Raw genomic sequence first — 57,671 nt, forward strand, 5'->3', positions numbered from 1 at the left:
TGTGGTGGCGACCATTATCAATTTGGCACAAAATGCGGCGACCGATTACACCCAAGGGACGGTCATCGGCTCTCAAATCGCCTTATTCTTTTTGTGGGCCTTAGTCTTACTGACTTTCCTATTAACGATCAACTACTTCCGCAAAAGCACCGACAAAAAAGCCGTCAGCTAACTGCGGCTTTACCCATTGAAAACCAAGAAAAAAGCCGCTCTCCCTTGAGGGCGGCCATAAAAAAATCCGCTTCCGATCCCCCTTCTTAGTCAAAGGGCGCTCTCGGAAACGGATTATTTTTTTAGTTTAATTCAGCGGAACCAACCGCTGTTTTGGCTGTCACTGTGCCTGTAGTCGTCAATGAAAGCTGACGCACTTTTTCGGCATTCGTGATGACTGTTAAAACATCTGTCTGTTTGCCAGCTGCGGTCACTGCATCTAGATCCATCACTGCAATCTTCGTTTCTGGTGTGACCGTGTCACCTTCAGAAACAAGGACCTCAAATGGCGCACCTTTTAATTCCACAGTATCTAAGCCCATATGAACAAGAACTTCCGCGCCACCAGGCGTTAAAATCCCAATTGCATGCTTTGTTTCAAAAATGCTAGAGATCGTACCTGCAACAGGAGCATAAATCGTTCCATTCGTTGGCTGAACAGCAAAGCCGTCACCCATCATTTTTTGAGAAAAGACAGGATCAGAAACTTCAGTGATGGCAACTACTTTCCCATCAGCTGGAGCATAAAGGGTTTCCTCTGAAACTTGTGCTGCTTCTGGGGCTGCAGTTGTCGGTGCAGCCGTCGTTGGTGCAACAGCCGCTGCTGCAGCTGTATCAGCAGCCAATTGCGGTTCTAATTTATTTAAGAAGGTAACTTTTCTAAAGATGATGGTGCAAACAAACGTGATCGCAATCGTCACCGCCATTGAGATGAAGACCATTGGATAGTTTTCAATTTTAAATGATAAGAAGCCAGGCAGTCCCCCTACACCAATACCTAGTGCACGGGTATTCGTTGCAGTGATCAGCATTCCACCAAAGGCAGAACCTACCATTGCTGCGACAAATGGGTAAACATATTTCAAATTGATCCCGAACATCGCTGGTTCAGTAACCCCCATGTAAGCAGAAATCGTTGCTGGAACAGAGACTTGTTCTTCTTTTTTATTGCCACGGTGAAGGAACCAAATCGCCAATACTGCCGTACCTTGCGCAATATTTGACAGCATGATCATTGGCCAAAGGTTGGTTGTCCCAAAATCCGCTACTAATTGAGAGTCGATCGCTAGCGTTGTATGATGCAATCCGGTAATAACCAAAGGCGCATACAAGCCACCGAAAATGAAACCAAATAACCAGTTTAATGGTGAGGTCAAGCCAGCATTTACGACCCAAGAAATGCCTGATCCGATTTGCCAACCGATTGGACCTAACACCATGTGGGCTGCTAAAATAGTTGGCAGCAATGAGAACAATGGAACGAAGATCATTGAAACCGCTTCTGGAATCCATTTCCGGAAGAATCTTTCAAGATAAACCAATAAGAAACCTGCCAGCATTGCTGGGATCACTTGTGCTTGATACCCAATTTTATCAATAGTGAAGAACCCGAAGTCCCACGTATAATTTTGAGCAATTTCTGCAGCAGAAGTTGAACTTACTGAATAAGCATTTAATAATTGCGGTGAAACCAATGTAATCCCTAAAACAATCCCTAATATTTGCGTGGTTCCCATCTTACGTGTAATACTCCAAGTAATCCCTACTGGTAGAAAGTGAAAGATGGCTTCACAGGGCAGCCATAAAAAGCCGTTGACACCGTTCCAAAAAGTAGAAGCTTGTGTAATGGTTTGTCCACCTAGAGCTTCTAGCGGTACACCTTCTAAGAAATTTCTCAGCCCTAGCATCAAACCACCGACAATAATCGCTGGTAATAACGGGGTAAAGATCTCAGCTAACGTAGCGATCGCTCGTTGCACGATATTTTGATTGTTTTTTGCAATCGCTTTACTTTGTTCTTTAGAAACACCTTCTATTCCTGATACATCGGTAAAATCATTGTAAAACGTTGAGACATCATTGCCGATAATGACTTGGAATTGTCCCGCATTGGTAAACATTCCTTTGACACTTGGAATTTCTTCAATTGCCTTTTCGTTTGCTTTTGACTGATCGTTCAAAACAAAACGCATCCGTGTCGCGCAATGTGTTACTGCGGCGATATTTTCTTTGCCGCCAACATATTCCAGCAGCTTCTCAGCATCATCACGATACTTTCCCATAATTAATAAACCCCTTTCATCTACACTTGTATATATATGTTTTGATTACGCACTAATCATAACTTGATAATTTTGATATTGCAAGCGTTTCAAACCAATTTTTTTTACTTTTTCTATAAACAATACAAGCAAATAGCAAAGGTACCATATAAAAACCTTGATAAATAAACGTTTTTTAAAATGTTTCATTAATATAAAATAATATTGCCAACAACTTTATTTACTGTTTATTTGACAAAAAAGAATAAAAAAACAGGCTAGATAAATTGAAATAGCTTACAATTTACGTTATAATCATTTTGCATGTATAGACAAGTTTAAAGGAGGACAACTACTGTGAATACGATTATATTATCTAAGGAACAATGGCTGTTAACGGATCAAACTGGTACGACCTATCCGTTTTCTGGGACTGACAGTGAACGCGTTGCCGCACTGACCGCGCAGCTGCAGCAAATGGAAGGTGGCGGGATCGTCTCTGAATCGCTGGTGTTTACGAATGAAGAAGGGACTTTTTCACTGGACCAATGGTTGACAGAAAAATTAAATCGTCCCTTTGTTTGCACTACGAAAGAACAGTATGAAGAACAAAGTACTGAAATTCCTTGGCGCCTCGAATACTATGGCTACACCCCTGGTAAAGATGAATACTCGGTGGAGTCACTTTTAACCGTCGGTAACGGCTATTTAGGGCTGCGAGGCACAACGCCTGAGATGACCATTTGTGAAGCGAACTATCCAGGACTGTATTTAGCAAGTCTTTACAATACGGTGGAATCGGATGTTTCTGGTCATACCATCAGCAATGAAGACTTCGTCAATGCACCGAATCTGCAAAAAATGTACGTAAAGATCGATGATGAAGTGATCGATATCGCCAACAATCAGCTCCTTTCCTTTAAACGGACATTGGATTTGAAGACCGGCTTGTTCCAATCAGTGGCAGAAATTGAAACCAAAAAACAAAAGCGTCTGCGAATCGAAACGAAGAAGATCGCCAATATGCAAGATGTTCACCAATACAGTTTGGTCTATCAGTTTACCCCGCTGAACTTTTCTGGCGCCCTTACCTTCGTCAGTGAAGCCGACGGATCGGTCTATAACTATAACGTCGCTCGTTACCGTAGTTTAACTAACCAGCATTTGACCGTGAAAGAGGCAGCAGCTGAACAAAACAAAGCGCATTTAGTGGTCACCACTAACCAATCACAGATTACCGTTGTCCAATCCTCTGAACTGTTTTCACAGGACCTGCCATTGGCTGAGCTGCAAGCTGAAACAAACGACCAGCTCGTCCGTCAGCAAGTAAACCTTGAGGTGACGGAAGGACAAACTTATCGGGTCGAAAAATCAGTTACTGTTGCCGCTTATCGCCAAGAAGAGCCGCAACCGGCATTTACGTTTTCTTCCTTAGCATTACCTGATTTTGCGACGATGTATACCGCCTCAAAACAAGCCTGGGCTGAATTATGGGCAAAAGCGGCCATCGAAATCACTGGTGACTTGATGTCGCAAAAAATGCTGAATCTGCATACGTATCATCTGCTGGTCTCCGCGGCACCGAATGCTTATCAGGAGTCCTTAGATGCCAGTATCACTGCCCGTGGCCTACATGGGGAAGCCTATCGCGGTCATATTTTCTGGGATGAACTGTTTATCTTACCGTTTTACATTCTACATTTTCCTGACACCGCCAAAGAAATTCTGCTGTATCGCTACCGCCGCTTAGCTGCTGCCAAAAAAGATGCCCAAAAAGCTGGCTACCAAGGCGCCATGTTCCCATGGCAATCAGGATTGGATGGCAGTGAGCAATCCCAAGAACTGCATTTGAACCCTATCAGCGGCGAATGGAAAGAAGATCACAGTCGCTTGCAACGCCATGTCTCCTTAGCGATCGCTTATAACATTTGGCAATACTGGCACAACACGCAAGATCGAGTCTTCATGGAACAATATGGGTTAGAATTGATGTTAGAAGTCGCTCATTTCTGGCAAAGTGCTGCCACCTGGGATGATGCTGCTCAACGTTACTTTATCGATAAAGTCATGGGACCAGATGAATTTCATGAAAGCTACCCAAATAGTGAACAAGGCGGCTTGAAAAACAACGCCTATACCAATATGATGGTAGTATGGTTGTTTGAAGAGATCGAGAACCTTCAACAACAACTTTCAGCAGAGAGCTTCCAAGCGGTATTAGAGAAAACGGCTTTAACCCCTGCAGATATTGCTGCTATGGCAGATATTCGTACCAAGCTGGGCTTAGAGATCGATCCAGAAGGCATCATTGCACAATTTGAAGGGTACTTCAAGCTGGAAGATCTGGATTGGGCTCACTACAAAGAGAAATATGGCAACATCTATCGGATGGACCGCATCTTGAACGCTGAAGGCAAGAGTGCTGACAGCTACAAAGTCGCGAAACAAGCGGATAGTTTGATGATTTTCTACAATTTCTCAAAAGAGCAAGTCAATCAGATTTTGGCAGATCTTTCTTACCAGCTGCCAACAGACTATATTGAAAAAAATCTCCATTATTACTTGGCTCGTACCTCCCACGGCTCGACGTTGTCACGCATCGTTCATGCCCAGTTGGCGGCAATGGTAGATGATCAGGAGTTGGCTTGGTCATTATACCAAGAAGCCCTCTCTTCTGATTACCGTGATATCCAAGGCGGGACTACAGCAGAAGGCATTCACGCCGGTGTCATGGCTGCTACGTTGTTTATTCCATTAACCACTTTTGCTGGGATCGATATTCGAGAAGAGCAGCTGCAGATCACGCCAAACTTGCCGAAAGCTTGGGACAGCTTAGCCTTTCAGCTAGAAGTTCGCGGCACCCGCTTTGCAATGAATGTTACACATGAAACATTGACGATTACCGCTGATCAGCCAGTCACGATCTTAGTGAATGGGCAACAAGTTTCTCTAGAAGCAAAGAAAGAAGCAACGATTACTTACTAAAAGGAGTGTTACACATGAAAAAAGGATTTGTTTTTGATTTAGACGGCGTTATCACGGATACGGCCAAATACCACTACATTGCATGGAAAGAATTAGCTGCGGAGATCGGGATCGAGATCGATTTGAAGTTCAACGAGCAGTTAAAAGGCATCAGCCGCATGGACTCTTTAGAGCGAATCTTAACCCTAGGCAACAAAAATGATGCCTACACAGAAGTCGAAAAAGAAGCGTTAGCGACGAAGAAAAATACCCACTATGTACAATTATTACAAAGCTTGACTCCTGATGATCTATTGCCAGGGGTAAAGACATTCCTTGATGAAGCCAAAGCAAAAAACATTCCTTGTGCGATCGCTTCGGCATCCAAAAATGCACCGTTTATTTTGGACAAACTTGGGGTCATGCAAGACTTTGATACGATCGTTGACCCAGCAACCTTGAAAAAAGGCAAACCAGATCCAGAAATCTTTATCCAAGCAGCGCTGGCACTAGGCATTGAACCGGCAGAAGCAGTTGGCTTTGAAGATGCTCAAGCAGGGATCGACGGTATCAAAGCTGCTGGTATGTATGCGGTAGGCGTTTATTCAGGAGAAGAATTACACGGTGCAGATGTGATCGTTGAAAAATTAACGGACCTAAACATTGACGAACTTTTGGCGAAATAGTCGATTGCATTTCCAAATTGGCCTCGCTATAATAGCCAAAGAGGGGGCAATCCGATGAACAAGTTCAAAGAAATATTTTTAGATTTAGAACAAAAAATTCTAGCAAACGAATACCCTCCGCATTCTTTGCTGCCTAGCGAAAACCAATTGATCAAAACTTATGGTGTCTCCCGCGAGACTGTCCGTAAGGCATTGAATTTATTGCGGGATGCTGGTTATATCCAAAAGAAACAAGGGAAAGGTTCAATCGTTTTAGACTTGAATCGCTTTGATTTCCCAATTTCTGGCTTGACGAGTTTTCGAGAGCTGCAAGATACCCAACGCATTCCTAGTGAAACAAAGGTTGTCGAGATCCGTAAGATCGCCGTCTCGCCAAAGCTGCACGAGACTACTGGTTGGCCTGTCGCCTCTGAGGCATGGAAACTGATCCGTCAGCGGAGAATCGATGGAGAAGTGGTGATTTTGGATAAAGATTACCTTGATGCTTCTATCATCGAAGAGTTGCCAGAAAACCGAGCGAAAGTATCGATTTTTGATTACTTTGAAAATGACCTTGGCCTTGAGATCGCTTATGCACAAAAAGAAATCACTGTTGACCCCGTCAACAAAGAATTGCGGGATCTAATGGATCTGCGTCCTGAAGATCAGCATGTCGTTACGGTTCGCAGCCTCGTGTATCTAGAAGACACGCGCTGTTTTGAATACACCGAATCGATCCACCGACTGGATAAATTCCGCTTTGTGGACTTTGCCCGCCGACGCAAGATTTGATGGACGTATAGACGTGAAACACATGAAACAGACCTGGACTTCCCCGAGAAGTCTGGGTCTGTTTTGTTTTTCAATAGCCTCCCACTCGATAATACTGGATCGATCCTCCCATTTTTCGCCTCTGTCGCTATCGAGCCATCCTTTTGCTTGCTCGTTGTTCTATTGCCGGCGAATAAAAAAGGCACGATCATTTATGGGACTGATGAAATAGAGTTGATTTTGCAAAACTCAGCCGTTCTTATTAACAATCAGCTACACAAAAAAGCAGTACCCTCTGAGAGGATACTGCTTTTGCTTGCTATTTGGCGTAATCCGTTGCGCGAGTCTCGCGAATAACGGTTACCTTGATATGACCTGGGTAATCCAAATCGTCTTCGATCTTCTTGCGGATGTCGCGAACCAATCGTACAGCATCCAAATCAGAAATCTCTTCTGGTTTGACCATTACACGGACTTCACGTCCGGCTTGGACTGCAAAACTGGAATCGACCCCTTTGAAGCCGTTGGCGATATTTTCTAGATTTTGCAAGCGGCGAATATAATTTTCCAATGATTCGCTGCGGGCACCTGGACGGGCTGCTGACAAGGCATCTGCGGCTGCAACTAAAACAGAGATAACCGATGTTGCTTCAACATCTCCATGGTGAGAAGCGATCGCATTGATCACCACACCATTTTCTTTGTATTTGGCAGCTAACTCAGCCCCGATCTCAACGTGAGAGCCTTCGATTTCATGGTCAAGGGCTTTCCCGATATCATGCAAGAGTCCAGCACGTTTGGCTAACTGGATATCTTCGCCTAATTCTGCGGCAAGAACACCGGTTAGTTTTGCGACTTCGATCGAGTGGTTCAAGACGTTTTGTCCGTAGCTGGTACGGAAACGCAAACGACCTAAAATCTTGATCAAGTCTGGATGAAGGGTGTGGGCGCCGACTTCAAAGGCTGCTTGTTCCCCATATTCACGAATATGCTCATCCATTTCTTTCCTAGATTTTTCGACCATTTCTTCAATTCGGGCTGGATGGATCCGGCCGTCTTGAATCAGTTTTTCAAGGGTCATACGAGCAATTTCACGGCGAATCGGATCAAATCCTGATAAGACGACTGCTTCTGGCGTGTCATCGATGATCAAATCGATCCCTGTCAAGGTTTCAAGGGTGCGAATGTTCCGACCTTCTCTTCCGATGATTCGACCTTTCATCTCATCGTTTGGTAATGATACGACCGATACCGTGGTTTCAGACACTTGGTCTGCGGCACAACGTTGGATTGCTAAGGACAAGAGATTTTTTGCTTTTCGATCTGCTTCTTCCTTCGCACGCTGTTCAGATTCTTTGACCATGATCGTTAATTCATGGTTCAATTCCTCTTCCGTTGATTTCATGATCAACTCTTTTGCTTCATCTCTGGACAGCGCAGCGATGCGCTCTAATTCTTTCTGTTGTCCATCGATTAAGTTTTCTACTTCTTTTTCTCGCTCGTCAATTAATTGTTGTTTCTCACTAAGTCTGCCTTCTTTATCTTCAAGTGAGCGTTCTCGTTTTTCCAAAGAATCGTCCTTACGATCAAGTACTTGTTCTCTTTGGAGTAAACGATTTTCTTGTGATTTTAAATCAAGTTTGCTTTCTTTCAACTCACTTTCAATCTCTGACCGATACTTCTGATTTTCTTCCTTAGCTTCTAACAATGCTTCTTTTTTAAGAGTTTCTGCTTCTTTCTTAGCGCTTTCGATAATTCCAGCTGCAGAATTTTGGGCGCCGTTGATTTCTTTCTCATGACGAGATTTCGTCACATAAACTCCTAATCCAAGACCGACAATTAAACCGATGATAGCGAGGAGAATGTAAAGTAGTTCCAATGAATCCACCTCCATACTATCTTTTTAAATATTTTGTAATTTTGATTAACAAAGGATAACAAAATTATCAATTCGCTACTTCTTATGTGGAAATCCACATACGTTTATTCTAATGTTTGAACCCAAGAGTGTCAACTTTAAATAATAAAGTAAACTTTCGCAACCCTTCCTTTTTACGGATGTTTTTTCAACAATGGACGAATCTGGTAAAAACCACAAAAAAGCCAAACAACGAGGTTGTTTGGCTTTTTCAAGACTTAGTCGTCTAATGGTAATTCTTCTTGCGCTTCCTCAAGGGTTACGGTCTCTCCTGTTCCAATCCCGTAAGCATCGCGGACGCGAGCAGAAACTTCTAGCATCATTTCTTCGTGTTCACGCATGTAGTTTTTGGCGTTTTCACGACCTTGACCGATACGATCCCCTTTATAGGCATACCACGCACCGCTTTTATCGACGATGTCTTGTTCCACGGCCATATCCAGCAATTCGCCTTCTTGGGAAATCCCTTGACCATACATCATGTCGACTTCTGCTACTTTAAATGGTGGCGCTACTTTGTTTTTGACTACTTTGATCTTCGTGCGGTTCCCGATGATATCTGTACCGGATTTCAATTGCTCAGCACGACGTACTTCCAAACGGATGGTTGAATAGAATTTCAACGCACGACCACCAGGCGTCGTTTCTGGATTCCCGAACATGATCCCAACTTTTTCCCGAATTTGGTTGATAAAGATCGCGATCGTTTTCGTTTTGTTGATGGAACCAGAAAGTTTCCGTAATGCTTGTGACATCAAACGAGCTTGCAAACCAACGTGGGTATCACCCATTTCACCGTCGATCTCCGCCCGTGGGACTAAAGCTGCTACCGAGTCAATGACCACGATATCAACCGCACCACTTGAAACTAAGGCGTCAGCGATCTCTAATCCTTGTTCTCCTGTATCTGGTTGTGATAACAAAAGATCATCGATATTTACGCCTAATTTTTGCGCATATTGAGGATCTAACGCATGTTCGGCATCGATAAATGCTGCTGTTCCGCCATTTTTTTGGACTTCCGCAATGGCATGTAAAGCAACTGTCGTTTTACCAGAACTTTCTGGGCCGTAAACTTCTACGATCCGTCCTCGTGGGTAACCACCTACACCTAATGCAACATCCAAGGCCAATGAACCACTTGGGATCGTTGAAATTTGTTGATCAACTTTTTCGCCAAGCTTCATGATGGCACCTTTACCATAGTTCTTTTCAATCTTCTTTAGTGCAGCATCTAAGGCTGCTTTACGATCATCTGCCAAACGGATAATCCTCCTTATATTCATCACTTTCGTGTGTCGTTCATAAGATAATAATAGTCCTTCTGACGGGAAATTGCAAGAAAAAACGAACAAACATTCGCATTAATTTAATAATTCCTTACGTATTTGATTTAAGCCCGCCATGACAGCACTATGCCGAATATAGGCGCGGTCGCGGTTGAAGTGATATAGCTGGCTCGAGACGCCTTTGTCAGAAGCTAAGGCGATCCAAACGGTGCCTTTAGGCTGACCTTCTAACTCGTCTGGACCAGCAACACCCGTAAACGCCACCGCATAATCGGTCTCGGCTTGTTTGCGGGCATAGACGGCCATTGCTTCCGCACACTCCTGACTAACAGTCCCATAGCTTTCCAAAAGCCCTGGATCGATGCCTAAGAGCTTGCTTTTTGTTGCAGCAGAATATGTCACGAACCCACCGGGAAACACCTCAGAGACGCCAGGAATCCCTCCTAGGGTCGCTTGGAACAAACCAGCGGTCAAACTTTCCGCTGCGGTGACGGTTTTCTTTTTCTCGATCAGTCGCTCGACGACTGTTTCTGCCAGCGAATTTTGTTCCCCATACCCATAGAAATACGCACCGACCCGTGCTTGGACGGTTTCTTCTAACGCATCCAATTGTTTGATCCCTTGCGCCTCGTTTGCAGTTTTGACCGTCAGACGCAGCGTGACCTCATTGGGTTTGGCATAAGGAGCGATGGTGGGATTGACTTGATTCTCGATCAAATCGGCCAATTCTGTGACCAATGCCGATTCCCCGATCCCGTAATAGCGCAAAACGCGAGACAGCAAGACCTCTTCTTGGGGAAACTGCTCTAACAGAAGTGGTTTTGCGTGGGTAAGAAACATCGCCTGTAGTTCACTTGGTGGTCCTGGCAGCAGCAAATAACTGGTAGCGGCTGTCTGATAAAAGATCCCGATCGCTAGTCCATTGGGATTTGGCAAAGACACACTGTCTTTAAAAACGAGGGTCTGCCGCAAATTGTTTTCCGTCATCCTCCGTTGACTGTTTTCGAAGAAGGCTTTCAATTGGTGATACCCTGGTTCATCTCTGACTAACTCTTGTCCCACATGACGGGCAGTGACTTGTTTCGTCAAGTCATCGTCGGTGGGCCCTAAGCCGCCGCACAATACGATCAAGTCGCTGCGTTTGTCGGCGATCGTCAGCAATTCTTCTAAGCGATTGGGGTTGTCCCCGACAACACTATGATAAAAAACATCGATCCCAAGACTTGCCAGTTCTTCTGACAAGAAGGTCGCGTTCGTATTCACCACCTGTCCTAAAAGTAATTCGGTCCCGACTGCAATAATTTCTGCTTTCATTCGTTTACTCCTTCATTTATCAGATACGTAAAAGTCTTTCATATTGACAAAAAAAGTCCAGAAAACTTCTGAACTTTCGTGACTTGTATCCTTGTTTTTATCGCTTCTTTATCTAGATCTAGAAATTTTACATAGAATCTTTAAAAACATTCGTATTTTTTATGAAATAATCGACCCCGGAATAGATCGTGAAGATCAAACATAGATACAACATGATTTGATCGATAGGCAAACCGATCATTGAAAAGGGAATGTTGTTCAAGAACAAGAAAATGATCGCAACCATTTGTGTCGCGGTTTTGATTTTCCCTGGCCACGCAGCAGCCATGACTTCCCCGCTTTGTTCCACTAACAACAAGCGTAACCCTGTCACTGCCAACTCGCGGCAAACGATGATCGAAACTACCCAGCCTGGGGCTTTGTCTAATTCAACCAGCATGATAAAAGCCGTCATGACGAGCATTTTATCTGCTAACGGGTCAGCAAACTTCCCGAAGTTGGTAACAAGGCCTCTGGAACGAGCGATCTTGCCATCTAGCCAGTCTGTAATACTGGCTGCCGCAAAAAGGATCGCTGCAATAAGGTGCGTGTTTTCTAATTGTGTCGTACCAACGGTCAGCGTGCCAAGATCGATTGGCAAAACCAAGACCAAAATAAAGATGGGGATCATAATGATCCGTAATACAGTTAATTGATTGGGTAAATTCACGAAATAGACTCCTCTCTGCCGACTATTGTACGAAATAACGGCAAATCATGCCACTACTTCTGCTTTTCAATGGTCGGATGCAACAGATAACTTTTTAGCTAATGATACCTCAATAAGGCGCATTTGTCAGATTTATGCCGCATCGTCTTGGTATTCAATCACGAGGCGGACTGTCTTTTGTAACAATTCAAATTGCGGGTCAGAAAAGTCCACTTCCTGACCATTGGCAGTGATGGAGATATTTTGACTTGCGCCCAGGGTCAAGGTCGCATTCGTGGCGCCTTCTGGCAGCGTCATCGATTGCGTTTCCCCCGCTTGAACAGTGTATTGGTACACATAAGCGTTGTCGACTTGTACACCGACCCAACAAGAAGCATCTAGCCCAGTAAATGCTAATTCAATAGGATTTTCTGCATCTTTCATCGTGATCGTGATCGACGATTGCGTCGAATCACTGGCAGTCATCGTCATTTTCGCTTCGCTGGATTCCGTCGTACTTGACGACTCCGTCGCTTCACTCGAAGTACTGGTTTCTTCCGTACTTGACGTGGTGGAAGCGGTAGACGCTGAATTTTCTACCACAAGAGAAGAGCTTCCTTGGATCATCGGCGTTGTATTCCGGTCTTGCCAAGCCATGTAGCCCACGATACTCACGATCGTAATGGCCACCAGGCCTAATAGAATCATCGGCAAATAGCGGACGACAAATGAGCCGCTTTTTTCTTCTACGTGCTGTGCTTTTCGTGAGCCGCTGACGGTTTCAGGCTGCGGTCTTTTTGGTAAGGGGGCGTCTAACGTATCTTTGCCATCAAAAACGGCTACCAATTTGTCGCCGTCTTCTCCAACCGCTGCTGCATATTGGCGAATAAACGCACGGACATAAAAAGTGCCTGGCAATTGATCAAAACGCTCTGCTTCAATTGCTTCTAAATAGCGTTTTTGGATCTTTGTCATTTGTTGTAATTCAATCAATGAAATGTTTTTATCTAAACGGGCTTGCCGTAATTTTGCTCCAATCGTTGTTTCGTTGGCCACTCGATCATCTACTCCAGTCTTTTATTCATCTTTAAAAAAAGCCCTAAAATCGCTTCGCTGCTTGTCGTAAGGTCAGCAAAGCTGCTCTATCATTTTAAAACAGGGGTTCCCTGTATACGTCAATAAAAAAAACTCCGTCACGCCGATTGCCATCTGGGCGCGCCGTCTACTAAATATAACATTTTTTCCGTGAATTTTTGTAAAAAAACAAAAAAAGATTTTGCTTCAATAATTAAAGAATACCATAAAAGAAAAAGTCTGAGGATAGCCTAACCACAACTCGCAAACAAATTTTAATACTTTTCGCCAAATTGGCATCAAATTGCAAGAAAAAACCACCCTTTGACGCAAAAAGAAAACACTGAATGACTCAGGAGTTGGCCAGCCCTTGTTCTGTTAGGCGTTCCTCCTTGAATCATTCAGTGTCGCTTAGATGACAGCTGTTTGACAAAACCAGCCTTCGCTTAGGCTTTTTCCGTTGGATACATGTAAAAACGACTAAACGCTTTGGGATCGATAAAGGAACGAGCCGCTTGCTGGACATCTTCCAAAGTGATCGATTGGATCACCTCTGGCAGATCAAAGAGCGTCGTTTCACCGAATAAACTTTGGGTAAACTGGTTTGCGATAAACTCCAGTGAGTTCAGTGATTGGAAATATTTCCCTAGCATTTTCTTCTTCAATAACGTCAAGTTTTCTTCATTGATCTCTGGATCTTGCTGGAAATTCATTACGATCGCTTCGATCTCTGCCAACATTTTTTCTGGCTCTTCAGAATCCCCCGAGAAGTCGGCAAAGTAAAAGCCGCGATCCAAGTTCACTTCAAACCCAAAAGTGTCGTCGATGATGCCTTGATCATACAAACGCAAATAATTGGCGGAAGTATTGCCTAACACCAATTGGCAGAAAAGATTCAACGCATTTTTGAAGCGCAAGAGCTCTCTTCCTGATTTCGGCAGTTTGTTCAAGTCTCCTTTGATCCCTAATACGCCTTTGGCACGTGTTACTGGCATGGTAAGACTTGATTCTGCTTGAATATCGACAAAGGTTTCTTCAGGAAACTGGCGAATGATCGCCTGCGTTTCTGGAAAGGTCTTGGCCGCTTGATTGGTCCGAATCCACGCCATCGTTTCTTCAGGATCGATATTGCCTACCACAAAAAGCGTCATATTGCTTGGGTGATAGAAGGTATTGTAGCAAAGATACAAGTCTTCTGCGGTGATCTGCGCAATGCTTTCCACCGTACCAGCGATATCGATATGCAAGGGGTGCTTCGGATACAGATTTTTGATGATGCCGAAAAACTGCTGCCAGTTTGGATCGTCATCATACATTTGGATTTCTTGACCAATGATCCCTTTTTCTTTTTCGACGGTTTCTTCTGTGAAATACGGGGCTTGAACGAAATCGATCAACGTTTCAAGGTTCAACTTGATTTGATCGGTTGCCGAAAAAAGGTAGCTGGTTTTCGTGAAACTGGTAAAGGCATTGGCAGAAGCCCCCTGCTGACCAAAGGTTTGAAAGACATCGCCGTCTTCTTTTTCAAACAGTTTGTGCTCTAGAAAATGGGCAATGCCATCAGGGACTTGATGCAATGCTTCGGGTGAAAACCCGAAATGATTGTCGACAGAGCCATAGTTCGTACTGAAAAGTCCGTAAGTTTTATGGAAATCGGCTTTTGGCAGCAAATAAACTTTCAAGCCGTTTGGCAATACTTCTTCATAAAGGGTCTCATTGATTTGCTGATAGACTTTTTTATTCATGGGTCGTCTCCTTATCCAGGAAGAATACAGCTTGCAAGGACACGTTTTGAGCCAATGCTTGGACATCAGCCACGGTCACTTGTGCCAATTTCTGCATAAATTCATCTTCCGTCATTTTCGTATTCGGTACCCACTGATTCAGATAGGCTGTTTCGATCAGTGCTTGTGGGTTATCCAATGAAAGCAAGTACTGGTTTTTCAACATCGCTTTTGTTTGTGCCAGTTCTTCCGCGGTGACTTCGCCACGCTGCAAGCTTTGCAGCTGCTGTTCGATCAATTTGAAGACCTTGTCGCGGTTTTTGCCATCGATCCCTGTTTGGACCGACAAATACCCACGAAACGTATCGATACTACTGGAAGCATAATACGCCAAACTTTCTTTCTCTCGGACATTCATAAACAGTTTGGAATGAGGGAATCCGCCAAACAACCCGTTGAAGACCATAAAGGCGATCCGCTCGGCTTGGTCATAATACACGCCAGTATGATAGCCTAAGTTCAATTTGGCTTGGATGATTGGTTCCCGCAAGATTTTCTCGCGAATGATATTTTCCGCCGCTTGCTGATAAAAGACCGGCATTGCTTGGTCTGGCCGATCGGTAAAGGCCATGTTTTGGAAGAGCGCCGCAACTTCTGCTTCAACCACATCGCCGATCACGAAAAGATCGATTTGATCATTGTCCATCATTGAGCGATAGGTTTGGTAAAGCTCTTTTGCGGTCACAGCTTCTAAGTCTTGGGGACGTCCAAAGCTCGGATACTTCTGATTCTGATCGTTTTCGAAATACAACTCTTGCAGCCCTAAAGAAGCCAATGCTTGCTTATCTTCTGCCACGCTGTTCATATAGGCGATCAAGTTGTGCTTTTCGATGGTGAAGTTCTTTTCTTCAAACTGTTCCTCGTGGGCATTCGGATGGAACAAAACTTCTGCTAAAAAAGCGGCTGCTTGCGGCAATACTGCTTCATCTGACACGTACTTCCCGTTGACAAAGGACATCGCTGCATTGATTTGATGCAGATTGCCCCGTTTGTTAACATTCATACCAAAGCTGGCACCGTAAAGCTCTGCCAGCTGACTGCTAAATGCGGTCTGTGTCGGATAAGCCAAACTAGTCGTTTCTAATAAACTGGTCAATAAGGTCCGTTTGGCGGTCATTTCAGCCTGCAATGGTGCAGTAAACCGAACGAAAAAACGGATCGTTTTATACTTTTTGGTCGGTAGCACCGTTAACCGAACACCTTTTTTTAATTCAATAGACATGTGACACCCCTTCTAGAAGCAAAATTATCTCTTCAATTATAGCATAGCTGACAAACTTTCTCCTCGGCTCGCTGATCAAACCTGCTGTAGCGAGCGTTTTTTTTTATAAATCCCGCGTTTTTAGCTATACTGTCAGTAAGATTTAGAAGGGAGGATACAGGATGATTAAAGAATTTAAAGAATTTATTTTACGGGGAAACGTCATTGACTTGGCGATCGGGGTCGTGATCGGGAGTGCCTTCACCGCAATCGTCACTAGTTTAGTTGAAGGATTGCTGACACCATTGGTTTCATGGATCTTATCACTCTTTGGTAACGCCGATGCCTTTTCTGGCTTGGTCTTTGAACCAGCCAAAAATGTGGTCTTTGATTTCGGCCGCGTAATTACTGCCATTATTACGTTCTTGATTACCGCATTTGTCTTGTTCTTGATTGTCAAAGCAGTCAACAAACTACGCAATCTGAAACAACAACCTGAGGAAGAAGAAGTACCAGAAGTCACTGCAGAGGATTATTTAGAAGAGATACGTGACCTTCTAAAAGCGCAAACGCCTCCTGCCAACACTGTTGATCCACGTCCAACATCATTGGATGATACGATCCGATAAAAAAACGGCTCTTAGTCAATAAGGTCGAAAGAAGCGATTCGGATTCATCCGATCCATCAATCATAGCGCTAAAAGAAGCAAGCACGCGAACCTCGCTAGAGAGTCGCTGTGCTTGCTTCTTTTTTCATCCCGACATGCAGGATCCCGTCTTCATAAAAAGGCGGTGTAATGGTTTTAAAGCCATACTGGCCGTAGAATTTTTCTAAGTGGGCTTGTGCTTCGATCTCAATAGGCAAAGCTGGATAACACTGCTCAATGCGATGCAAAACTTCTTTGATCAGACGATGGCCTTCTTTTTGCCCCCGGTATGCTGGTGCCACAATGACCCGACCAAAATGCACCGTTTGTTCCTGCTGGAAAATACGGGCGTAGGAAACGATCTGCCCTTCCTCATCAAGGGCCCATAAATGTTTTGCTTGTGCATCGATCGCATCGATCTCTTGATACGCACACGCTTGTTCCACCACAAAAACCGCTGTACGCAAACGGGCAAGCTGATAAAACTCCACCCCAGTCATTTCCCCTAACTCTTTTAGAAAAAACGCCATCCCATCACTCCTTATCTTATTGAACCAAAAAAGAGTCAACAAAGTGTCAACTCTTCTTGTTTCAAACAGCTTCTGATAAAAATTCAATCTCAACAGTTCTGGTTAAAATATCTGAATAACTATAAGAAACCCGCTCGAATGAATTCTCATTTGGATCCAAATCTACAACAAAAACTGAAGGATAAGTTTCTGTCAAAACGCCGCGACGTTCAGTTTGACGCTTACGTCCAGTCTGAGCAACTAGCATAATCTCACTACCGATACGGCCTTCTAAATCTTTCTTGATCGTAGCTAAAGTTGTTGGCATCGCATTCACCTCGAGCATCATCATACCACGAAAAGCAGAAAATTTCAAGTTTACCATAAAATAATTCTACTTTCAATAAGATTTTTGTTAAACACCCTTGATAAGCGCTATCAACTTTGTCCGACCGCGACTGAAAGCGCTTTTTATTTTTTCATAAGGCAGCTTTTCTTGAGCGGCAATCTGATCAAGTTCTAATCCTTTTAAATAATTCATTATAACCATTCGTTCTAAAGACGATAAACTTTTCGGATACTCTGCCAACGATTCATTAACGAACAAGTAGGTCTCTGCAGTTTCCGCACAGCGATTATGATCGGTCAAAAACCGATTGCCTTCTTGTAAAAGCTTTTCTTCCAGCGAGCAGGCATCGACTTGGGCTTTGCGTTTTTGGGCATGCTGCGCCCGCAACAGGCTGCAGATACGGTTCTCAAAGGAACGCTTAAACAAGATACCGATGGTCGTTCCTTTGTCCTTATCGTAAGTCTTTAGACACTTATTAAAAACGATCCTGCCTTCTTGCAGCCAATCGTCTAAGTCATAATCCCGCAGATAATATTTTTTATGCAAAATCTCAACGATCGGTCGATATTTTCTGAACAACTCTTCAAATCTATCTGAACGGTGCGATACTTGTCTTTCCTTTGTGCGCATCGAGATCACTCCTTTTGTTTTTGCTTCATTTGCTACAAAAGGAGCGTATCATAAATGGCTGGGACATCTTCTAATTTACCAGACCAACTTTGTCCCTAACTAAGGTCTTGCAATTTCTTTTCAAGTTCGGCTAATTGTTCAGGTGACCAAGGGGAATTGCGTCGGAAATTTTCAAATCGCAAGTCGGTTTGATGCTCGTGGATGTCTTTTTCCGTTTTTTCCACGCTTTTGTACAATTCCCGTGCCGAAGTTCGCAAAGCACCTTGAGAGAAGATCACCCACTGTTCGGCTAAATCGCTGGTAGCGACGGTGACTTGCGTCAATCGATTGTTTAATTCACCAGCGATTCGTTCGATGTAGCTGTCGGCGGTCTCTCCTTCTTCGGTAAAAATAACTTCCAGCTGATATTTGGTGTAACTTTGGGTCACACCAGGCACCAGTTGGGCATCAAAAACAACGATGATTTTCAACCCTTCATATTTTGCATAATTCGACAGCCGATTCAGTAAGGCTTCTCGGGCATCTTCTAAACGGTCCTGATTTTTCAAAAGAACCAGCTCCGGCCAAGCGCCAATCATATTGTAGCCATCCACGATCAGCAAAGGGGTTTTCATTGGGACGCCCCATTTCGGCTAGTAAAGGCCTGATACATCAACAAGCCTGCCGCCACACTGGCATTTAAGCTCTGCACGTGCCCAGTCATTGGGATCGTCAGCATTTGATCCACTTCTTTTTTCAAACCTTCCCCCATGCCGCGACCTTCGTTGCCGATGATCAAACCGACCGCCCCTTGGGCATTCCATGTGCGGTAATCACTGCCACTCATATCAGTACCGAAGATCCAAAAACCAGCTTTTTTCAGCTGCTGGACTGCTTGGGTCAAGTTGGTCACACGGGCCACAGGGATATGTTCCACTGCGCCGGTCGACGTTTTCACCACGATCGGCGTGATCCCCACCGCACGGTGTTTTGGAATGATGATCCCGTCTACGCCGCTGGCATCAGCGGTTCGCATGATGGATCCGAAATTATGGGGATCTTCTAGATTATCTAAAATCAGATACAGCGGCTGTTCTTTCGTTTGGGCCAACAATTCATCCAAGGTCAAATACTGATAAGGGGTGATCGCCAAGATCATGCCTTGATGGACCCCTTGGTCACTCATCGTATCCAGCTTTTGTTTTGGCACCCATTTGACCGGAACTGCCTGTTCCCGCGCCATTTCTTTCAAACGATCGATTTTTTCTCCCCGTGCTTCTTCGGAAAGAAACAGCTTGTTGCCTCGCCCTTCTTTCAAGGCTTCAGCAACCGCATGATAGCCGAAGACAAAATTATCTTCGATGGCTTCTCCAGCGGCTTCTTTGCGGCGATCCGGTCTATTTTCTTGTCTGGCTTCTGATCGGCCAGCTGTTTTTTTATTTGGACGCTTTCTTTGCGGTTTTTCTCGCATCTTCTTCTCCTACTTTCTTTATACACCAGTCTATTAGCTCGTCTAAGCGTTCTTTTTGCTGCGTGAGGTGCAAATACCCGATCAGCGATTCAAAGCCAGTAGCGATACGATACGTCGTGACATCGGCATTTTTGGCACCCGTATGGCTTTTACTATTACGGCCGCGGCGGTAAAAATCATGTTCTTCTTCGGTCAGGATCTCTTCATCCAACATCTTTTGGATCAATGCCGCTTGGGCTTTGGCCGACACATAGTGGGTCGCCATATGGTGCAGTTGGTTCGGGCGGGTTTGGCCTTGGGCGACTAAATAATCGCGAATATAGACTTCATAGACCGCATCCCCCACATAGGCCAATGCCAAACCATTCAATTGTTTATAATCTCTCATGCTTCTCGTCTCCATCGGGTTCCTTGCGGGGTATCTTCTAAGATGATCCCTTGTTCTTTCAACTCATCACGGATTTGGTCGCTGCGGGCAAAATCTTTGGCTTTGCGGGCGGCGATCCGTTCATTGATCAGCTGTTCGATTTCTTCATCCAGCAATTCTTCGGATACAAAATAAATCCCGAAAATCGTCAGCCATTCGCTGAATTTGGCTAATCCAGCGGCTAATAAAGCCAAATCTGTTTCTGGGTCTTCGCTAGCTAAGTTCAGCCACTTCGCCAATTCATAGACCACAGTGATCCCGTTAGCCGCATTGAAATCGTCGTCCATTTCTTTGACGAAACGTTCTTCAAATTCTTCAAGAACCGCTTCATTGACTTCCTCATCGCTGGCTTGATAATGACTGCTATTCAAGCGGAATTTGGCATTTTCATAGGTCGTCCGCAATTTTTGCAGGTTGGTTTGTGCTTCATGCAAGGTAGTCTCACTGTATTTGATTGGTCGGCGATATTGGGTCGTTGCCAAAAAGAAACGCAGCACCTGCGGATCAACTTTTTTGACCATCTCATGCACCGTGACGAAGTTGCCCAGTGACTTACTCATTTTTTCTTCATCTTCACCGATCGTCACATAGCCGTTATGCATCCAATAGTTGGCAAAGGTCTTGCCAGTTTTCGCCTCGCTTTGGGCGATCTCATTTTCATGATGCGGGAAGGTCAAGTCTTGTCCGCCTCCATGAATATCGATGGTCTCGCCTAGGTGTTTGGTCGCCATCACCGAGCATTCGATATGCCAGCCAGGACGACCGGCTCCCCAAGGAGATTCCCAAGCGATCTCATCGCCTTTTGCCGCTTTCCACAAAGCAAAATCCAACGGATCTTCCTTGATTTTTTGTTCTTCACCGGTCCGCTGGCTTGCGCCGACTTCCAGCTCATCGATGGATTGATCGCTTAATTGCCCATAGTGAGCAAATTTACGGGTACGGTAATAAACATCGCCATTGACTGGATAGGCATAGCCTTTTTCTACAAGAGCAGCAATAAAGGCAATGATGTCTTCGATATGATCCATCACACGAGGATTCATCGTAGCAGGTTTGACGTTCAGCGCTGCGGTATCTTCATTGAAGGCGTTGATAAAACGCTCTGCCACTTCTGGGGCCGTCGTGCCTAATTCTTTTGCCGCACGAATGATTTTATCATCGACATCGGTAATATTCATCAAATAGTCCACTGTATAGCCGCGGTATTCAAAATAACGGCGTACGGTATCAAACGACACAGTACTGCGGCCATTCCCGATATGGATGTAGTTATAGACGGTGGGTCCGCAAACATACATTTTTACTTTTTTTTCTTCTAATGGCTGAAACACTTCTTTTTCCCGTGTCAGCGTATTATAGATTTTAATCATCGTGGGTAACCTTCTTTCCTTTGATTCGAACGATCTTTGCTGGGATTCCGACAGCAGTTGCTTCTGCGGGGATATCCTTCAAAACCACTGCATTGGCGCCGATCTTTGCACGCTCACCGATCGTGACAGGGCCTAAGATCTGCGCATGGGCTGAGAGAAACGCACCGGTTTTAACCGTGGGATGACGCTTGCCCCGCTCTTTGCCGGTTCCCCCTAAGGTGACCCCATGAAACAAGACGACATCATCTTCAATGATCGCCGTTTCCCCGATCACGACGCCCATCCCATGATCGATAAAGACCCCTTGGCCGATCTGCGCACCAGGATGAATTTCGATCCCAGTCAAGAAACGCCAAAACTGGGCCGTCAGTTTTGCCAAAAAATACCAGCGATGCTGAAACAAAAAATGCGACCAACGATGCCAAAACAAGGCATGAAATCCTGGGTATGTGATGATGATCTCCAACGTTGATCGTACCGATGGATCATGTTTTTTTGTTGCCGCAATTGCTTTTTTGAACCAAGTCATCTTCTCACCTACTTTATCCAAACTTCTTGATACGAAAAAAGCGTCTTTCAAATAAGTTTCCTTATTCAAAAGACGCTTTTTTGCGTGGTCCCACTTTTGTTCGCAGTTCGGCACTGCCTTCAAGCGGGTAACGTCCGCTGCTTCGTCTTTGACTTGCGCCAAAGCCACTCCTAGGTGCATTTCCTAGCCTTTTTTGACCACTCTCACCTTCCGTGGTCTCTCTGAAAAAAATCGGCTAGTACTTCGTCTATTCGCTGTGTTTATAACACGTTATTCAAATGATCAAGGGCTTTTTCTTTCCCTAATAATTCAACGGTATCTGGTAGTTCTGGTCCGTGGGTTTGGCCTGAGACCGCCACGCGGATCGGCATGAATAAATTCTTGCCTTTGATGCCTGTTTCTTTTTGGATCTCTTTGATGGCTGCTTTGACTGCCGCAGCCTCAACGACTGGCATCGCCTGTAATTTTTCTTTAAAGGCTGTCAAAACCGTCGGTACAGTTTCTCCTGCTAAGACTTCTTTGGCTGCATCATCTAATTCAGGGTGTTCTTCGAAGAACAATTCCGAAAGGTCGACGATTTGTGCCGCAAAACTCATTTGCGGTTGATACAAGGAAACGATTTTTTTCAACCAAGCAACTTTTTCTTCGGTCAATGTTTCTTCGATGCGACCGGCTTTTGCCAAGTAAGGGACGCACATTGCCGTCAATTCATCCAGATCCATTTGTTTCATGTACTGGTTATTGACCCATTCCAACTTCTTGGCATCGAAGGCAGCTGGTGATTTGCTCAACCGTTCAGGATCAAAGATTTTGATCAATTCTTCTTGAGAGAAAATTTCTTCTTCCCCTACTGGTGACCAGCCTAAAAGTGCAATGAAGTTGAACATAGCATCTGGCAGATAACCCAACTCACGGTATTGCTCGATGAATTGGAGAATCGATTCGTCCCGTTTGCTTAATTTTTTCCCGGTTTCGCTATTGATGATCAACGTCATATGCCCGAATTCTGGTGCTTGCCAGCCAAATGCTTCATAGATCATCAACTGTTTTGGTGTGTTGGCGATGTGGTCATCTCCACGCAGCACATGGGTGATTTTCATATGATGGTCATCGACTGCTACTGCAAAGTTGTAAGTCGGCATACCGTCACGTTTTTGGATGACAAAATCGCCACCGACATTATCTGATTCAAAAACGATCTCGCCTTTGACCATGTCGTGGAATTTGTATTCAGTATTGCGAGAGACACGGAAACGAATCACTGGTTTCAAGCCTTGTGCTTCTTTTTCGGCTTGCTCTTCTGGTGTTAAGTTGGCACATTTCCCTGCATAATGGGGCATTTCGCCACGAGCTCTTTGGCCTTCACGTTCGGCTTCCAGTTCTTCTTCCGTACAATAACACTTATACGCACGATTGCTTGCAAGCAATTGATCGATCAGTGGTTGGTAGATATCGCCGCGTTCTGATTGACGATACGGACCGTATTCTCCTGGATTTTCAGGTGATTCGTCCCAATCCATTCCTAACCATTGCAAGTTTTCAAGCTGGCTTTTTTCACCATCTTCAATGTTTCTTTTTTGATCGGTGTCTTCGATTCGGATAATAAATTCACCGTCATTGTGACGAGCAAACAAATAATTGAATAAAGCCGTCCGAGCATTCCCGATGTGTAAATGTCCTGTTGGACTTGGCGCGTAACGTACACGTACTTTTGTCATTGTTTTCCTCTTCCTTCATCTGATTTCCAAGCCAGCCAAGCTGCTTGGGGCTTATTGTTCAGTTTAGTGGGAAAGACCCGCGTAAAAAACAGAACCCTCAAGTTGAATTGTACAATCAATAACCCAATTAGTAAAGGCAGCTGGCATATTTTACGCCAGCTGCCTAGGATTATTTCTCTGATTTCGATCCTTCTTTGTTGTCGATGCCGCGACCAGAATGGGCTGGTTTGGCAAAAATCATCCGCCCAGCTGCCGTTTGCAAGGCGCTGGTGACGATCACTTCGATGTGTTCATTCATGTAATGCTGGCCATCTTCCACCACGACCATCGTCCCGTCATCTAGATAAGCGACCCCTTGCTGGCGCTCCGTGCCAGCTTTCACCACTAAGACGTGCATGCTTTCTCCTGGAATCACCACTGGTTTGACCGCATTGGCTAACGCATTGATATTCAAGACAGGCACATTTTGAAATTCAGAAACTTTGTTTAGATTGTAATCATTGGTCACGACGACACCATCCAGCATCTTCGCTAACTTGATCAGCTTGCTATCGACTTCGGAAATGTCTTCAAAATCGCCTTCATACATCTCAACTGCGATTCCTTCTTCTTTTTGCAAAGCATTCAAAATATCCAAGCCGCGGCGGCCCCGAACCCGTTTCAAACTATCGCCAGAATCTGCGATGTATTGCAATTCGTACAAGACAAAATTCGGGATCAGCAAGACGCCTTCTAAAAAGCCTGTTTTAGCAATGTCATAGATCCGACCATCAATGATCACGCTGGTATCCAAAATTTTGTATTTGTGGAAGTGGTCCGCGATCTTTCTTTCCAGCATCTGCTGTTCATCTTGCTCTTGGGGCTCTGCCTTTTTGTTTTTCGGGGCAAAGACTTTTTTCCATTCATCGATCCGTGTCGTCCCGATCTGAAAACCGAGATACCCTAACAGGACCATCACTAAGATTGGGGCGATCCCGTTGATAAAAGGAATATCCCAATTGTAAAAAGGAATCGACACGATCACACCGATCATCAGACCGATGATCGAACCAATTGCGCCAAACAAGAGATAGGTTAAGCTCAATTCACTTAGTTTTTCTTCAATTTTGCGAATACCGGCTGCAATATATTTCGCTAATAGTAAAGATAATAAAAAGAAAATAAGGGCTCCAAGCAAACTATTAGTGATGTTATTATTCAGCCATTCATTTTGGGTTTGCCCAATGGCTTGCCATGCGATAGGCATCAGTGAGATCCCCAGACTTGCTCCGGCAAGTACCATTAGTGCGGTAATGACTCGTTTCTGCATACATGTTCCTCCATACTCCAGTAGGTTTCTTTTGTTCAAAAATCCGTGCTGCCAGACAGGCTCCTTTCGCCAGTCAGCGGCTGTCGGTCGGTTGGTTCAAACGAATGAATCAGCAGCGTCAGGGCAAGAGGAGAGGCGATTGCCCCTTGCTCTTGCATTGACTCCACTTTAACGGAAGACTTTCCGCAAGGTTTCGGCTAAGGTAGACACGCCTTCGACTTCGATGCCTTTGGGCGGCTGCCAGCCAGTCAGATTATTTTTAGGCAAATAAACTTTCGTAAAACCTAGTTTTTGCACCTCTTTGACCCGTTGCTCGATCGCGTTGACTCGGCGAATCTCACCCGTCAAGCCAATTTCACCGATAAAACACTCCGTCGGGCTGGTGCCTTTTTCTTTGTAGCTAGACGCGATACTAACAGCGATCGCTAGATCGATCGCGGGTTCATTTAATTTGACCCCGCCGGCTGCTTTTAAGTAGGCATCTTGATTTTGCAGCAGCAAGCCTGCCCGTTTTTCTAAAACCGCCATGATCAGCGAGACGCGGTTGAAGTCTAGCCCCGTCGTCGTGCGTTTGGCATTGCCGAACATCGTTGGCGTGACCAGTGCTTGGATCTCCACCAAGATTGGCCGACTGCCTTCCATTGCTACTACGATCGCCGATCCAGTTGCGCCTTCTAAGCGTTCTTCCAAAAAGACTTGTGACGGATTGGCGACTTCTTTCAACCCGCCTTCTTCCATTTCAAAAATCCCGATCTCATTGGTGGACCCAAAGCGGTTTTTTACGGCCCGCAAAATTCGAAAACTGTGGTGCTTTTCGCCTTCGAAATACAAGACGGTATCCACCATATGCTCCAGCATCCGCGGTCCTGCGATCGAGCCTTCCTTCGTCACGTGGCCAACGATAAAGATGGCGATGCCATTGGTTTTGGCGATTTTCAGCAATTCTGCGGTCGTTTCTCGCACTTGGCTGACACTGCCTGCCACGCTGGTGATATCCGGTTGGGTCATGGTTTGGATCGAATCGATGATCACATAATCTGGGCGGATGTTTTCGATCGCTTTACTGATCTCTGACATGTCCGTTTCCCCATAGAGATAAAATTCTGTGTCGATGGCGCCTAAGCGCTGCGCCCGCATTTTGATTTGTTCGGCACTTTCTTCTCCTGACACATACAAGACCGTCCCGCCGATCGCTGCTAATTGCTGGGAAACTTGCAAGAGCAGCGTCGATTTTCCGATCCCTGGATCCCCACCGATCAAAATCAAGGAGCCTGGGACCACGCCGCCGCCTAAGACGCGATTCAACTCAGCAAGTTTCGTTTGGACCCGCGGTTCTTTTTTCGGTACGACATCGGCGATTTTCGTCGGCTGCATCTTTTGCCCCGTCAATGTCGTACGTACTCGACGATCGGCGGTTTCTTGGATCACTTCTTCCACCATTGAATTCCAGCTGCCGCAATTGGGGCATTTCCCTAAATATTTAGGGGAACTATACCCGCAATTTTGACAGACAAATTGACTTTTTGCTTTTTTTGCCATTGATCTCCTCCACTACTTCTATCAAACAGACCCCCAGGCAGGATTTACTGATTCGAGGAGCCAAAGCCGCCGGTTCGGCTGGCAGTGGTTGTATCTTGATCAGCTTTTAAGAACGGCAAGAAAATTCCTTGGCCGATCCGTTCGCCTTTTTTAATGACGACATCTGTGGGGCCGAAATTGGTAAACTGAAACATGATATGCCCTTCATTATCTGGATTGTCATAGTAATCGCTGTCGATGACGCCGACACCATTCGTCAAGACTAAGAAACGTTTCAAAGGATTGCTGGAACGATTTGTCAGCTGCAAATACTCGTCTTCCCCCATATAGGCTTTGATCCCCGTGGGAACCAAGGTTGGCTTCAACTGTTTTGCGGTCTCTTTTGCAAAAAGCGCTTTGACCCCGTCGATCACGCCCGCTTTCCAAATGCTTGGCACCACGATTTCTTCCGCTGCTTCAAAGTCGTAACCAGCCGCATGATGGGTGGCACGTTGAGGCAAGGTGATGCTTTTTTCTCTATATGCTGTAATAATTTCAAATCCTCGTAATTTCATGGGTTCCTCCAATAATAAAACATATAGCTATTTTAGCATAGGAAGAACTATTTTCTTCATGGAAAACACAATTATCGAAAAGTCTTTACAATTTCTTCGTTTAAAAATAGACCAAAAAGAAAAAAGGACATGACGAAACGCCCGTTTGCGAGTACAATAGAAAAAATATCAAAAAATAGGCGGTGGCATATGCGCGCAGATCTTTCAAACAAAAACCGAATCGTTGTAAAAATCGGCACCAGCTCGTTGATTTATCCCAATGGTGCCATCAATCTAGCTGGCATCGATGAATTAGCCTTTGTCTTAGCAGCTTTGCAAAACCAAGGCAAAGAAATCATCTTAGTTTCTTCTGGTGCGATCGGTGTTGGCATGAACAAGTTGAATTTGAAAGAACGACCCGTGGAGATCCCGCAGCAGCAAGCCGTGGCAGCCGTTGGCCAATCGGAACTGATGACGATCTACAACCAGCGTTTTCAAAGTTATAGCCAGCAGACTGCACAAATCCTGCTGACCAGAGACATCATCGAATTCCCCCAAAGCCGTCAAAACGTTAGCAACACCTTAGAACAGTTACTTGCGATGGGGATCATCCCGATCATTAATGAAAATGACACGGTGGCAGTGGATGAATTGGACCATCTCACCAAATTTGGCGACAATGACCAGCTGTCAGCGATCGTCGCTCAGTTGACGAAAGCCGAGCTTTTGATCATGCTTTCTGATATCGACGGCTTTTATTCCGCCAATCCGCTGAATGATCCTGATGCCGTTTTGTATTCCGAAATCAATGAAATCACCCCGGAACTTTTAGAACAAGCTACGGGAAAAGGCAGTCCTTATGGAACCGGCGGTATGACAAGTAAACTAAAAGCCGCCCAACGCATCTTAGACTTGAACAGTCACATGCTGCTGGCTAACGGCAAGCAGCCGAAAATTATTTTTGACTTGCTCGCAGGGGAACCTGTCGGCACCCACTTTTATCAACGAACGGAGGATGAGCAATGAGCAACTTGCAAACGATCGGTCAACAAGCTCAAGCAAGCGCCCAGACATTAAGCTTACTGAGTGCCAGTGAAAAAAACCACCTACTGGCAGCGATGGCCGATGCTTTAGAAAAAGCTACTGAGACGATTTTAGCTGCTAATCAAAAAGACCTAGCCGCCGCAAAAGCCAAAGGAACCAGCCAGACGATGCTGGATCGTCTGTTGCTGACAGAACAACGGATCACCGAGATGGCTAACGGCATCCGAGAAGTCGCCCAATTGCCCGACCCAATCGGTGCCGTGGATAAAATGTGGCGCAATGCTGACGATCTTTTGATTGGTCAACAACGAGTGCCTTTAGGGGTCATCGGCATCATCTACGAAGCCCGCCCTAATGTCACCACTGACGCAGCTAGTCTGTGTTTCAAATCAGGAAATGCCGTGATTTTGCGTGGTGGAAAGGAAGCCTTCCACTCCAATCAAGTCCTCGTGACTATTTTACAAGAGGCTTTAGCTGCCAATGGACACTCCCGCCATGCGATCCAGTTTATCGAAGACACGAGCCACGAAACAGCGGCTGAGCTGATGCGGCTGACAGATTACTTGGATGTTTTGATCCCTCGGGGAGGCGCCGGCTTGATTCGTCGTGTCAAAGAGACCGCCACGGTGCCAGTGATCGAAACCGGCACCGGCAACAATCATATCTACATCGACCAAGCAGCCCAGCTGCCGATGGCACTGGCGATCGTCACGAATGCAAAGACTCAACGCCCTTCTGTCTGCAATGCCATCGAAACGATCCTCGTCCATGAAGCAGTGGCAGCGGAGTTTTTGCCTATGGTAGAAAAGCAGTTTGCCGATCAAGTCGAATTGCGAGGGGATCAAAAAGCATTGGCGTTTTTGAACAATGCACAGCTTGCCACTGAAGAGGACTGGGCAACCGAGTTTTTAGACTATATCTTAGCGATCAAAGTGGTGGCTTCGCTAGAAGAAGCCATTGCTCACATCAATCGCTACAATACGAAGCACTCCGAAGCGATCATCACCGATGATTATTTCGCTTCCCAACGCTTCTTGAAAGAAGTTGATGCGGCGGCGGTTTACGTCAATGCCTCGACCCGTTTCACGGATGGCTTTATGTTTGGCTTTGGTGCCGAGATCGGCATCTCGACGCAAAAACTCCATGCCCGTGGGCCAATGGGGTTAGAAGCACTGACTTCTACCAAATACATTATTTATGGCGAAGGCCAGATCCGTAAGTAACGATACGAAAAAACAGCCACTTGCTGTCATGACTCCCAATAGTTAGACTAAAAGCTAACTTTAAAAGGTCGGTACATGCGCAAGCGGCTTTTTTTCGTCCTCTTATGCTTGTGCACCCCGCAGAACGAAGGAAAGCGGTTCGATGCCAAACAATTCTGTCAGCACTCGATTGGTTGTGGCAAAGACGTCAGCTTCACAACTCTTTTTCGGACAAGCAATCGTCTGTCCTTTGCTGGAAAACGTATCCTGACGGCTGCCCTCTACGAAAATTACTTCTTGCGTTCCTTTTTGATAGATCAATCCTTCGTCTTCTTCTAATAATAAGCGCGTCTGCCACTGATTGATCTGGGCAATTGGCATCACTAATGCAGCAGCATCCAAGTTTTCTAACGAAAAACTACGACCATCCGGCAGCTGCAGCGTGAAGGTATTGAGTTCATAAGGCAAACAGGCATTGCACCCTCCTTCTGTGATGACTTGGCTCGTGAGAATTTCTGCATTCATTCTTTTTGACTCCTTTCATGATTCATTCATGTTTAGTTTATCACAAACCTATGGCGCACGGCGGAGCAATTATTCCGTCTTAAGTTGGATGTGTTTCTTTTTCTTTCTTGCTATGCTAGGGATAAGAAAAAAAGTCTAGGAGGAGTCACAATGAATACAGAAAGTTTATTAGGAAGAATCGTTACTGTCGTGGCAGTTTTAATCGCAGCATCCCTTGTTTTATCCGTTGTATTAGGCATTATTGGTGGGCTGATCGGATTGGTCTTCCGTTTCGGGATTCCTTTGCTGCTAGCCGTTTTGATCGTTCGCTGGTTAACATCGATTCGCCAAAAGCCAAGAAAATATTATCGTTAATTACAAGTAAATCAAAAACACCTGACTTTTGGAAAGTCAGGTGTTTTTTTATCGATCAGCCTAATGCTACATCTAAAACCATCATTAAGATAAAGCCTAGCATGACGCCAAAGACCGCAAAATGGCGGCGACTAGACAAGGTTTGCTGCGCTTCTGGAATCAATTCTTCCACCACTACATAGATCATAGCACCCGCTGCAAAAGCCAACGCATACGGCAAGACAGCGGACATACTCGTTACTAGCAAAGCTCCGATCACACCGGCGATCGGTTCTACGATCCCTGACGCTTGCCCGTACATAAAGGCTTTGGTTCGGCTTAACCCTTCTTGGCGCAAGGGGATCGAAACGGCTGCGCCTTCTGGAAAATTTTGGATCCCGATCCCGATCGCTACCGAAAGCGCCGCTAAGATCGCTGCTCGCGGATCATCGGCACTAGCCGCCGCCCCAAACGCTACCCCTACCGCCAAGCCTTCTGGGATATTATGCAGCGTGATGGAAAAGACCAGCAAGATCGTTCGCTTCAAATGACTGGGCAAACCTTCTGTTTCATGATTCGGACCAAAATGCATATGCGGGAGCGTCTTATCTGCTGCATATAGAAACAAACCACCCAAACCAAACCCGATGCTGACCACAAGCCACGGAATGTCGCCATTTTCTTCGGCTCGTGCGATCGCAGGATCTAATAACGACCAGAAACTAGCAGCGATCATCACGCCAGAGGCAAACCCCAGCATCGTATTCAGGACATTTTTATTGATTTCTTTGAAGAAAAAGACTAGCGCTGCCCCAAGCGCCGTCATACCATACGTAAAGATTGTCCCCGCCAACGCTTGCTGCCATGGCGACAATCCAACCAACCAATCCACCATTCGTCTGCTCCTTTGTCTAACTATTCTACCAATACTCTAGCATAGGAAGCCGTCAGGTTCTACTAGGAAGGCAGCAGCAGCCAAAATTTTTCTTTCACCAGCCCTAAGCCTTTCCTGATGAAATCCTCGGCTTTACTTGAAAGTTTCAACATTCATCGCTATAATGCTAGGAGACTCCATGTCAATTTATATAAAGTGAGGAAAAGAATTGATTACAGTAAGTGATGTAAGTTTGCATTTTTCAGACCGCAAACTGTTTGATGATGTTAATATTAAGTTTACGCCTGGTAATTGTTATGGTTTGATTGGTGCAAATGGTGCTGGTAAATCAACTTTTTTAAAAATTTTATCTGGTGAGATCCAACCTTCAACCGGGAATGTGTCTTTAGGTCCTGATGAACGGATGGCTGTCTTGAAGCAGAACCACTATGATTACGAAGAGTTTCCAGTGATCGAAACGGTCATCATGGGCCATAAACGTCTCTACGAAGTGATGAAAGAAAAAGACGCGATCTACATGAAGGAAGACTTTTCTGATGAAGATGGGATTCGTGCCGCCGAACTAGAAGGCGAATTTGCGGAACTTGATGGCTGGGAAGCAGAGCCCGAAGCAGCTGTTCTTTTGCAAGGCTTGAACATTCCCGATGAATTGCATCATGTCTTGATGAAAGATCTAACTGCTGGTCAACGGGTGAAAGTCTTACTGGCACAAGCCCTTTTCGGTAAGCCAGACGTCTTGCTCCTAGATGAGCCTACCAACGGATTGGATATCCAATCTATCAACTGGTTAGAAGAGTTTCTGATCAACTTTGACAACACCGTCATCGTTGTTTCCCATGACCGCCACTTCTTAAATAAAGTTTGTACCCATATGGCCGATCTAGACTTCGGCAAAATCAAATTGTTTGTCGGCAACTATGATTTCTGGTTGGAATCAAGCCAATTAGCTGCGAAATTACAATCCCAATCAAATGCCAAAAAAGAAGAGCAGATCAAAGAACTGCAAGACTTTATCGCACGCTTTAGTGCCAATGCATCAAAATCCAAACAAGCAACATCTCGGAAAAAAATGTTGGATAAAATCACTCTTGATGATATTCAACCTTCGTCTCGCCGTTACCCGTTTGTCGGTTTTAAACCAGAACGTGAAATCGGGAATGACTTGCTGCAAGTCGACAATGTCAGTGTGACGATCGACGGCAAAAAGATTTTAGACAATATCTCTTTCACCTTGAATAAAGACGACAAAGTCGCTTTTGTTGCCAATAGCGATATCACCACCACGACGCTATTCAAAGTCATCATGGGGGAAATCACTCCTGATACAGGTAGTGTTCGTTGGGGCGTGACCACGCAGCATGCCTACTTGCCAAAAGATACGACCAGCGAATTTGATACGGATACCCCGATCGTTGATTGGTTGCGTCAATACGCAAGCAAAGAAGAAGACGACAATACCTTCTTGCGCAGCTTCCTAGGTCGCATGTTATTCTCTGGTGACGAAGTATTAAAACCCGTCAATGTTCTTTCCGGGGGCGAAAAAGTTCGCTGCATGTTGTCGAAAATGATGCTTTCAAAAGCCAACGTATTGGTATTGGATGATCCAACCAATCACTTGGACTTAGAATCGATCACCGCATTAAACGATGGCTTGATGGCCTTCACCGGCTCATTGTTGTTTGCTTCTCATGACCACCAATTTATTCAAACCCTTGCGAACCGTATCATTGCGGTCTCTAGCAAAGGCGTGGTGGATCGTGCCGAAACGACCTACGATGAATTCTTAGAAAACAAAGATGTCCAAAAACGCGTAGCAGAAATGAATCAATAAGCTGCTTTTGAAAAAAAGAACGCTCCAGTTGCCCGCCACCAAGGCTGCAACTGGAGCGTTTCTTTTATTTTTCCTAGGTGCTTCGGGTATTTTTGGCAGGTTACGCTTGTTCTAAACGGGCTTTGCCGAATGAAAACAGCGCCAAGCAGCCGTAGCCGGTATGACTGGAGATCGTTGGACCTAATGGATAATGATGAATAATAATGTCAGGAATTTTTTCGGTCAAACGTTTGATGACTTTCTCCGCCGCTTCGGCATCGCCAGCATTGGCAAAATAAACCGTATTGGTTTTTGATTCGTGAAGATTGGCGATGGTTTGATCCACGATTTTTTGGATCGCTTTGTTGCGTCCCCGCACTCGATCAACGCTGCGTAATTTTCCCGCAGTATCGACGGTAATAATTGGTTTCACGTTCAGCAATCCGCCGATCGCTGCCGCCGTTTTAGAGATTCTGCCGCCGCGTTCCAATTGTTTTAAATCGTCGACGGTGACCCATGAATCTAAACGCAGTTTGTTTTCTTCTACCCATTGGCTGACTTCTAGCAACGAACGTCCTTGGGCTTTTTGTTGGGCTGCTTCAGCCACTAAGAAGCCTTCCCCTAAACTCGCAGAGCGCGTATCGATCAAGGTGATCGCAACTTCTTTGTATTCTTCTTTTAGTAATGCTACGGCTTGGACGGCACTTTGGAATGAGCCGCTCATTCCTGAAGAAAAACCTAAATAAAGGACCGGTGTGCCCGCTTCGACATACGGCCGAAAATACTCCATATAACGTCCGACATTGATTTGAGAAGTTGTCGGCTGCGCATGTTCTTTTAGTTTTCCTAAAAACCATTCCGTATCAAATTCTTTGCCCATATCATCGATATATTCTTTGCCGTCTAATTCGATCAGCATCGGAATATACGCAACATCTAGCTCCGCTAATCTTGCTGCTGGTAAATCACAGCAGGAATCTGTCATGATTTGAAACATGGTTTCACCCCTCTCGTTACCCCCTATTATAGCAAAAAAAGAACAAGACAGAAGAAATTCTCATCAAAAGCAGCCAAACTTATCGTTGACTGCTTTTGACACAGGAGTTCTTCGTCTTGTTCTGAAGCTTTTGCGTCAGATTAGATTTGCGCCCAAACACTTTCTAAGATGTTGGTTTGGCTGCGGTCTGGTCCTACCGAGAAGGTCGAAATGCGGACACCGACTAATTCAGAGATGCGGTGAACGTAATTGCGTGCATTTTCTGGCAGATCTGCTAATGTTTTGCAGCCAGTAATGTCTTCAGACCAGCCAGGAAGTTCTTCGTAGACTGGTTTGCAGCGGTTCAACTCTTTCAAGCTTGCTGGGTAATGATAGATCAATTCGCCGTCTAGTTCATAAGCCGTACAGATCTTCACGGTTTCTAAGCCGCTCAAGACATCGATCGAGTTAAGGGATAGATTCGTGATCCCTGAGACCCGTTTTGAATGGCGCATCACGACGGTATCAAACCAGCCCACACGGCGAGGACGTCCTGTCGTTGTTCCGTATTCACGACCGATCTTACGAATTTGTTCACCTGTTTCATCAAACAGTTCCGTTGGGAAAGGACCATCTCCTACCCGAGAGGTGTAAGCTTTGCAGACACCAACGACTTTGTTGATTTTTGAAGGACCCACACCACTACCGATGGTGACACCTCCAGCAACGGGGTTGGATGATGTCACGAAAGGATAGGTTCCTTGGTCGATATCCAGCATCACGCCTTGTGCCCCTTCAAATAAAACCCGTTTGCCTTCATCTAAGGCATCGTTAAGGATCACCGAAGTATCCGTCACATATTTTTTGATTTGTTGACCATATTCGTAATACTCTTCAAAAATGTCTTCAAAAGCGATTGGCTCTGCGTCAAACATTTTCACGAATTGACGATTTTTTTCTTCTAAGTTGATACGCAGACGTTCTTCAAAAATTTCTTTGTCTAAAAGATCAGCGATCCGAATGCCGACTCTGGCAGCTTTATCCATATAGGCTGGTCCGATCCCTTTGATCGTGGTACCGATCTTGTTGTCACCTTTGGCATCTTCTTGCAGCTGATCCAAATGGATATGGTAAGGTAAAATAACATGTGCACGATCAGAAATCTTTAAGTTTTCTGTTATTATATTGTTTTCTTTCAAGTATGCTAATTCTTTAACTAATGATTTCGGGTTCACAACGACCCCGTTTCCAATGACACTGATTTTATCTGCATAAAAGATCCCAGAAGGAATCAAATGCAGTTTATAGGTCACACCGTCAAATTTAATCGTATGGCCGGCATTGTCTCCACCTTGATAACGTGCAATGACTTCCGCGTTTTCACTCAAAAAGTCCGTAATCTTTCCTTTACCTTCATCGCCCCATTGTGTACCTACTACTACTACAGATGACATATAATGACCTCTTTCTTTAATTAGTGCATTCCCTAAGTATTGTAACAAGATTCGCAAGCTCTTTCAATCTAAAATCGAATAATCGTTTTAAATTCTCATTTTTCAGGGGTAAAAAACGAACTATTTTCTTCTCAATAATTATTTATACACGTAAAAACGAATAAAGTCGGCACATAAAAAAAGCCCTGCTGCCATCAGCGCAATGCAGACGGCAGCAGGAGCCTTGGTTTCTCACGTCGTTGGTGTCTTACCCGAACTCTTCTCGCGGCGAGACCGAGGAGAACTTATTGTATTCTTTGATAAATAGAAGTTCGACGGTCCCTCGGGCACCACTCCGGTTTTTCTCGATAATGACTTCGATCACATTGTTGTTTTGTTGTTCTTCTGGTTCATCGTCATCGTCGCCTTCGCTGCGGTAGTAGTCATCTCGGTACAAGAAAGCAACGATATCGGCATCCTGCTCGATCGATCCTGATTCCCGAATATCACTTAAAACAGGACGCTTGTCTTGTCGTTGTTCCACACCCCGAGAAAGCTGAGACAGTGCGATCACTGGCACTTTTAATTCCTTCGCCAGTTTCTTTAATTGGCGAGAGATCTCAGAGACTTCTTGTTGGCGGTTTTCGCGACCCGTTCCTTCAATCAGCTGCAAATAGTCGATCAAAATCAAGCCGAGATTGCCTTTTTCTTGCGCCAGTTTCCGACAACGCGCCCGAATCTCAGAGATCTTGATCCCAGGGGTATCATCGATATAGATATTGGCGTTAGAAAGACTGCCCATGGCAACGATCAAATTGCGCCACTCTTCTTCTGAGAGCTGCCCCGTCCGCAAGTGACTGGCCTCAATCGAGCCTTCCGCACAAAGCATCCGGTTGACCAATGATTCAGCCCCCATTTCCAGACTAAAGATCGCTACGGAACGATCGGTTTTCGTTCCGACATTTTGCGCGATATTCAAGGCAAACGCGGTTTTCCCTACCGCGGGGCGGGCAGCGAGAATAATCAGCTCTTCTTTTTGCAGCCCCGCCGTCATTTTGTCTAAAGCCGCATAACCCGTAGGTAATCCGGTGATTTCTTCGTTATTTTGCGCCAACTGATCGATCGTTTCGATCGTCCGATTCAAGACTTCCGCTATCGATTGGAAGCCATTGCTATTGCGCTTTTCGGATACTTCTAAAATACTTTTTTCTGCTTGATCAATGATCGACTGTACATCTTCATCTTGTTCAAAGCCTTTGGTTACGATGCGACTCGCTGTTTGGATCAGATTGCGTAACGTGGCTTTGTCGTCAACGATCTTCGCATAATAAGCAATACTTGCTGCTGATGGTGAAGCTTGACTCAGTTCAGTCAGATACGTCAGGCCGCCAACATCTTCAAGACTGTTGCTTTTTTCAATTTCTGCTTTCAACGTAATCAAGTCGATCGATTCACTACGGTCGTTCAACTGGATCATTGCTTGAAAAATTATTTGATGGCTGCGGCGATAAAAATCTTCTGGGGCGATTACTTCCATTGCATCGATGATCGCATCGGCATCTAAAAAGACTGCCCCTAGGACCGCTTGTTCCGCTTCAATATCTTGTGGGGGAACTTGATTTTGCCAAACTTCATTCATGCCATTCGCTCCTTCGTCCATTCATTCTACAAGATTCCCATCCAAAGTACAAGATTGCTTGGACGTTTGCCGAAAAAAACCCCAACATGTGACTGTTGGGAGTAATGCTTATTCTTGGATGGTATGAACATTGATCGTTGCTGTTACTTGTGGGTGCAATTTTACAGGTACTTGCGTAAAGCCTAATGCACGGATCGGCTGATCCAATTCGATTTTGCGTTTGTCGATTTTGATTTTGTATTGCTTGTTCAAGGCATCTGCGATTTGTTTTGATGGGATCGAACCGAACAAGCGGCCATCTTCCCCTGCTTTGGCATTGATCTTCACAACGGTTTCTTCTTTTTCAAGAAGTGCTTTTAACTCTTTCGCTTCTGCTAAGACTTCCGCATCTTGTTTTTCTTTGGCTTTTTGTTTGCCTTTTAATTCTGCCATGCTTTCATTGTTGGCAGGTTTGGCTAAGTTGTTTTTGATCAGAAAGTTTTGTGCGTAGCCATTAGGGACTTCCTTGATATCGCCTTTTTTGCCTTTGCCTTTGACATCTTGTAAGAAAATAACTTTCATCTTGGTCACTCCTTGTTATTGTTCATTTTTCGTTAATTCCGCTCGCAGCTGGTTTTCTACATCACCAATGCTGCTGTTCTTTATTTGCGTGGCTGCGTTGGTAAAATGTCCGCCGCCGCCTAATGCCTCCATCAAGGTTTGTACATTGACTTTACCAGTGCTTCTAGCACTGATACCGATCAAATCTCCTGGTTGTTTCGTAATGACAAATGCGGCATGGATCCCGTTGATCGATAGCAGAGTATCGGCCGCTTTCGCAACGGTGACACTATCGTACACCCGATCTTCATCCGCTGCAGCAATCACGATATCTTCTCGGAAATGCTGGCTGCGAGAAACCAGTTCACTGATCATCAAATAGGAATCGAGATCCGTACTCAACATGTATTGAACCAATGACGTATCTGCGCCTTGGTTTTTCAAATAGCCAGCAATATCAAAGGTCCGACCAGTGGTTCGCACCGTGAAGTTCTTCGTATCCACGTAGATGCCCGCTAATAAAGAAGTCGTAATAAATTTCGGGACTTGCGATCTGCGAGAAGCGCGATACTGGATCAATTCTGCTACCAGTTCCGATGCCGAAGATGCGGAAGATTCAATATACGTCAAGAGTGGCTTATCGGGAAACTCATCTCCGCGACGATGGTGATCGATCACTGCGATTTTGTCAAATTCATCATAGACCGCTTGCGAGATCGACATCGACGGCTTATGGTAATCTACCATCACTAAGACACTTTCTTCATTTGATAAATTAACTGCTTCTTCCCCAGTGATCACAAATCGTTCCAGCTCGGGGTATTTTTTCAATTCTTCCAATGCCCGCTGAATGTCTGCGGTGATCTCTTTTGGGTTTAAAATGATGTAGCATTCTTTGTCGCTCATCATCGCCATGTAAGCCACCCCAAAAGCCGAACCTAAGGCATCCATGTCTGGGTAACGATGACCCATGATAAAGATCCGCTGGTTTTCAGCAAAAATCTTTCTCAACGCCGTACTCATGGCACGAGAACGAACACGCGTTCTCTTGGGTGTGCCGTCTGTATTGCCACCAAAGAATTGCGGTTTCGCTTCTTCTTTGGCTTCTTTTAAAACGACTTGATCACCGCCGCGAACTAACGCAATGTCGAGATTGTTTTGTGCCACTTCCCCGATCTCTTCAAAAGACTCTTCCCCATAGGAGATCCCCATACTGATCGTTAATGGCAGATCATTTTTTTCCGCAACTTGCCGTACTCTAGTCAAAAATTGGAATTTTTCTTCCTTCATCCGCTCAATATCTGAATACTTCGCGACGAAAAGAAACCGCTCGGAATTGATTCGTTTGTAAAAAACACGATTCTCACTTGCCCAATCAGAAATCAATGTCGTGATCAGCGAGTTCAAATAAGAAACTTGTTTGTCGTCTTTTTTCTCAATCAAATCATCGTAATTATCAATTGAAATCAACCCAATTGCTGCCATCTTTTTTACCCCTCAATGTATCATCCCATTTTTTTGAAACTTTGTTCCTTATTTTACCACAAAACAATCAAATAGGCGATTGATGCAAAAAAGTTCCACGTGAAACTTTTTTGGTGAACCAACCAGAAAAAATTTCTATCATTCGTTATTCTATCTATATATAAAATAACAAGTTACTCTTCGATGGATAAAAAAATTGACAAACTTCAAAAGAAACTTGCCAATAAAAATCATATGTAATTGTTTCATTGATTTTTTATACTCGATTTGAGCGCCTTCAGGTTTTAAAGTAAATTGCACCATACCTTCATTCCTTTTCTGTTAATCTGCAGATTAACCACTATTTTCTGCAGATTATCAACTACTATATATCCTATGATAAACCATGATAACATACATATATTGTGTTTTTTTAGAAAATTTATTTTAATTATCCTTTATTCTCTGCAAATTAGCTGTTTTTTCTGCCGATTATTCTCTATTTCATGAAATTCAGTTATTATCTTCATAAAGAATGTACATTAAAACTGGTAATTAATCAATGGGGGTATTTTCAATGATAAGAGTATCATGGATCATACAAAAGCTGTTAGCTACTCTTTATCTTTCATCCATCCTAGGATCTATAACCAATTGCTTGATTGCAATAGGTACCGCTGCTATTGTTGTGTATTGCACGCAAAGAAGAACTGTCTATCAAGATTATAGCAAGTAGCTTTATGAGAATGTATTAAGATTGTAGAAAATTCGATAGAGGCGCAGTAAAAATGAAACAAAAAAACACCTTATACAGATGATTCCTCAAACAATCTTGCCTTCGCTACGTTCCGATTTTAATGTAAAAAAATTGACAAGCTTCAAAAGAAACTTGTCAATGAAAATCATTCGATTTATTCTTCGCCTACGAATGGAAGTAATCCCATGATACGCGCACGTTTGATTGCAATGGTAAGTTTGCGTTGGTTTTTCGCACCAGTACCAGTTACACGACGTGGTAAGATTTTACCGCGTTCTGAAATGAAACGTTTTAGTAATTCAATATCTTTATAATCGATATGTTCAATATGGTTTGCAGCAATGTAGTCTACTTTACGACGTTTGCGTCCGCCTCTTCTTTGTTGTGCCATCCTATTTCCCTCCTATCAATTTCTTAGAATGGTAAATCATCGTCTGAAATGTCGATTGATGAGTTTCCGAATGGATCGGAGTTGTCTCGATCAAAATTAGGCATTCCTGATGGTTGAGAGGATTGAGTTTGATTTGAGTTATTGTTACCAAATCCAGAAGAACTGTTTGAGTTATACGTATTGTTACTGCCAGATCCGCTATCAGTTGTGCGTCTTTGCTCGGAAGCATTCCGCGACTCTAATAATTGGAAGTTGTCAGCAACGACTTCTGTTACATAAACACGTTGGCCTTGTTGGTTGTCGTATGAACGGGTTTGAATACGTCCAGTAACCCCTAATAAAGTTCCTTTGCGTGCATAGTTTGCTAATGTTTCCGCTGGTTTTCTCCAAATAACACAGTTGATGAAATCAGCTTCGCGCTCTCCACTTTGGTTGGTAAAATTGCGGTTTACCGCCAAGGTAAAGGTTGCGACACCAGTGCCATTAGAAGTGTAACGTAAATCAGGATCTTTGGTTAGTCTTCCTACTAGTACAACATTATTAATCAAAGTTCATCATCTCCTCATCGCTTTTGTTTCATGTGAAACAATATTATGCTTCTTCTTTGACAATCATGTGACGGATAATGTCATCATTGATTTTCGCAAGACGGTCAAACTCGTTGATTGCACTTGCAGTTGTTGAAGAAGAAACTTTAACGATGTGATAGATACCCTCACGGAATCCATCCATTTCATACGCTAGACGGCGTTTTTGCCAATCTTTTGATTCGATAACTTCAGCGCCGTTATCAGTTAAGATTGAGTCAAAACGAGCGATCAATGCGGCTTTTGCTTCTTCATCAATGTTTGGACGAATGATATATAAAATCTCATATTTCGTGTTTTCCATTGATTTTTCACCTCCCTGTGGACTTTGGCCCCTAGTTTTCTAGGAGCAGAGAGAGTGGTCTAATTAGACTACTCACAAATAATTATTATACACTTTTTTCGTCCTTACTGCAAGCTGTTTTTTTGCGTCCCTGCATCTACCCATCACCGCAAACAATCGCTTACACTGATAAATACGTCAGCTGCTGCCGATTTTTTGAAAAAGAATAGGAAGACAGCAAGCTGCAGGTTCGCAGGTTGCTGTCTTCCTAGAAAACGTATTGCTTATTCTTGTGTATCCGTGGTGTCTTCCGTTGTTTCTTCCACAACTGGCACGTCTTGTACCGCTGTTTCTTCAGCAGTCGCTAGTTCTTCTTCGACTTCTGGTTCAACCGTTGCCATCGTCACTACTTTGGCATTATTTTCCATCTTCATCAAACGAACCCCTAAGGTTGCCCGACCAGTTTGGGAAACAGTCGCTACATTGAAACGAATCAAGACGCCTTTATCGGTGATCACCATGATGTCTTCCTCACCGCTGACCGTCGTCAAGCCGGCTAATGGACCGTTTTTCGCCGTAATGTTGGCTGTTTTGATCCCTTTTCCGCCACGACCTTTGATTGGGTATTCAGAGCCTTTGGTACGCTTGCCATAGCCGTTCTCAGTGATGACCAAGACTTCACTGTCTTCTGTGATCACTGCAGCGCCTACCACGTAGTCTCCGTCTCTTAGACGAATGCCTCGCACACCAGCAGCTGTTCGGCCCATATCCCGCACAAGCGCTTCTTTGAAGGTCACAGAGTAGCCATCGTGGGTTCCGATGATCACGACATCTTCGCCGTGGGTTTCAATTACATTGACCAACTCATCATTTTCCCGAAGACCGATCGCAATCAGACCATTGGCACGGATATTTGAAAAGGCCGTCACTGAGGTCCGTTTGACCACACCTAGACGCGTCGTGAAGAACAAGTAGCGTCCTTCTTGAGGCCCACCAGAAGCCGAAATGATCGCTTCGATCCGTTCGCTAGAATCGATCCCTAGGAGATTGATCACAGGGATCCCTTTGGCTGCCCGACCATACTCAGGAATTTCATAGCCTTTGGCTTTGTAAACTTTCCCTTTATTGGTGAAGAACAGTAATGTGTCATGAGTCGAACAAGAAACCAACGTCTTCACGAAGTCTTCATCGTGGATCCCCATTCCTTGAACGCCACGTCCGCCGCGGCGTTGTGCACGGAATTCAGACTTAGCTACTCGTTTGATGTACCCATTGTTCGTCAAGGTAATGACGATTTCTTCTTCTTCGATCAAATCTTCATCTTCAAGACTTAAGACTTCCCCAACCAATAATTCAGTCCGGCGATCATCACCAAAGCGTTGGCCTAATTCTTGCAACTCCGTTTGGATGATCTCTAGGACTCGTTGTGGATTTGCTAAAATGTCTGTCAAATCAGCGATAAATTCTAACAAGCCTTGGTACTCGTTTTCGATCTTGTCGCGTTCCAAACCAGTCAAGCGACGCAAACGCATATCTAAAATCGCTTGCGCTTGGCGATCGGACAATTTGAAGCGCTCCATCATGCTATTTTTCGCTTCATCATCAGAATTTGATGCCCGGATCAAAGCAATGATCTCATCGATATGATCCAATGCGATCCGTAATCCTTCCAAGATGTGGGCACGAGCTTCTGCTTTGTTTTTATCAAACTGTGTCCGACGAGTCACCACTTCTTGTTGGTGCTCGATGTAGTTTTCTAAAATTCGTTTCAAGCTCAAAATCTTCGGCACGCCTTTTTCAATGGCTAACATATTAAAGCCAAAAGAAGATTGCAGTGCAGTCATTTTGTAGAGATTGTTTAAGATCACCGACGCACTGACGTCGCGACGAACGTCGATCACGATCCGCATGCCTTCACGAGATGATTCATCCCGCAGATCGGTGATTCCTTCGATCCGCTTGTCACGGTGCAGCTCAGAGATCCGTTCGATCAACTTCGCTTTATTGACCATATATGGCAATTCAGTCACTAAGATCCGTTCTTTGCCGTTGGGCATTTCAGTCACTTCGACTTTTCCGCGAACAGTGATCGACCCTTTCCCTGTTTCATAGGCACGGCGAATACCGGATTTTCCCATCACGATCCCGCCAGTTGGGAAGTCTGGTCCTGGTAGGACTTCCATCAATTCACTCGTTGTGACTTCTGGATTTTCCATCAATAGATCGATGGCGGCAATGACTTCATTCAAGTTATGAGGCGGGATATTGGTCGCCATCCCAACAGCGATCCCAGTCGTCCCGTTGACCAAAAGGTTCGGGAAGCGGGCAGGTAATACCGCTGGTTCTCGTTCTGTATCATCATAGTTGCTTTGGAAATCAACGGTATCTTTGTTGATGTCCCGCAGCATCTCCATCGCCAGTTTACTCATGCGGGCTTCGGTATACCGCATCGCAGCGGCACCGTCACCATCGACTGAACCAAAGTTTCCGTGGCCATCGACTAGCATGTAGCGATAGCTAAAGGGCTGTGCCATCCGCACCATTGATTCATAGATCGCACTGTCACCATGGGGATGGTATTTCCCCATGACATCGCCGACGATCCGGGCTGATTTTTTATGGGGCTTGTCTGGTGTGACCCCTAATTCATTCATTCCATATAAAATTCGGCGGTGAACCGGCTTTAAGCCATCCCGCACATCTGGTAAAGCCCTAGCAACAATTACACTCATTGCATAATCGATAAAGGACTCGCGCATTTCACTGGTCAGATTGACGTCATGAATATTTTGTTTTGCTTCTTCACTCAAGCTGTTTCCTCCTCTACGATTGGCTAGATGTCAAGATTTTTCACGTAGTGCGCGTTTTCTTCGATAAAGGCCCGTCTTGGTTCGACGCGATCCCCCATCAGCATTTCAAAAATTTGATCGGCTTCTATGGCATCATCTACGCTGACCCGCAGCATCATCCGGTTTTCAGGGTCCATCGTGGTTTCCCATAACTGGTGGTCATCCATTTCCCCTAGACCTTTGTAGCGTTGAACCGTTGGTTTTGGTGTCGCAGGCAGTGATTCAATCGTATTTTTCAAATCTTGTTCGGCATTCTTGCCGGGTTGGATATAGTGGATATTTTTCCCTTGTTTGACACCGTACAATGGCGGTTGTGCGATATAGACATAACCAGCTTCAACGATTGGACGCATATAACGATAGAACAGCGTCAAAAGTAGGGTCCGGATATGGGCACCATCGACATCGGCATCGGTCATGATAACTAGCTTGTGGTAACGGGCTTTTGCTACATCAAAATCAGCACCAAACCCAGTTCCCATTGCCGTAAACAATGAACGGATCTCTTCGTTTGCTAAGATTTTGTCCATGCTGGCTTTTTCGACATTTAAAATTTTCCCACGGATCGGTAAGATCGCTTGGAATTCGCGACTGCGGCCTTGTTTTGCTGAACCGCCGGCAGAATCTCCTTCGACGATAAACAATTCGCATTTTTCTGGATCATTACTGGAACAGTCGGCTAATTTCCCAGGTAAGTTACTGATTTCTAACGCACCTTTTCGGCGAGTCATTTCTCGGGCACGTTTGGCTGCTTGACGGGCTTTTGATGCCAAAAGTCCTTTTTCTACGACTTGACGACCCACATTCGGGTTTTCCATCAAGAATTTCGTGAAATGTTCGGAAAAGAGACGATCAGTGACTGTCCGCACTTCCGAATTTCCTAATTTGGTTTTCGTTTGTCCCTCAAACTGAGGATCTGGATGCTTGATAGAGATAACTGCCGTCAATCCTTCCCGAACATCTTCTCCGGTTAGGTTTTCGTCGTTTTCTTTCATCAATTTTGACTTGCGGGCGTAATCATTGATCACCCGTGTCAAGGCAGTCTTAAACCCGAATTCATGGGTTCCGCCTTCATAGGTATGGATGTTGTTGGCAAAACTCAACAGATTGCTGTGGTAGCTATCGGTATATTGCATGGAAACTTCAACCGTGATTCCTTGTTGTTCTCCTTCTAAGTAGATCGGATCTGGGAAAATCACTGTCTTACTTGCATTCAAATGCTCCACATAGCTCTTGATCCCACCGTCGTAATGATATTCTTTCAAGACGGGTTTTTCTTCCCGTTTGTCTTCGATCGAGATTTTTAAGCCACGGTTCAAGAAGGCTAATTCCCGAACCCGTGTCGCTAATTTATCAAAATTGAATACGGTTGTTTCCGTAAAGATCTCTGGATCTGGAACAAAGTGGACGGTCGTTCCGTGGCGGTCGGTTTCATCGATCACTTTCAAGTCATCAACGACTGCCCCACGATGGTATTCTTGATAATACACTTTGCCTTCTTTATAGACTTTTACGTCTAAAGTCGTGGATAACGCATTAACGACGGAGGAACCTACTCCGTGCAGTCCACCAGATACTTTGTAGCCGCCACCGCCGAATTTCCCGCCGGCATGCAGGATCGTAAAGACGGTTTCTACCGCTGGACGGCCTGTTTTGGCTTGGATATCAACGGGGATCCCCCGACCGTCATCGACGACCGTAATACTATTATCTGGTTCAATGATCACTTGAATACTTGAGGCAAAGCCTGCTAGTGCTTCATCGATCGAGTTATCGACGATTTCCCATACTAAGTGGTGCAAACCTTCTGAACTGGTAGAACCAATGTACATCCCAGGTCGTTTGCGGACGGCTTCTAGTCCTTCCAGCACTTGGATCTGACTGGCATCATAGGCTTTCGCACGTTCAACTAAGCTTTTTTCTTCTTCTGTCATTCAGTCTATTCTCCTTTAATATGTCCTTGCTCTACATAAAAAATCTCTGCTTCCACAGACATTTTGTCTTTCACATGTTCTAATGTCGTCGTTGTCAGAAAGGTCTGAACTTTTCCTTCAATGGTCTCCAATAAATGCAGTTGTCGGGAATCATCCAGCTCACTCATAACGTCATCTAATAAAAGGACGGGATATTCCCCCGTTTCTTCTTTCATCAAATCGATTTCTGCCAATTTAACACTTAAGGCGGTCGTTCGCTGCTGGCCTTGCGAACCAAAGGTCTGAACATTTTTCTCATTGATCAAAAAATCCAGATCGTCTCGATGGGGACCTGCCAACGTGACTTGCCGAAATCGTTCACGGTCTTTGACTAGTGCCAAGGCTTTGACAAATTGCTGTTGGATCTCCTCCAGCGTACTCGCCTCACCGGGCACATTCGATAAGTAGTCGATCTGCAAGGTTTCTTTTCCTTGGCTGATCTTTTGGTGCAGCTGATTTGCCCAATACGCCAAGCGCTGAACAAACCGTTGTCTGGCTAAAATGATTTTACTGCCGAAAGCCACCAGCTGTTCCGTTAAAACATCTAAATAGATCTCATCGGTCTGTTTTTTTTCATTCAGCTGTTTTAAGTATTGATTGCGCTGTTTCAAAACGGATTGGTATTGAACGAGATCATAGAGATAGATTGGATCGATCTGCCCTATTTCCATATCGAGAAATTTGCGGCGGACTTGGGGACTTCCTTTTACAAGGGAGAGGTCTTCTGGAGCAAATAAAATGACATTCAACTGCCCTATGTAACTACTGAGCTTTTTTTGCTCAATGTGGTTTACTTTCGTTTTTCGTCCTTTTTTTGATAAAAACAGTTCTAACGGGATCGTTGAGCGTCCCCGACTGACACTTCCAGAGATCCGCGCCCCTTCTGTGTCCCAGCGGATAAGCTCTTGCTCGCTGGAGGTGCGGTGGCTTTTGGTCATCGCCAATACATAGATGCTTTCTAAAATATTGGTTTTTCCTTGCGCGTTTTCGCCTAAAAAAATGACCAGACCTTTCTCAAAAGTCAGTGTCAGCGAATCATAGTTCCGATAATTGCTTAAATGCAACTCATTCAGCCGCATCGGCGTCTTCCTTCTTCACCATAAAAAAAGTACCTTCATCAGGTAGCTCAACACGCATTCCCGCATACAATTTGCGCCCTCGTCGATTTTCTGGCTCGCCGTCGACAAAAACGGTGTGCTCTGCAAGGTACCATTTCGCTTGGCCGCCGCTGCTGATCACACTGACTTCTTTGAGCATTTGTCCAAGTGTCATGTATTCCGTTTCTAACGGTATTTGCATTTTCATAATTCCCCTCAATTCTATCAAAGAGCGTTTAGCTCTATTATACTCTTTTTTTGCCAAGAAAACAAATTCATCGGCATAATTTTCATTCTCAGAAGACTTACTGCTTTTAGACAAAAAAGAAGCCAAAATAGAAAAAAGGGCTTAAAAACGATTTTAAGCCCTTTTAACTCATTTATTCATTTTCAGATGATTGTTTCAACTTTTTTCAAAAGACATGAAAAACTAGTTGGTTCGCACCGGTGTGATCAGCTGGATAAAGCTGCCTTTGCTCTCTGTTGGCTCCAATGTAAAGGGACGGATCGCTGAGATAAAGCGGATCACGATGCTCGTGTCACCAAAGGCTCGGAGTGCTGCTTTCATATAGTCAGGATTGAAAGAGATCTCTAATGGGTCGCCGGTCACTTTTTCAAAAGAAAGATCTTCTTCGACTTTCCCGATTTCTGGTGAGTTTCCATATAAGACAACGGCTTCTTCGGAGATCGCCAAACGAACGATGTTGTTACGGCCTTCATGAGAAAGCAATGACGCCCGTTCGATGGCTTGTAACAATTCTGGGACAGAAAATTCAATCTCAGTATTGAAGCTTGAAGGAATCAGACGGTTGGTATCTGGGTAAGTTCCTTCCAATAAACGAGAATAGAATTTCATGGTTTTCGTTTGGAACAACACTTGGTTATCCATAATGCTGATTTGGATCGCTTCTTCTTCATCTGTTAAGGAACGAGAAAGTTCCGTTAAGCTTTTGCCAGGAATCACGATGTTGAAGGCTGTTTCTCCGCTTTCCAATGGAATCACCCGTTGGCTCAAACGGTGTGAGTCCGTCGCAACAGCTAATAATTTTTGATTTTCTAAGACAAAGTGAACCCCAGTCAAGATCGGACGGCTTTCGTGTTGCGAAACCGCAAAGACTGTTTCACTAACAACCTTATTCAATACGTGCGCTGGAATCTCGATCGAATCTTGACTTTCGACAACTGGTAAATGTGGATAACTATCGGCATCCAAGCCGTTGACGGTAAAGTTGGCTTTTCCAGAAGTGATCGCTACTTGATTATTGTCTAATACTTCTAAGGTTAAGGTACTTTCAGGCAAACGACGAACGATTTCACTGAAGAAACGTGCTTGTAAAACGATCGCTCCTGTTTTTTCGATTTGCATTTGCGCTTTTTCGTTTTCCACACTTAAAAAAGTTTCAATGGAAATATCGGCGTTGCTCCCAGTCATGGTCAATCCTTTTTCGGAAAGGGATAATTTTACTCCAGTTAAGATCGGGATGGTGGTTTTGGTTGAAATCGCCCGTTGGACAGTTTGTAATTCTTGCATGAACTCTGTTCGGTTTAAAGTTAGCTTCATAGCGATACTCCTTTAATTTATAGTTATTAAATAAAAGTAATAGTAGTAATAGGCTTGTTAGTAATGTGGATAACTCGAGAAAAGAGTGATCAGACTAACGAAAATGCCTGTGAATAACTTGTGGACAACTTTTTTGGTTCTTCTTTTCTTATCCACAGATCAGCTGAAGAGGATTTGTTTGATTTCAGCGATCTCATTTTTGATCGTGGGATCTGTTTCGACTAAATGCTGAATTTTTTCATGGGCATGAATGACCGTTGTATGGTCTTTGCCGCCAAATTCGCCGCCGATTTTTGGTAAAGAACTATCGGTCAGTTCTCGAGAGAGATACATCGCGATCTGCCGTGGGACCACGATGCCTTTGACCCGTTTTTTCCCTTTTAAATCATTGACATGAATGTGATAGTATTTTGCGACTTCTTCTTGGATTTGCAAAATCGAAACTTGGGTCGAGCCATGGCTTGATTTCAAGGCTTTGATGGCTTCAGCTGCCAAGCTCGTTGTAATGTCTGAGTTTTGCATCGTAGCAAAAGCTTGCACCCGCACGAGTGCTCCTTCAAGTTCTCGGATATTCGAATCGATCTGCCCAGCGATATAACTTAAGGTATCGTCGGGGATCTCCAAGCGTTCGGCTTCGGCTTTTTTCCGCAAAATCGCAGTCCGCGTCTCTAGATCCGGCGGGGTGATATCAACGGATAAGCCCCAAGCAAAACGGGAAACCAAACGTTCCGGCAAAGTCGGGATCTCATTTGGCAAACGATCACTTGTCAGGACGATCTGTTTATTATTGCGATACAGTTCTTCGAAGGTATTAAAGAATTCTTCTTGGGTTCCTTCTTTATTGACTAAGAATTGAATATCATCCACCAGCAAAAGATCAACATTGCGGTATTCGTTTCGAAAATCTTCCATTTTGTTCTTTTGAATAGAAGTAATGAAATCATTGGTGAAATTTTCACTACTAACATACTTGATTTTGGCATTGGGACGTTTCAGCAACATTTGATGACCGATCGCGTGCATCAAGTGGGTTTTCCCTAAACCAACGCCACCATAGAAGAACAGCGGATTATAAATAGACCCAGGATCTTCTGCAACAACTAAAGCAGCAGCGTGGGCCATCTGATTGCCTTTCCCGATGACAAAGGTATCAAATGTGTATTTTTCATTTAAGATCGATTTCGGCGGCCGCTCGTTTTCTTCTGCAGCTGTTTGAATAGTAGAAGGGGCTGTTTTTAAAGCTTCTGCTTCTTCGACAGTCACAAAACTAGGAATCAATTCTTCACCAGTTTTCATAAATCCCATTTCAACAATTTTGGCAGCTAGATTTTTTTCCCAATAAGATTTATGAAGATCGCTGGGTACTTCGATCAGCAGCTGATTTTTTTCAAACGACAAGACATTGGCAGTCTCGATCCAAGCACTATAACTGGCCGGATTCAGCTCTTCTTTAAAGGAACGTTGAAGATCTTGCCAAATAGAATCAGCAGATGGCATAAATTGTCCTCCTATAACTAAGAATAGATATAACTAAAATAGCACGGATTGAAAAAGTTTTCCACAGATTACGATAAAAAAGGTTAGAAAAAAATACTTTTCCACAAAACGGGATAAAAGAAGAATGGAAATGCACATGTTCGAAATCCGACTATCCACAGGTAGAAAAGGAATGTGCATAACTGTAAAACAATCTCCTTTATCCACAGATCGATGTGAAGATCACACCTTGATAACACTAGGTTTCGGGGTAGTTATCAACAGCTGAAAAAGTGATTGTGGAAAACTTTTCTACAGGCTGTTTGTTTGTGGAAAAAGCCAAAATAACTCTGGGGAAAAAGTTATCCACAAAAATTGGCTATAAACAGCAAACCCACACAAATCAAAGGGATTGTGGATAAAGAATGCCTGATTTTGAGCAAACTTCTTATTGACAAACTAGTACTTGACTCGTTATACTATCAAAGTATGTCTGTGCGCATAAGCATTATCCTGATGGAGGTGGAAATAAATGAAAAGAACGTATCAACCAAATAAACGTAAACGTCAAAAAGTTCACGGATTCCGTAAACGTATGAGTACAAAAAATGGACGTCGTGTTTTAGCTAGCCGTCGTCGTAAAGGCAGAAAGGTTATTTCTGCGTAAGCCACTGAATGCCAGTGGTTTTTTTTTATGCCGTTTTTGCGGAATATAGTGTCTGACTTTTGGCAAATATGGTATTATTGACAGGTGAGTGGTTACGGATTCAATCCGTTTCGCGAAGCTTAATTGAAAGAAGTGAAGGAACCGAAGATGAGAAAATCCTATCGAGTAAAAACAGAGCAAGATTTTCAAAAAGTTTTTCAGGCAGGAAATTCTTTTGCAAATCGGAAGTTCGTGGTGTATGTCTTACCTAAAGAGCAATCACATTTTCGAGTTGGTTTATCTGTAGGGAAAAAAGTCGGTAATGCAGTGAAGCGAAATGAGATCAAGCGCAAGATCCGTGCAAGTTTAACGGAAATGAAGCCGCGAATCGAACCAGCGGTCGATTTCATCGTGATCGCCCGTCCAAGTATCGCCACTTGTTCCTCAAAGGAAATCTACTCGAATTTAGAGCATGTCTTAAAACTTGCCAAAATTATTCATTAATGGAAAGGAATTAGTTACGTGAAAAAAGGGAAACGCGTCTTACTATTTTTGGGAGTTCTCTCATTAGTAGTTGTCTTATCTGCCTGCGGTGCAACAGGTGAAGTAAATGCACAAAGTACTGGTCTATGGGACCGTTACATCGTTTATTATTTTGCAGAGGCGATCAAAGCCCTCTCCTTCGGCAATGCCGGGATCGGGATCATCCTCTTTACATTGATCATTCGGGTCATTTTGATGCCGTTGATGCACTTTCAAACCAAAAGCATGCGCAAAACGCAAGAATTACAACCGAAGTTAAAAGCGCTGCAACAGCAATATGCGTCAAAAGATACAGAAACACAAAGCAAGTTAAAAGAAGAAACACAACGTTTGTATGCGGAAAACAATGTCAATCCTTATGCCGGCTGTCTGCCATTATTGGTACAAATGCCGATTTTGATGGCCTTGTGGCAATCGATCTCACGGGTTCCTGCTCTGCAAGAAGGAAAATTCTTATGGCTGCAGCTGGGTGATCGTGACCCATACTTCATCTTGCCGATTTTAGCGGCGCTCTTTACTTTTGCAAGTACTTACTTATCAAGTATGAGCCAAGTGGAATCAAATGCGAGTCTGAAAATCATGAATTTCGCTATGCCGATGATGATCTTACTGATGGGGATCAACATTGCCAGCGGTCTTTCCTTGTACTGGGTCGTTTCCAATGCATTCCAAGTTGTGCAAACAATGATCTTAAATAACCCATTCAAGATTCGCCAAGAAAGAGAAGAAGCTGCCCGCAAAGAACGCGAGCGTGAACGTGCGCTGAAAAAAGCAATGAGTCCTAAAAAGAAACGGAAAAAATAAGAGGAGGTTGCACTGCAATGCCGATTTATGAAAATCTGACAGTAGATGAAGCAATTCAAGAGGGATTGCAAGTCCTTGGTATCACCAAAGATCAAGCAGTAATCGAAGTCCTGGATGAAGGAAAAAAAGGCTTCTTGGGTCTAGGAAAAAAACAAGCACGGGTCTCCATTGAAAAACGAATCGTTGAAGAACCGGCACCCGTTGAAGAAGTACCAGCAAAACCGCTGGTAGAACCAGATCCTGTGACGACAGAGGATGCAAGCAGTGTGATGGAAGCAGCAGCGAGCGAACCTGTTTTGCTGACGGATCTTTCAGATGAGGAAGCGCTGGCTCAGCTGGGACTCTATCTGACAAATATTTCAAAAGCATTGAATGCACCCGCCTTAGTAAAAACCGCTCGTCAAGACGGCGTGGTCGTCTTTCATTTAGAAACGCAAAAACAAGGCATTTTGATTGGGAAGCACGGCAAAACCTTGAATGCACTGCAATATTTGGCGCAAGTGTATATTCACCGCATCGCGAAAAACAAATTGTCGATTGTAGTGAATGTCGGAGATTACCGTGAAAAACGTCAAGCGATCTTAGAACGTTTGGCTAGCCGTACTGCTGAAAAAGTCAAACGAACAGGCCGCCCAGTCTTTTTAGAACCGATGCCGGCGTTTGAAAGAAAGCAGATCCATTCAGTTTTGAGTAAAGATGCGTATGTTCAAACTCATTCTGAAGGGGATGAACCGTATCGCTACTTAGTAGTGGAACCTGCGGACAAACGAATTTAATGAAAAAAGGGAAAGGCGGTCTGACAAGCCTTTCCCTTTTTTGATGGGAAAAAGCGATTGACAACAAATTTAAAACCAAGTATCCTTGACTAGAAATCATTCTTATCAAAGTCAACATACGTTACGTAGGTCAGCCTTTGGTATCAAAAAAGAGTCCGTATGCCGCGGACTCTTTTTTGTATTTTTCTTTGATGATAGAGGCAATTAGCCGCCGATGGTTGATTGAGTAAATTGAACCACTGTACCATAGGCAAAGATCTCAAGGTAGGTTTTGTCGCCTTCGACGATGCGGTCATGTTCGAAATGACAGTTGATCACTGCATTCGCTCCGTAGCTGTGGGCGGTTTCTTTTAAGCGATAGGTCACATCTGCCAACAGGTCGTTCAAATTCACAGATGTATCAAATAGATCTACTTCGATTTTGTCTGCCGCAAAGACGATATCCCGCACGACGTAAGGCCGATTCACGTTTCCTGTCGATAAAATGATTTCTTTAATGCGAGCAGCGCTGTTTGATGATTTGATGGTTTCCATAATAGATCCCTCTTTTCTTATTCTTTGCTTTTATTTTAAAGGTTTTTGCGGACAGATGCAAAATTTAAAAGTTTTTGAAGGAAGCTTGCGACTCACGCAAAAATGTGCTAATCTATTTCCAGAATTTAATTGACAAGCAGTCAAAGTGCTAAGTCTACTCGTTTTTATTGATTTTCAATCAATTTGACGGGTGGAGTGGGCACTTTTTTTATGTGAAAAAATAGGAGGAGCAAGCAACATGGCGAATATAACGCAAGAATTTGATACGATTGCCGCGATTTCCACCCCGCCAGGCGAAGGGGCCATCAGTATTGTGCGATTAAGCGGGGAAGAAGCGATCGCAATTGCGGATCGGATTTTTCAAGCAGGCACTAAAACCCTCGCCCAAGTCCCTAGTCATACGATCCATTATGGTCATATCGTGGACCCAGAAGAAAACCGTTTGATGGATGAAGTGATGCTATCAGTGATGAAAAAGCCGCGGACCTTTACCCGAGAAGATGTCGTCGAGATCAACTGCCACGGCGGGATTGTTGTCGTCAATCAACTCTTGCAGCTGGTTTTGCGACAAGGCGCACGGTTGGCTGAGCCGGGAGAATTCACCAAGCGGGCCTTTTTAAACGGACGGGTTGACCTTTCTCAAGCCGAGGCGGTGATGGACTTGATTCGTGCCAAGACCGATAAGGCGATGAATCTCGCTGTCAATCAGCTGGATGGCAATCTTTCCCACTTGATTCGGACTTTACGCCAAGAGATTTTAGAGACGCTGGCACAAGTTGAAGTGAATATCGATTACCCTGAATACGATGATGTGGAAGAATTGACGACCCGCTTATTGTTAGAAAAAGCCACGATGGTCAAAGGGCAGATCCAAGCCTTATTAGCGACTGCCCAACAAGGAAAAATTTTGCGAGAAGGTTTGAGTACTGCGATCATCGGTCGGCCGAATGTCGGTAAATCCAGCTTATTGAACCATTTATTAAGGGAAGAAAAAGCCATCGTGACAGACATTGCTGGTACGACTCGAGATGTCATTGAAGAGTATGTCAATGTTCGCGGGGTACCGTTGAAACTGATCGATACGGCTGGTATCCGCGAAACAGAAGATGTCGTTGAGAAAATCGGGGTCGAACGCAGCCGCAAAGCATTGGCAGAAGCGGAGTTGATTTTGCTGGTTCTCAACCAAAGCGAAGGATTGACCCAGGAAGACAAACAATTGCTGGAGCTGACTGCTGGCAGCCGTCGGATCATCTTATTGAATAAGACCGACCTTGAGCCAAAATTAGCACCCGCTGAGCTAGCACAGTACGCAGCAGATGAACCGATTTTTTCTGTCTCTGTGTTGACCAACGAAGGCTTAGACCAACTGGAACAAGCCATTGCCGATCTATTCTTTGGGGGCAAGACCACCGATAAGGATGCTTCCTATCTTTCTAATACTCGCCACATTGCCTTATTAGAAAATGCCGTTCAGTCGTTGTCTGAGGTCATCCAAGGGATCGAAGCAGGAATGCCTGTCGACTTGGTTCAAATCGATATGACACGCTGCTGGGACTATCTAGGAGAAGTTGTCGGCGACAGTGTTCAAGATGAGTTGATCACCCAATTGTTCAGTCAGTTTTGTTTAGGAAAATAAAGAATGCGCCACTGGCGTAAAAAGGAGAACACCATGCAAGAATATCAAGCAGAAAGTTATGACGTGATCGTTGTTGGTGCCGGCCATGCCGGATCAGAAGCTGCCTTGGCAGCCAGCCGAATGGGGGCAAAAACCCTCTTGCTGACCATCAACTTAGACATGGTCGCATTCATGCCTTGTAATCCCTCCGTCGGCGGACCAGCAAAAGGCGTCGTGGTGCGCGAAATCGATGCTTTAGGCGGAGAAATGGGCAAAAATATCGACAAAACCTACATCCAAATGCGGATGCTCAATACAGGAAAAGGTCCCGCTGTGCGGGCCTTGCGGGCGCAAGCCGATAAACATGCCTATGCGGCTGAAATGAAACGAACGATCGAAAAAGAAGCCAATCTGACACTGCGCCAAGGAATCGTTGAAAAGCTGATCGTTGAAGAAGGCGAATGCCGTGGCGTCGTGACCTCTACAGGCGCTCGTTACCAAGCCCAATCTGTAGTGATCACTGCGGGAACAGCGTTGCGAGGAGAGATCATCATTGGAGAGTTGAAGTATTCTTCTGGACCAAACAACTCCCAGCCATCGATTGGACTAGCCGATCATTTGAAAGAGCTTGGCCTAGAGATCGCTCGTTTTAAAACGGGTACACCACCGCGGGTGAAATCCAGCACCATCAACTATGAGGTAACGGAGATCCAGCCTGGCGATGAACAACCGAATCACTTTAGTTACAGCACACCCGATGAAGCCTACAATCAAAACCAAGAACCTTGCTGGTTGACCTATACGAACGAAGGGACGCACCAAATCATCAACCAGAATTTACACCGGGCGCCGATGTTTACAGGGATCGTTGAAGGAGTAGGTGCCCGTTATTGCCCATCTATCGAAGACAAAATCGTGCGTTTTGCAGACAAATCTCGTCACCAACTGTTCTTGGAACCAGAAGGGTTGAACACCGAAGAAGTGTATGTTCAAGGGCTTTCTACTTCTATGCCAGAAGATGTCCAAGTTCAAATGCTGCATTCCATCGCAGGTTTAGAAAAAGCGGAAATGATGCGGACGGGCTACGCCATTGAATATGATGTCGTGGTGCCTCATCAATTGCGTCCAACATTAGAAACCAAAGTCATCGAAAACCTCTTTACGGCAGGACAAACCAACGGAACCAGCGGCTATGAAGAAGCGGCCGGTCAAGGCTTGATCGCAGGCATCAATGCTGCTTTGAAAGTTCAAGGCAAAGAACCCTTCATTATGAAACGCAGCGACGGTTATATCGGTGTGATGATCGATGATTTGGTGACCAAAGGAACCAATGAACCTTACCGCTTATTGACCTCTCGTGCCGAATACCGCTTATTGCTGCGTCATGATAATGCGGATCTGCGTTTGACCGAAGTGGGACATCAAATCGGGCTCGTCCCAGAAGCACAATACGAAGCGTATGTAGCGAAAAAAGAAGCTGTTGAAGCAGAAATTAAACGTTTATCCAAGATCCGCATCAAACCAACGCCAGAAGTACAAGCGTATTTGACTGCTAAAGGGACGGCTACCTTGAAAGATGGCGTTTTAGCAAATGAATTCTTGCGTCGGCCTGAAGTGACGTATGCCGAAATGCTACAATTTATCGAAGCCAATGAAGCATTGAAGCCAAAAGAGATCGAACAAGTCGAGATCCAAATCAAATACGAAGGCTATATCAAAAAAGCTCTCGAAAAAGTGGAGAAACTCAAACGGATGGAAGCCAAACGCATTCCTGAAAACATCGACTATGCCGCTATCAATGGCTTGGCAACAGAAGCCAAACAAAAACTGCAAAAAATCCAACCCGAAACCATCGCCCAAGCGAGCCGTATCAGCGGAGTAAACCCAGCTGATATCAGTATTTTGATGGTGTATATCGAGCAAGGGAAGATTGCCAAGGTTAACTAAAGACGGTTAATATTCTTTGAAAAACCAATTTATAAATGGTAAATAGAGTGTCAAAAGCCCGCTGCGAAAACAATTCGCAGCGGGCTTTTTGTCTTAATAATAAAGTTATTCCACTTTTTCAATCGTAGTGGTTCCCCAATTCATGATGTTGCTGAGATGGACATAGCCATCGTACAAATTCAAGAAAATCGAGAAGGCACAGACGATATAGATCAATACATAAAAATTATTGGCTTTTTTGTTACGCCATAAAACAAAGCCATCTAAGATCAGTCCTAAAGGAAAAAGAAAGGAGCCGATTCCAGCTAACAGTAGCAAGAGCAGACTTTCATCTTTATCTGCTGCCATCGTTCTTTGGAGTAACGACAATTTTTCTTTCTTGTCGTTGATTTCTTGATTGTTGGTTTCGATCCGCTCTTTTAAGGCTTCGTTCTCACGTAAAAGCTCATCGATCGAGACTTGGTAGAGATCGCTCAACAAAATCAAATTCTCAATATCTGGATAGCCGCGCCCATTTTCCCATTTTGAAATCGACTGGCGTGAAATCTGTAATTTTTCTGCGACTGCTGTTTGCGACAATCCGGAAGACTCGCGACAGCTTTTTAATTGTTCTGCTAAAGCCAATGTATGCTCCTATCTGCTATTTAACAACTAGCTTCCCATTTGAGATCGTGGTTACGACACTCCCATTGGTAGTGATTATACCTGCTTTTTGCTTAAACGTACAGGTGGCTTTGGTGGACGTGTGAGTTAATGAACTAGAAGTGATACTTCCTCTGTGAGCAACTAAACTTAAATTCGAAGTGCCTGTAAATTGATTGCGGCTATTGACCGTTACATTATAACTAGCGGTCCAATTACCTGCGGATGTTTTTGACACACGATACGTTCCCGCTGCCAGATTTGCTCGGAATGACGGCAATTTTTCAATGGTCAAAATCACCTCGTTGCCTTCTTCATCTACCGTGATCAGCTGCTTATAGGGACTATCTGATGCTAAGTCATAAACGAGTTCAGGTTCTTCCACTGTCTGGGCGGCAG

At 44.4% G+C, this 57,671-nt stretch carries 55 protein-coding genes and 1 other annotated feature (2 of these 56 only partly in view); of the genes, 15 read left to right on the plus strand and 40 right to left on the minus strand.

From position 1 onward, the window contains the following. Positions 1-172 carry the final stretch of an MFS transporter gene (locus ECA1_RS02925; RefSeq protein WP_010748497.1) on the plus strand. 1,202 nt of this gene lie to the left of the window's left edge, so 172 of the gene's 1,374 nt are visible here — the last part of the coding sequence; the start codon falls outside the window, past its left edge; it ends in the stop codon at positions 170-172. A gap of 121 nt (positions 173-293) precedes the next feature. Here ECA1_RS02925 and treP read toward each other — a convergent pair whose 3' ends face one another. Continuing rightward, positions 294-2,273, minus strand: a complete 1,980-nt coding sequence (gene treP, locus ECA1_RS02930) for a PTS system trehalose-specific EIIBC component (RefSeq protein WP_016608959.1) — start codon at positions 2,271-2,273, stop codon at positions 294-296. Positions 2,274-2,609: 336 nt separating this feature from the next. On the opposite strand from treP, the gene ECA1_RS02935 reads away from it, so the two are divergent. Genes ECA1_RS02935 through treR form a run of 3 tightly spaced genes read left to right on the plus strand, consistent with a single transcriptional unit; the run spans position 2,610 to position 6,673 of the window. Continuing rightward, complete coding sequence (locus ECA1_RS02935; protein ID WP_060791691.1) at positions 2,610-5,237, plus strand: glycoside hydrolase family 65 protein; 2,628 nt, start codon at positions 2,610-2,612, stop codon at positions 5,235-5,237. Between the two features lie 14 nt (positions 5,238-5,251). Further along, complete coding sequence (gene pgmB, locus ECA1_RS02940; RefSeq protein ID WP_005232889.1) at positions 5,252-5,902, plus strand: beta-phosphoglucomutase; 651 nt, start codon at positions 5,252-5,254, stop codon at positions 5,900-5,902. Between the two features lie 54 nt (positions 5,903-5,956). After that, entirely contained in the window at positions 5,957-6,673 is a 717-nt protein-coding gene (treR, locus tag ECA1_RS02945; RefSeq protein WP_005226457.1) for a trehalose operon repressor, read from the plus strand. Between the two features lie 298 nt (positions 6,674-6,971). Here treR and rny read toward each other — a convergent pair whose 3' ends face one another. From rny to yfmF, 7 genes are all read right to left on the minus strand, one after another. Beyond that, positions 6,972-8,546 (minus strand): ribonuclease Y, encoded by a 1,575-nt coding sequence (gene rny / locus ECA1_RS02950; RefSeq protein ID WP_005232891.1) that lies wholly within the window; start codon positions 8,544-8,546, stop codon positions 6,972-6,974. 242 nt (positions 8,547-8,788) lie between these two features. After that, positions 8,789-9,832: a recombinase RecA gene (recA, locus tag ECA1_RS02955; RefSeq protein WP_060791692.1), complete on the minus strand. Its 1,044-nt coding sequence runs from the start codon at positions 9,830-9,832 to the stop codon at positions 8,789-8,791. Positions 9,833-9,934: 102 nt separating this feature from the next. Further along, on the minus strand, positions 9,935-11,173 hold the full coding sequence (locus tag ECA1_RS02960; protein WP_060791693.1) for a competence/damage-inducible protein A: 1,239 nt from the start codon (positions 11,171-11,173) through the stop codon (positions 9,935-9,937). Between the two features lie 127 nt (positions 11,174-11,300). Continuing rightward, positions 11,301-11,882, minus strand: coding sequence for a CDP-diacylglycerol--glycerol-3-phosphate 3-phosphatidyltransferase (gene pgsA, locus ECA1_RS02965; RefSeq protein ID WP_005226440.1), 582 nt, complete (start codon positions 11,880-11,882; stop codon positions 11,301-11,303). 132 nt (positions 11,883-12,014) lie between these two features. Beyond that, a complete protein-coding gene (locus ECA1_RS02970) occupies positions 12,015-12,917 on the minus strand; it encodes a helix-turn-helix domain-containing protein (RefSeq protein ID WP_016608952.1) in 903 nt (300 codons plus the stop codon). 464 nt (positions 12,918-13,381) lie between these two features. Next, a complete protein-coding gene (yfmH, locus tag ECA1_RS02975) occupies positions 13,382-14,680 on the minus strand; it encodes an EF-P 5-aminopentanol modification-associated protein YfmH (protein WP_060791694.1) in 1,299 nt (432 codons plus the stop codon). After that, positions 14,673-15,941: an EF-P 5-aminopentanol modification-associated protein YfmF gene (gene yfmF, locus ECA1_RS02980; protein ID WP_060791695.1), complete on the minus strand. Its 1,269-nt coding sequence runs from the start codon at positions 15,939-15,941 to the stop codon at positions 14,673-14,675. Before yfmF ends, yfmH begins: the two co-directional genes overlap by 8 nt. A gap of 161 nt (positions 15,942-16,102) precedes the next feature. Here yfmF and mscL point away from each other — a divergent pair, with 161 nt between their 5' ends. Continuing rightward, a complete protein-coding gene (mscL, locus tag ECA1_RS02985) occupies positions 16,103-16,549 on the plus strand; it encodes a large conductance mechanosensitive channel protein MscL (protein WP_005226421.1) in 447 nt (148 codons plus the stop codon). Positions 16,550-16,644: 95 nt separating this feature from the next. On the opposite strand, the gene ECA1_RS02990 is transcribed toward mscL, so the two are convergent. From ECA1_RS02990 to ECA1_RS03045, 13 genes are all read right to left on the minus strand, one after another. Beyond that, on the minus strand, positions 16,645-17,097 hold the full coding sequence (locus tag ECA1_RS02990) for a GNAT family N-acetyltransferase (protein WP_010748489.1): 453 nt from the start codon (positions 17,095-17,097) through the stop codon (positions 16,645-16,647). A 61-nt stretch (positions 17,098-17,158) separates the two neighbouring features. Then, a complete protein-coding gene (locus ECA1_RS02995) occupies positions 17,159-17,404 on the minus strand; it encodes a Veg family protein (RefSeq protein WP_005226417.1) in 246 nt (81 codons plus the stop codon). Between the two features lie 87 nt (positions 17,405-17,491). After that, complete coding sequence (locus ECA1_RS03000; protein ID WP_015508689.1) at positions 17,492-18,055, minus strand: sigma-70 family RNA polymerase sigma factor; 564 nt, start codon at positions 18,053-18,055, stop codon at positions 17,492-17,494. A 95-nt stretch (positions 18,056-18,150) separates the two neighbouring features. After that, positions 18,151-18,669 carry an NYN domain-containing protein gene (locus tag ECA1_RS03005; RefSeq protein WP_010748486.1) on the minus strand — a complete coding sequence of 173 codons (519 nt, stop codon included), beginning with the start codon at positions 18,667-18,669 and terminating at the stop codon, positions 18,151-18,153. Next, positions 18,666-19,505: a 23S rRNA (guanosine(2251)-2'-O)-methyltransferase RlmB gene (rlmB, locus tag ECA1_RS03010; RefSeq protein ID WP_010748485.1), complete on the minus strand. Its 840-nt coding sequence runs from the start codon at positions 19,503-19,505 to the stop codon at positions 18,666-18,668. The genes ECA1_RS03005 and rlmB overlap by 4 nt, the downstream gene beginning before the upstream one ends. Then, complete coding sequence (locus ECA1_RS03015; RefSeq protein ID WP_015508687.1) at positions 19,471-19,893, minus strand: Mini-ribonuclease 3; 423 nt, start codon at positions 19,891-19,893, stop codon at positions 19,471-19,473. Before ECA1_RS03015 ends, rlmB begins: the two co-directional genes overlap by 35 nt. Further along, positions 19,890-21,302, minus strand: coding sequence for a cysteine--tRNA ligase (cysS, locus tag ECA1_RS03020; protein ID WP_060791696.1), 1,413 nt, complete (start codon positions 21,300-21,302; stop codon positions 19,890-19,892). Before cysS ends, ECA1_RS03015 begins: the two co-directional genes overlap by 4 nt. Further along, complete coding sequence (gene epsC, locus ECA1_RS03025) at positions 21,295-21,831, minus strand: serine O-acetyltransferase EpsC (RefSeq protein WP_026008130.1); 537 nt, start codon at positions 21,829-21,831, stop codon at positions 21,295-21,297. Before epsC ends, cysS begins: the two co-directional genes overlap by 8 nt. A gap of 65 nt (positions 21,832-21,896) precedes the next feature. Continuing rightward, positions 21,897-22,095, minus strand: a binding site (T-box leader). After that, on the minus strand, positions 22,092-23,549 hold the full coding sequence (gltX, locus tag ECA1_RS03030; protein ID WP_060791697.1) for a glutamate--tRNA ligase: 1,458 nt from the start codon (positions 23,547-23,549) through the stop codon (positions 22,092-22,094). (Overlaps the previous feature by 4 nt.) A 169-nt stretch (positions 23,550-23,718) precedes the next feature. Beyond that, positions 23,719-24,858, minus strand: coding sequence for a PIN/TRAM domain-containing protein (locus tag ECA1_RS03035; protein ID WP_005226396.1), 1,140 nt, complete (start codon positions 24,856-24,858; stop codon positions 23,719-23,721). A gap of 35 nt (positions 24,859-24,893) precedes the next feature. Next, on the minus strand, positions 24,894-25,025 hold the full coding sequence (locus ECA1_RS17730) for a hypothetical protein (protein ID WP_255209315.1): 132 nt from the start codon (positions 25,023-25,025) through the stop codon (positions 24,894-24,896). A gap of 1 nt (position 25,026) precedes the next feature. After that, entirely contained in the window at positions 25,027-26,397 is a 1,371-nt protein-coding gene (gene radA / locus ECA1_RS03040) for a DNA repair protein RadA (RefSeq protein ID WP_005226394.1), read from the minus strand. A gap of 44 nt (positions 26,398-26,441) precedes the next feature. Further along, complete coding sequence (locus tag ECA1_RS03045) at positions 26,442-26,951, minus strand: dCTP deaminase/dUTPase family protein (RefSeq protein ID WP_060791698.1); 510 nt, start codon at positions 26,949-26,951, stop codon at positions 26,442-26,444. 189 nt (positions 26,952-27,140) lie between these two features. On the opposite strand from ECA1_RS03045, the gene proB reads away from it, so the two are divergent. Further along, on the plus strand, positions 27,141-27,956 hold the full coding sequence (proB, locus tag ECA1_RS03050; RefSeq protein WP_060791699.1) for a glutamate 5-kinase: 816 nt from the start codon (positions 27,141-27,143) through the stop codon (positions 27,954-27,956). Further along, a complete protein-coding gene (locus tag ECA1_RS03055; RefSeq protein WP_060791700.1) occupies positions 27,953-29,197 on the plus strand; it encodes a glutamate-5-semialdehyde dehydrogenase in 1,245 nt (414 codons plus the stop codon). Before proB ends, ECA1_RS03055 begins: the two co-directional genes overlap by 4 nt. 102 nt (positions 29,198-29,299) lie before the next feature. Here the strand turns inward: ECA1_RS03055 and ECA1_RS03060 are convergent, their stop codons facing one another. Further along, positions 29,300-29,701, minus strand: coding sequence for a DUF4809 family protein (locus ECA1_RS03060; protein WP_060791701.1), 402 nt, complete (start codon positions 29,699-29,701; stop codon positions 29,300-29,302). Between the two features lie 150 nt (positions 29,702-29,851). Here ECA1_RS03060 and ECA1_RS03065 point away from each other — a divergent pair, with 150 nt between their 5' ends. After that, positions 29,852-30,055 carry a hypothetical protein gene (locus tag ECA1_RS03065; protein ID WP_010748476.1) on the plus strand — a complete coding sequence of 68 codons (204 nt, stop codon included), beginning with the start codon at positions 29,852-29,854 and terminating at the stop codon, positions 30,053-30,055. Between the two features lie 55 nt (positions 30,056-30,110). Here ECA1_RS03065 and ECA1_RS03070 read toward each other — a convergent pair whose 3' ends face one another. After that, positions 30,111-30,929 (minus strand): ZIP family metal transporter, encoded by an 819-nt coding sequence (locus ECA1_RS03070; RefSeq protein WP_016608938.1) that lies wholly within the window; start codon positions 30,927-30,929, stop codon positions 30,111-30,113. A 208-nt stretch (positions 30,930-31,137) separates the two neighbouring features. On the opposite strand from ECA1_RS03070, the gene ECA1_RS03075 reads away from it, so the two are divergent. Next, entirely contained in the window at positions 31,138-32,760 is a 1,623-nt protein-coding gene (locus ECA1_RS03075; RefSeq protein ID WP_005226380.1) for an ABC-F family ATP-binding cassette domain-containing protein, read from the plus strand. A 100-nt stretch (positions 32,761-32,860) separates the two neighbouring features. Here ECA1_RS03075 and ECA1_RS03080 read toward each other — a convergent pair whose 3' ends face one another. The 14 genes from ECA1_RS03080 to dnaA form a co-directional block, all read right to left on the minus strand. Further along, the gene (locus tag ECA1_RS03080) at positions 32,861-33,736 is read right to left on the minus strand and encodes a DegV family protein (RefSeq protein ID WP_005226378.1); all 876 of its coding nucleotides are present in this window, start codon (positions 33,734-33,736) and stop codon (positions 32,861-32,863) included. 140 nt (positions 33,737-33,876) lie between these two features. Continuing rightward, entirely contained in the window at positions 33,877-35,169 is a 1,293-nt protein-coding gene (locus tag ECA1_RS03085) for an adenylosuccinate synthase (RefSeq protein ID WP_005232916.1), read from the minus strand. 247 nt (positions 35,170-35,416) lie between these two features. Next, positions 35,417-36,787, minus strand: coding sequence for a replicative DNA helicase (dnaB, locus tag ECA1_RS03090; protein WP_005226374.1), 1,371 nt, complete (start codon positions 36,785-36,787; stop codon positions 35,417-35,419). A gap of 108 nt (positions 36,788-36,895) precedes the next feature. Further along, positions 36,896-37,348, minus strand: a complete 453-nt coding sequence (rplI, locus tag ECA1_RS03095; protein WP_005226371.1) for a 50S ribosomal protein L9 — start codon at positions 37,346-37,348, stop codon at positions 36,896-36,898. A gap of 15 nt (positions 37,349-37,363) precedes the next feature. Further along, a complete protein-coding gene (locus tag ECA1_RS03100) occupies positions 37,364-38,812 on the minus strand; it encodes a GGDEF domain-containing protein (RefSeq protein ID WP_060791702.1) in 1,449 nt (482 codons plus the stop codon). Between the two features lie 890 nt (positions 38,813-39,702). After that, positions 39,703-39,939: a 30S ribosomal protein S18 gene (gene rpsR, locus ECA1_RS03105; RefSeq protein WP_005226367.1), complete on the minus strand. Its 237-nt coding sequence runs from the start codon at positions 39,937-39,939 to the stop codon at positions 39,703-39,705. A gap of 23 nt (positions 39,940-39,962) precedes the next feature. Next, a complete protein-coding gene (gene ssb / locus ECA1_RS03110; protein ID WP_005226365.1) occupies positions 39,963-40,487 on the minus strand; it encodes a single-stranded DNA-binding protein in 525 nt (174 codons plus the stop codon). A gap of 43 nt (positions 40,488-40,530) precedes the next feature. Beyond that, positions 40,531-40,830, minus strand: coding sequence for a 30S ribosomal protein S6 (gene rpsF / locus ECA1_RS03115; RefSeq protein WP_005226363.1), 300 nt, complete (start codon positions 40,828-40,830; stop codon positions 40,531-40,533). A 263-nt stretch (positions 40,831-41,093) separates the two neighbouring features. After that, the gene (gene gyrA, locus ECA1_RS03120; RefSeq protein ID WP_071859208.1) at positions 41,094-43,619 is read right to left on the minus strand and encodes a DNA gyrase subunit A; all 2,526 of its coding nucleotides are present in this window, start codon (positions 43,617-43,619) and stop codon (positions 41,094-41,096) included. A gap of 23 nt (positions 43,620-43,642) precedes the next feature. Further along, entirely contained in the window at positions 43,643-45,592 is a 1,950-nt protein-coding gene (gene gyrB / locus ECA1_RS03125) for a DNA topoisomerase (ATP-hydrolyzing) subunit B (RefSeq protein ID WP_005226359.1), read from the minus strand. A 5-nt stretch (positions 45,593-45,597) separates the two neighbouring features. Next, positions 45,598-46,710, minus strand: coding sequence for a DNA replication/repair protein RecF (gene recF, locus ECA1_RS03130; protein ID WP_010748471.1), 1,113 nt, complete (start codon positions 46,708-46,710; stop codon positions 45,598-45,600). Then, positions 46,697-46,936 carry a S4 domain-containing protein YaaA gene (gene yaaA / locus ECA1_RS03135; RefSeq protein ID WP_008376781.1) on the minus strand — a complete coding sequence of 80 codons (240 nt, stop codon included), beginning with the start codon at positions 46,934-46,936 and terminating at the stop codon, positions 46,697-46,699. The genes recF and yaaA overlap by 14 nt, the downstream gene beginning before the upstream one ends. A 222-nt stretch (positions 46,937-47,158) precedes the next feature. Continuing rightward, positions 47,159-48,289, minus strand: coding sequence for a DNA polymerase III subunit beta (gene dnaN, locus ECA1_RS03140; protein WP_005226354.1), 1,131 nt, complete (start codon positions 48,287-48,289; stop codon positions 47,159-47,161). A 159-nt stretch (positions 48,290-48,448) separates the two neighbouring features. Continuing rightward, positions 48,449-49,786: a chromosomal replication initiator protein DnaA gene (gene dnaA, locus ECA1_RS03145; RefSeq protein WP_015508676.1), complete on the minus strand. Its 1,338-nt coding sequence runs from the start codon at positions 49,784-49,786 to the stop codon at positions 48,449-48,451. A 511-nt stretch (positions 49,787-50,297) separates the two neighbouring features. Here dnaA and rpmH point away from each other — a divergent pair. The 4 genes from rpmH (at position 50,298) to jag (ending at position 52,534) form a co-directional block, all read left to right on the plus strand. Further along, entirely contained in the window at positions 50,298-50,432 is a 135-nt protein-coding gene (rpmH, locus tag ECA1_RS16895) for a 50S ribosomal protein L34 (protein WP_002356012.1), read from the plus strand. Positions 50,433-50,579: 147 nt separating this feature from the next. Next, complete coding sequence (rnpA, locus tag ECA1_RS03150; protein ID WP_015510644.1) at positions 50,580-50,915, plus strand: ribonuclease P protein component; 336 nt, start codon at positions 50,580-50,582, stop codon at positions 50,913-50,915. An 18-nt stretch (positions 50,916-50,933) separates the two neighbouring features. Continuing rightward, positions 50,934-51,758: a YidC/Oxa1 family membrane protein insertase gene (locus ECA1_RS03155; protein WP_010748469.1), complete on the plus strand. Its 825-nt coding sequence runs from the start codon at positions 50,934-50,936 to the stop codon at positions 51,756-51,758. A gap of 17 nt (positions 51,759-51,775) precedes the next feature. Then, complete coding sequence (gene jag, locus ECA1_RS03160; protein ID WP_005226285.1) at positions 51,776-52,534, plus strand: RNA-binding cell elongation regulator Jag/EloR; 759 nt, start codon at positions 51,776-51,778, stop codon at positions 52,532-52,534. A 204-nt stretch (positions 52,535-52,738) separates the two neighbouring features. On the opposite strand, the gene ECA1_RS03165 is transcribed toward jag, so the two are convergent. After that, positions 52,739-53,068 (minus strand): heavy metal-binding domain-containing protein, encoded by a 330-nt coding sequence (locus ECA1_RS03165; protein WP_005226284.1) that lies wholly within the window; start codon positions 53,066-53,068, stop codon positions 52,739-52,741. A 238-nt stretch (positions 53,069-53,306) separates the two neighbouring features. Here ECA1_RS03165 and mnmE point away from each other — a divergent pair, with 238 nt between their 5' ends. Next, positions 53,307-54,704 carry a tRNA uridine-5-carboxymethylaminomethyl(34) synthesis GTPase MnmE gene (gene mnmE / locus ECA1_RS03170; protein WP_034859087.1) on the plus strand — a complete coding sequence of 466 codons (1,398 nt, stop codon included), beginning with the start codon at positions 53,307-53,309 and terminating at the stop codon, positions 54,702-54,704. Between the two features lie 33 nt (positions 54,705-54,737). After that, on the plus strand, positions 54,738-56,630 hold the full coding sequence (gene mnmG / locus ECA1_RS03175; protein ID WP_060791703.1) for a tRNA uridine-5-carboxymethylaminomethyl(34) synthesis enzyme MnmG: 1,893 nt from the start codon (positions 54,738-54,740) through the stop codon (positions 56,628-56,630). 105 nt (positions 56,631-56,735) lie between these two features. On the opposite strand, the gene ECA1_RS03180 is transcribed toward mnmG, so the two are convergent. Both ECA1_RS03180 and ECA1_RS03185 read right to left on the minus strand, forming a co-directional pair. Then, entirely contained in the window at positions 56,736-57,254 is a 519-nt protein-coding gene (locus ECA1_RS03180; RefSeq protein ID WP_005226263.1) for a helix-turn-helix domain-containing protein, read from the minus strand. A 16-nt stretch (positions 57,255-57,270) separates the two neighbouring features. Further along, positions 57,271-57,671 carry the 3' portion of a DUF5626 family protein gene (locus tag ECA1_RS03185; RefSeq protein ID WP_060791704.1) on the minus strand. 67 nt of this gene lie beyond the right edge of the window, so only the last 401 of its 468 coding nucleotides appear in the window; its start codon lies beyond the right edge, outside the window — the gene reads right to left on this strand; it ends in the stop codon at positions 57,271-57,273.

Origin of the sequence: Enterococcus casseliflavus NBRC 100478 (genome assembly GCF_001544095.1) — a bacterium.
Classification (GTDB): Bacteria; Bacillota; Bacilli; order Lactobacillales; family Enterococcaceae; genus Enterococcus_D; species Enterococcus_D casseliflavus.

Coding starts and splice junctions, on each gene's coding strand:
- treP (WP_016608959.1), bottom strand. CDS start 2,273: ATGGGAAAGTATCGTGATGATGCTGAGAAGCTGCTGGAATATGTTGGC.
- pgmB (WP_005232889.1), top strand. CDS start 5,252: ATGAAAAAAGGATTTGTTTTTGATTTAGACGGCGTTATCACGGATACG.
- treR (WP_005226457.1), top strand. CDS start 5,957: ATGAACAAGTTCAAAGAAATATTTTTAGATTTAGAACAAAAAATTCTA.
- rny (WP_005232891.1), bottom strand. CDS start 8,546: ATGGAGGTGGATTCATTGGAACTACTTTACATTCTCCTCGCTATCATC.
- ECA1_RS02960 (WP_060791693.1), bottom strand. CDS start 11,173: ATGAAAGCAGAAATTATTGCAGTCGGGACCGAATTACTTTTAGGACAG.
- yfmH (WP_060791694.1), bottom strand. CDS start 14,680: ATGAATAAAAAAGTCTATCAGCAAATCAATGAGACCCTTTATGAAGAA.
- yfmF (WP_060791695.1), bottom strand. CDS start 15,941: ATGTCTATTGAATTAAAAAAAGGTGTTCGGTTAACGGTGCTACCGACC.
- mscL (WP_005226421.1), top strand. CDS start 16,103: ATGATTAAAGAATTTAAAGAATTTATTTTACGGGGAAACGTCATTGAC.
- ECA1_RS02990 (WP_010748489.1), bottom strand. CDS start 17,097: ATGGCGTTTTTTCTAAAAGAGTTAGGGGAAATGACTGGGGTGGAGTTT.
- ECA1_RS02995 (WP_005226417.1), bottom strand. CDS start 17,404: ATGCCAACAACTTTAGCTACGATCAAGAAAGATTTAGAAGGCCGTATC.
- ECA1_RS03000 (WP_015508689.1), bottom strand. CDS start 18,055: ATGCGCACAAAGGAAAGACAAGTATCGCACCGTTCAGATAGATTTGAA.
- ECA1_RS03005 (WP_010748486.1), bottom strand. CDS start 18,669: ATGAAAACCCCTTTGCTGATCGTGGATGGCTACAATATGATTGGCGCT.
- rlmB (WP_010748485.1), bottom strand. CDS start 19,505: ATGCGAGAAAAACCGCAAAGAAAGCGTCCAAATAAAAAAACAGCTGGC.
- ECA1_RS03015 (WP_015508687.1), bottom strand. CDS start 19,893: ATGAGAGATTATAAACAATTGAATGGTTTGGCATTGGCCTATGTGGGG.
- cysS (WP_060791696.1), bottom strand. CDS start 21,302: ATGATTAAAATCTATAATACGCTGACACGGGAAAAAGAAGTGTTTCAG.
- epsC (WP_026008130.1), bottom strand. CDS start 21,831: ATGACTTGGTTCAAAAAAGCAATTGCGGCAACAAAAAAACATGATCCA.
- gltX (WP_060791697.1), bottom strand. CDS start 23,549: ATGACAAAAGTACGTGTACGTTACGCGCCAAGTCCAACAGGACATTTA.
- ECA1_RS03035 (WP_005226396.1), bottom strand. CDS start 24,858: ATGCAGAAACGAGTCATTACCGCACTAATGGTACTTGCCGGAGCAAGT.
- radA (WP_005226394.1), bottom strand. CDS start 26,397: ATGGCAAAAAAAGCAAAAAGTCAATTTGTCTGTCAAAATTGCGGGTAT.
- ECA1_RS03045 (WP_060791698.1), bottom strand. CDS start 26,951: ATGAAATTACGAGGATTTGAAATTATTACAGCATATAGAGAAAAAAGC.
- proB (WP_060791699.1), top strand. CDS start 27,141: ATGCGCGCAGATCTTTCAAACAAAAACCGAATCGTTGTAAAAATCGGC.
- ECA1_RS03055 (WP_060791700.1), top strand. CDS start 27,953: ATGAGCAACTTGCAAACGATCGGTCAACAAGCTCAAGCAAGCGCCCAG.
- ECA1_RS03060 (WP_060791701.1), bottom strand. CDS start 29,701: ATGAATGCAGAAATTCTCACGAGCCAAGTCATCACAGAAGGAGGGTGC.
- ECA1_RS03065 (WP_010748476.1), top strand. CDS start 29,852: ATGAATACAGAAAGTTTATTAGGAAGAATCGTTACTGTCGTGGCAGTT.
- ECA1_RS03070 (WP_016608938.1), bottom strand. CDS start 30,929: ATGGTGGATTGGTTGGTTGGATTGTCGCCATGGCAGCAAGCGTTGGCG.
- ECA1_RS03080 (WP_005226378.1), bottom strand. CDS start 33,736: ATGTTTCAAATCATGACAGATTCCTGCTGTGATTTACCAGCAGCAAGA.
- ECA1_RS03085 (WP_005232916.1), bottom strand. CDS start 35,169: ATGTCATCTGTAGTAGTAGTAGGTACACAATGGGGCGATGAAGGTAAA.
- dnaB (WP_005226374.1), bottom strand. CDS start 36,787: ATGAATGAAGTTTGGCAAAATCAAGTTCCCCCACAAGATATTGAAGCG.
- rplI (WP_005226371.1), bottom strand. CDS start 37,348: ATGAAAGTTATTTTCTTACAAGATGTCAAAGGCAAAGGCAAAAAAGGC.
- ECA1_RS03100 (WP_060791702.1), bottom strand. CDS start 38,812: ATGGCAGCAATTGGGTTGATTTCAATTGATAATTACGATGATTTGATT.
- rpsR (WP_005226367.1), bottom strand. CDS start 39,939: ATGGCACAACAAAGAAGAGGCGGACGCAAACGTCGTAAAGTAGACTAC.
- rpsF (WP_005226363.1), bottom strand. CDS start 40,830: ATGGAAAACACGAAATATGAGATTTTATATATCATTCGTCCAAACATT.
- gyrB (WP_005226359.1), bottom strand. CDS start 45,592: ATGACAGAAGAAGAAAAAAGCTTAGTTGAACGTGCGAAAGCCTATGAT.
- recF (WP_010748471.1), bottom strand. CDS start 46,710: ATGCGGCTGAATGAGTTGCATTTAAGCAATTATCGGAACTATGATTCG.
- yaaA (WP_008376781.1), bottom strand. CDS start 46,936: ATGAAAATGCAAATACCGTTAGAAACGGAATACATGACACTTGGACAA.
- dnaN (WP_005226354.1), bottom strand. CDS start 48,289: ATGAAGCTAACTTTAAACCGAACAGAGTTCATGCAAGAATTACAAACT.
- dnaA (WP_015508676.1), bottom strand. CDS start 49,786: ATGCCATCTGCTGATTCTATTTGGCAAGATCTTCAACGTTCCTTTAAA.
- rpmH (WP_002356012.1), top strand. CDS start 50,298: ATGAAAAGAACGTATCAACCAAATAAACGTAAACGTCAAAAAGTTCAC.
- rnpA (WP_015510644.1), top strand. CDS start 50,580: ATGAGAAAATCCTATCGAGTAAAAACAGAGCAAGATTTTCAAAAAGTT.
- jag (WP_005226285.1), top strand. CDS start 51,776: ATGCCGATTTATGAAAATCTGACAGTAGATGAAGCAATTCAAGAGGGA.
- ECA1_RS03165 (WP_005226284.1), bottom strand. CDS start 53,068: ATGGAAACCATCAAATCATCAAACAGCGCTGCTCGCATTAAAGAAATC.
- mnmE (WP_034859087.1), top strand. CDS start 53,307: ATGGCGAATATAACGCAAGAATTTGATACGATTGCCGCGATTTCCACC.
- mnmG (WP_060791703.1), top strand. CDS start 54,738: ATGCAAGAATATCAAGCAGAAAGTTATGACGTGATCGTTGTTGGTGCC.